Annotated in this window: 61 protein-coding genes and 3 tRNA genes (2 of these 64 running past the window's edge); 31 read left to right on the plus strand and 33 right to left on the minus strand. The window is 33.9% G+C overall.

Annotation, left to right across the window (positions count from 1 at the left end):
* The 4 genes from B5X64_RS06590 to B5X64_RS06605 form a co-directional block, all read right to left on the minus strand.
* Positions 1–348, minus strand: partial view of an alpha/beta hydrolase gene (locus B5X64_RS06590; protein ID WP_228418781.1) — the beginning only. 609 nt of this gene lie to the left of the window's left edge; the window shows 348 of its 957 coding nt (coding positions 1–348); the start codon lies at positions 346–348; its stop codon lies beyond the left edge, outside the window.
* 85 nt (positions 349–433) lie between these two features.
* Entirely contained in the window at positions 434–817 is a 384-nt protein-coding gene (locus tag B5X64_RS06595) for a DUF3037 domain-containing protein (protein WP_079464473.1), read from the minus strand.
* Positions 804–1,577, minus strand: a complete 774-nt coding sequence (locus B5X64_RS06600) for a HipA family kinase (RefSeq protein WP_079464474.1) — start codon at positions 1,575–1,577, stop codon at positions 804–806. Before B5X64_RS06600 ends, B5X64_RS06595 begins: the two co-directional genes overlap by 14 nt.
* Positions 1,578–1,592: 15 nt before the next feature.
* Complete coding sequence (locus B5X64_RS06605; protein ID WP_079464475.1) at positions 1,593–2,849, minus strand: PKD domain-containing protein; 1,257 nt, start codon at positions 2,847–2,849, stop codon at positions 1,593–1,595.
* Between the two features lie 65 nt (positions 2,850–2,914).
* On the opposite strand from B5X64_RS06605, the gene B5X64_RS06610 reads away from it, so the two are divergent.
* From B5X64_RS06610 to B5X64_RS06620, 3 genes are all read left to right on the plus strand, one after another.
* Positions 2,915–3,754 (plus strand): alpha/beta hydrolase family protein, encoded by an 840-nt coding sequence (locus tag B5X64_RS06610; protein WP_079464476.1) that lies wholly within the window; start codon positions 2,915–2,917, stop codon positions 3,752–3,754.
* Between the two features lie 80 nt (positions 3,755–3,834).
* Positions 3,835–4,050 (plus strand): bacteriocin-like protein, encoded by a 216-nt coding sequence (locus B5X64_RS06615; RefSeq protein WP_079464477.1) that lies wholly within the window; start codon positions 3,835–3,837, stop codon positions 4,048–4,050.
* A 232-nt stretch (positions 4,051–4,282) separates the two neighbouring features.
* Positions 4,283–4,489, plus strand: coding sequence for a hypothetical protein (locus B5X64_RS06620; protein WP_079464478.1), 207 nt, complete (start codon positions 4,283–4,285; stop codon positions 4,487–4,489).
* A gap of 70 nt (positions 4,490–4,559) precedes the next feature.
* Here B5X64_RS06620 and B5X64_RS06625 read toward each other — a convergent pair whose 3' ends face one another.
* From B5X64_RS06625 to B5X64_RS06655, 7 genes are all read right to left on the minus strand, one after another.
* Entirely contained in the window at positions 4,560–5,381 is an 822-nt protein-coding gene (locus tag B5X64_RS06625; protein WP_079464479.1) for a flavin reductase family protein, read from the minus strand.
* Positions 5,382–5,550: 169 nt separating this feature from the next.
* Entirely contained in the window at positions 5,551–6,798 is a 1,248-nt protein-coding gene (gene fahA / locus B5X64_RS06630) for a fumarylacetoacetase (protein WP_079464480.1), read from the minus strand.
* Between the two features lie 45 nt (positions 6,799–6,843).
* Positions 6,844–7,323 (minus strand): hypothetical protein, encoded by a 480-nt coding sequence (locus B5X64_RS06635; protein ID WP_079464481.1) that lies wholly within the window; start codon positions 7,321–7,323, stop codon positions 6,844–6,846.
* A 66-nt stretch (positions 7,324–7,389) separates the two neighbouring features.
* Entirely contained in the window at positions 7,390–8,520 is a 1,131-nt protein-coding gene (hppD, locus tag B5X64_RS06640) for a 4-hydroxyphenylpyruvate dioxygenase (RefSeq protein WP_079464482.1), read from the minus strand.
* Positions 8,521–8,741: 221 nt separating this feature from the next.
* Positions 8,742–9,533: a hypothetical protein gene (locus B5X64_RS06645; protein ID WP_079464483.1), complete on the minus strand. Its 792-nt coding sequence runs from the start codon at positions 9,531–9,533 to the stop codon at positions 8,742–8,744.
* A 113-nt stretch (positions 9,534–9,646) separates the two neighbouring features.
* A complete protein-coding gene (locus tag B5X64_RS06650; protein ID WP_079464484.1) occupies positions 9,647–10,921 on the minus strand; it encodes an acetyl-CoA hydrolase/transferase family protein in 1,275 nt (424 codons plus the stop codon).
* A gap of 178 nt (positions 10,922–11,099) precedes the next feature.
* Positions 11,100–12,287: a homogentisate 1,2-dioxygenase gene (locus B5X64_RS06655; protein ID WP_079464576.1), complete on the minus strand. Its 1,188-nt coding sequence runs from the start codon at positions 12,285–12,287 to the stop codon at positions 11,100–11,102.
* Positions 12,288–12,411: 124 nt separating this feature from the next.
* Between B5X64_RS06655 and B5X64_RS06660 the strand changes: the two genes are divergently transcribed.
* Positions 12,412–14,484 (plus strand): TonB-dependent receptor plug domain-containing protein, encoded by a 2,073-nt coding sequence (locus B5X64_RS06660; protein ID WP_079464485.1) that lies wholly within the window; start codon positions 12,412–12,414, stop codon positions 14,482–14,484.
* 260 nt (positions 14,485–14,744) lie between these two features.
* The gene (locus tag B5X64_RS06665) at positions 14,745–15,152 is read left to right on the plus strand and encodes a thioredoxin domain-containing protein (protein WP_228418784.1); all 408 of its coding nucleotides are present in this window, start codon (positions 14,745–14,747) and stop codon (positions 15,150–15,152) included.
* Between the two features lie 77 nt (positions 15,153–15,229).
* On the opposite strand, the gene B5X64_RS06670 is transcribed toward B5X64_RS06665, so the two are convergent.
* Positions 15,230–15,697 (minus strand): cupin domain-containing protein, encoded by a 468-nt coding sequence (locus B5X64_RS06670; protein WP_079464487.1) that lies wholly within the window; start codon positions 15,695–15,697, stop codon positions 15,230–15,232.
* Positions 15,690–16,682: a quinone oxidoreductase family protein gene (locus B5X64_RS06675; protein ID WP_079464488.1), complete on the minus strand. Its 993-nt coding sequence runs from the start codon at positions 16,680–16,682 to the stop codon at positions 15,690–15,692. Before B5X64_RS06675 ends, B5X64_RS06670 begins: the two co-directional genes overlap by 8 nt.
* A 92-nt stretch (positions 16,683–16,774) precedes the next feature.
* Here B5X64_RS06675 and B5X64_RS06680 point away from each other — a divergent pair, with 92 nt between their 5' ends.
* Entirely contained in the window at positions 16,775–17,155 is a 381-nt protein-coding gene (locus tag B5X64_RS06680) for a winged helix-turn-helix transcriptional regulator (protein WP_066676969.1), read from the plus strand.
* Between the two features lie 133 nt (positions 17,156–17,288).
* Here the strand turns inward: B5X64_RS06680 and B5X64_RS06685 are convergent, their stop codons facing one another.
* The 5 genes from B5X64_RS06685 to B5X64_RS06705 form a co-directional block, all read right to left on the minus strand.
* On the minus strand, positions 17,289–18,143 hold the full coding sequence (locus tag B5X64_RS06685) for a glycine betaine ABC transporter substrate-binding protein (protein ID WP_079464489.1): 855 nt from the start codon (positions 18,141–18,143) through the stop codon (positions 17,289–17,291).
* The gene (locus B5X64_RS06690; protein ID WP_079464490.1) at positions 18,140–18,973 is read right to left on the minus strand and encodes an ABC transporter permease; all 834 of its coding nucleotides are present in this window, start codon (positions 18,971–18,973) and stop codon (positions 18,140–18,142) included. Before B5X64_RS06690 ends, B5X64_RS06685 begins: the two co-directional genes overlap by 4 nt.
* Position 18,974: 1 nt before the next feature.
* On the minus strand, positions 18,975–20,225 hold the full coding sequence (locus B5X64_RS06695; protein WP_079464491.1) for a quaternary amine ABC transporter ATP-binding protein: 1,251 nt from the start codon (positions 20,223–20,225) through the stop codon (positions 18,975–18,977).
* A 496-nt stretch (positions 20,226–20,721) separates the two neighbouring features.
* A complete protein-coding gene (locus B5X64_RS06700) occupies positions 20,722–21,642 on the minus strand; it encodes a hypothetical protein (protein ID WP_079464492.1) in 921 nt (306 codons plus the stop codon).
* 19 nt (positions 21,643–21,661) lie between these two features.
* The gene (locus B5X64_RS06705; RefSeq protein WP_066764878.1) at positions 21,662–22,027 is read right to left on the minus strand and encodes a DUF1304 domain-containing protein; all 366 of its coding nucleotides are present in this window, start codon (positions 22,025–22,027) and stop codon (positions 21,662–21,664) included.
* A gap of 64 nt (positions 22,028–22,091) precedes the next feature.
* Here B5X64_RS06705 and B5X64_RS06710 point away from each other — a divergent pair, with 64 nt between their 5' ends.
* From B5X64_RS06710 to B5X64_RS06720, 3 genes are all read left to right on the plus strand, one after another.
* Positions 22,092–22,664: a Crp/Fnr family transcriptional regulator gene (locus B5X64_RS06710; protein WP_079464493.1), complete on the plus strand. Its 573-nt coding sequence runs from the start codon at positions 22,092–22,094 to the stop codon at positions 22,662–22,664.
* A gap of 63 nt (positions 22,665–22,727) precedes the next feature.
* The gene (locus B5X64_RS06715) at positions 22,728–23,159 is read left to right on the plus strand and encodes a DoxX family protein (protein ID WP_079464494.1); all 432 of its coding nucleotides are present in this window, start codon (positions 22,728–22,730) and stop codon (positions 23,157–23,159) included.
* Positions 23,160–23,164: 5 nt separating this feature from the next.
* Positions 23,165–23,608: a carboxymuconolactone decarboxylase family protein gene (locus B5X64_RS06720; protein ID WP_079464495.1), complete on the plus strand. Its 444-nt coding sequence runs from the start codon at positions 23,165–23,167 to the stop codon at positions 23,606–23,608.
* A 78-nt stretch (positions 23,609–23,686) separates the two neighbouring features.
* Here B5X64_RS06720 and B5X64_RS06725 read toward each other — a convergent pair whose 3' ends face one another.
* From B5X64_RS06725 to B5X64_RS06745, 5 genes are all read right to left on the minus strand, one after another.
* Positions 23,687–24,196: a PPC domain-containing DNA-binding protein gene (locus B5X64_RS06725; RefSeq protein ID WP_066676096.1), complete on the minus strand. Its 510-nt coding sequence runs from the start codon at positions 24,194–24,196 to the stop codon at positions 23,687–23,689.
* Between the two features lie 67 nt (positions 24,197–24,263).
* Positions 24,264–25,247, minus strand: coding sequence for an aldo/keto reductase (locus B5X64_RS06730; RefSeq protein WP_079464577.1), 984 nt, complete (start codon positions 25,245–25,247; stop codon positions 24,264–24,266).
* 222 nt (positions 25,248–25,469) lie between these two features.
* Positions 25,470–26,222, minus strand: coding sequence for a type 1 glutamine amidotransferase domain-containing protein (locus B5X64_RS06735; protein WP_079464578.1), 753 nt, complete (start codon positions 26,220–26,222; stop codon positions 25,470–25,472).
* A gap of 147 nt (positions 26,223–26,369) precedes the next feature.
* The gene (locus B5X64_RS06740; RefSeq protein WP_079464496.1) at positions 26,370–26,657 is read right to left on the minus strand and encodes a putative quinol monooxygenase; all 288 of its coding nucleotides are present in this window, start codon (positions 26,655–26,657) and stop codon (positions 26,370–26,372) included.
* Positions 26,657–27,271 (minus strand): NAD(P)H-dependent oxidoreductase, encoded by a 615-nt coding sequence (locus B5X64_RS06745; RefSeq protein WP_079464497.1) that lies wholly within the window; start codon positions 27,269–27,271, stop codon positions 26,657–26,659. The genes B5X64_RS06740 and B5X64_RS06745 overlap by 1 nt, the downstream gene beginning before the upstream one ends.
* Before the next feature lie 255 nt (positions 27,272–27,526).
* Between B5X64_RS06745 and B5X64_RS06750 the strand changes: the two genes are divergently transcribed.
* From B5X64_RS06750 to B5X64_RS06760, 3 genes are all read left to right on the plus strand, one after another.
* Complete coding sequence (locus B5X64_RS06750; protein WP_079464498.1) at positions 27,527–28,270, plus strand: metallophosphoesterase family protein; 744 nt, start codon at positions 27,527–27,529, stop codon at positions 28,268–28,270.
* A 38-nt stretch (positions 28,271–28,308) separates the two neighbouring features.
* Positions 28,309–29,217, plus strand: coding sequence for a LysR family transcriptional regulator (locus B5X64_RS06755; RefSeq protein WP_079464499.1), 909 nt, complete (start codon positions 28,309–28,311; stop codon positions 29,215–29,217).
* Between the two features lie 349 nt (positions 29,218–29,566).
* Complete coding sequence (locus tag B5X64_RS06760) at positions 29,567–31,156, plus strand: ABC-F family ATP-binding cassette domain-containing protein (RefSeq protein WP_079464500.1); 1,590 nt, start codon at positions 29,567–29,569, stop codon at positions 31,154–31,156.
* A gap of 256 nt (positions 31,157–31,412) precedes the next feature.
* Here the strand turns inward: B5X64_RS06760 and B5X64_RS06765 are convergent, their stop codons facing one another.
* Genes B5X64_RS06765 through B5X64_RS06780 form a run of 4 tightly spaced genes read right to left on the minus strand, consistent with a single transcriptional unit; the run spans position 31,413 to position 33,783 of the window.
* Complete coding sequence (locus B5X64_RS06765; RefSeq protein WP_079464501.1) at positions 31,413–32,348, minus strand: alpha/beta fold hydrolase; 936 nt, start codon at positions 32,346–32,348, stop codon at positions 31,413–31,415.
* A 51-nt stretch (positions 32,349–32,399) separates the two neighbouring features.
* On the minus strand, positions 32,400–32,699 hold the full coding sequence (locus B5X64_RS06770; protein WP_079464502.1) for a type II toxin-antitoxin system RelE/ParE family toxin: 300 nt from the start codon (positions 32,697–32,699) through the stop codon (positions 32,400–32,402).
* A complete protein-coding gene (locus tag B5X64_RS06775; RefSeq protein WP_079464503.1) occupies positions 32,699–32,947 on the minus strand; it encodes a type II toxin-antitoxin system ParD family antitoxin in 249 nt (82 codons plus the stop codon). The genes B5X64_RS06770 and B5X64_RS06775 overlap by 1 nt, the downstream gene beginning before the upstream one ends.
* Positions 32,948–32,997: 50 nt before the next feature.
* Positions 32,998–33,783: a DUF4238 domain-containing protein gene (locus tag B5X64_RS06780; protein WP_079464504.1), complete on the minus strand. Its 786-nt coding sequence runs from the start codon at positions 33,781–33,783 to the stop codon at positions 32,998–33,000.
* Between the two features lie 254 nt (positions 33,784–34,037).
* Here B5X64_RS06780 and B5X64_RS06785 point away from each other — a divergent pair, with 254 nt between their 5' ends.
* The 19 genes from B5X64_RS06785 (at position 34,038) to B5X64_RS06875 (ending at position 51,494) form a co-directional block, all read left to right on the plus strand.
* Positions 34,038–35,324, plus strand: coding sequence for an adenylosuccinate synthase (locus B5X64_RS06785; protein ID WP_066679480.1), 1,287 nt, complete (start codon positions 34,038–34,040; stop codon positions 35,322–35,324).
* 614 nt (positions 35,325–35,938) lie between these two features.
* The gene (locus B5X64_RS06790; RefSeq protein WP_079464505.1) at positions 35,939–36,778 is read left to right on the plus strand and encodes an energy transducer TonB; all 840 of its coding nucleotides are present in this window, start codon (positions 35,939–35,941) and stop codon (positions 36,776–36,778) included.
* A gap of 165 nt (positions 36,779–36,943) precedes the next feature.
* Positions 36,944–37,717, plus strand: a complete 774-nt coding sequence (locus B5X64_RS06795; protein ID WP_079464506.1) for a ParA family protein — start codon at positions 36,944–36,946, stop codon at positions 37,715–37,717.
* A gap of 27 nt (positions 37,718–37,744) precedes the next feature.
* Entirely contained in the window at positions 37,745–38,635 is an 891-nt protein-coding gene (locus tag B5X64_RS06800) for a ParB/RepB/Spo0J family partition protein (RefSeq protein WP_079464507.1), read from the plus strand.
* Positions 38,636–39,274, plus strand: a complete 639-nt coding sequence (locus tag B5X64_RS06805; protein ID WP_079464508.1) for a DUF5683 domain-containing protein — start codon at positions 38,636–38,638, stop codon at positions 39,272–39,274.
* Positions 39,275–39,315: 41 nt separating this feature from the next.
* Positions 39,316–40,017, plus strand: coding sequence for a 4-hydroxy-tetrahydrodipicolinate reductase (gene dapB, locus B5X64_RS06810; protein ID WP_079464509.1), 702 nt, complete (start codon positions 39,316–39,318; stop codon positions 40,015–40,017).
* 123 nt (positions 40,018–40,140) lie between these two features.
* The gene (gene lepB / locus B5X64_RS06815; RefSeq protein WP_079464510.1) at positions 40,141–41,781 is read left to right on the plus strand and encodes a signal peptidase I; all 1,641 of its coding nucleotides are present in this window, start codon (positions 40,141–40,143) and stop codon (positions 41,779–41,781) included.
* 65 nt (positions 41,782–41,846) lie between these two features.
* On the plus strand, positions 41,847–42,461 hold the full coding sequence (locus tag B5X64_RS06820; protein WP_079464511.1) for a WbqC family protein: 615 nt from the start codon (positions 41,847–41,849) through the stop codon (positions 42,459–42,461).
* 83 nt (positions 42,462–42,544) lie between these two features.
* Positions 42,545–44,230, plus strand: a complete 1,686-nt coding sequence (locus tag B5X64_RS06825; RefSeq protein WP_079464512.1) for a S8 family serine peptidase — start codon at positions 42,545–42,547, stop codon at positions 44,228–44,230.
* 126 nt (positions 44,231–44,356) lie between these two features.
* Positions 44,357–44,854 (plus strand): lipocalin-like domain-containing protein, encoded by a 498-nt coding sequence (locus B5X64_RS06830; protein WP_079464513.1) that lies wholly within the window; start codon positions 44,357–44,359, stop codon positions 44,852–44,854.
* A 20-nt stretch (positions 44,855–44,874) separates the two neighbouring features.
* Positions 44,875–45,564, plus strand: a complete 690-nt coding sequence (locus B5X64_RS06835) for a YiaD family glycine zipper/OmpA-like lipoprotein (protein ID WP_079464514.1) — start codon at positions 44,875–44,877, stop codon at positions 45,562–45,564.
* Positions 45,565–45,674: 110 nt separating this feature from the next.
* On the plus strand, positions 45,675–46,586 hold the full coding sequence (locus B5X64_RS06840) for a UbiA prenyltransferase family protein (protein ID WP_079464515.1): 912 nt from the start codon (positions 45,675–45,677) through the stop codon (positions 46,584–46,586).
* Between the two features lie 2 nt (positions 46,587–46,588).
* A complete protein-coding gene (locus tag B5X64_RS06845; RefSeq protein ID WP_079464516.1) occupies positions 46,589–47,905 on the plus strand; it encodes an FAD-binding oxidoreductase in 1,317 nt (438 codons plus the stop codon).
* Between the two features lies 1 nt (position 47,906).
* Complete coding sequence (locus B5X64_RS06850) at positions 47,907–48,632, plus strand: SDR family NAD(P)-dependent oxidoreductase (RefSeq protein ID WP_079464517.1); 726 nt, start codon at positions 47,907–47,909, stop codon at positions 48,630–48,632.
* A gap of 7 nt (positions 48,633–48,639) precedes the next feature.
* Positions 48,640–49,227, plus strand: a complete 588-nt coding sequence (locus B5X64_RS06855; RefSeq protein WP_079464518.1) for an HAD-IB family hydrolase — start codon at positions 48,640–48,642, stop codon at positions 49,225–49,227.
* 24 nt (positions 49,228–49,251) lie between these two features.
* Entirely contained in the window at positions 49,252–49,722 is a 471-nt protein-coding gene (locus B5X64_RS06860; protein ID WP_079464519.1) for a hypothetical protein, read from the plus strand.
* Between the two features lie 2 nt (positions 49,723–49,724).
* Entirely contained in the window at positions 49,725–50,900 is a 1,176-nt protein-coding gene (locus tag B5X64_RS06865; protein ID WP_079464520.1) for a cysteine desulfurase family protein, read from the plus strand.
* A 72-nt stretch (positions 50,901–50,972) separates the two neighbouring features.
* Positions 50,973–51,290, plus strand: a complete 318-nt coding sequence (gene trxA / locus B5X64_RS06870; RefSeq protein WP_034682284.1) for a thioredoxin — start codon at positions 50,973–50,975, stop codon at positions 51,288–51,290.
* 130 nt (positions 51,291–51,420) lie between these two features.
* Positions 51,421–51,494: transfer RNA gene (locus tag B5X64_RS06875), tRNA-Asp, on the plus strand.
* A 768-nt stretch (positions 51,495–52,262) separates the two neighbouring features.
* Here the strand turns inward: B5X64_RS06875 and B5X64_RS06880 are convergent.
* From B5X64_RS06880 to B5X64_RS06900, 6 genes are all read right to left on the minus strand, one after another.
* Positions 52,263–52,336 (minus strand) — tRNA-Asp (locus B5X64_RS06880).
* Between the two features lie 34 nt (positions 52,337–52,370).
* Positions 52,371–52,444 (minus strand) — tRNA-Asp (locus B5X64_RS06885).
* Between the two features lie 144 nt (positions 52,445–52,588).
* Complete coding sequence (locus B5X64_RS06890; RefSeq protein ID WP_079464521.1) at positions 52,589–53,605, minus strand: bestrophin family protein; 1,017 nt, start codon at positions 53,603–53,605, stop codon at positions 52,589–52,591.
* 16 nt (positions 53,606–53,621) lie between these two features.
* Complete coding sequence (locus B5X64_RS23140; protein WP_249414785.1) at positions 53,622–54,668, minus strand: cation:proton antiporter; 1,047 nt, start codon at positions 54,666–54,668, stop codon at positions 53,622–53,624.
* Complete coding sequence (locus tag B5X64_RS23145; RefSeq protein WP_249414786.1) at positions 54,589–55,233, minus strand: cation:proton antiporter; 645 nt, start codon at positions 55,231–55,233, stop codon at positions 54,589–54,591. Before B5X64_RS23145 ends, B5X64_RS23140 begins: the two co-directional genes overlap by 80 nt.
* Positions 55,234–55,526: 293 nt before the next feature.
* A protein-coding gene (locus tag B5X64_RS06900) for a T9SS type B sorting domain-containing protein (RefSeq protein WP_079464522.1) crosses the window boundary here: on the minus strand, positions 55,527–57,671 show its 3' portion. It continues 945 nt past the right edge of the window; only the last 2,145 of its 3,090 coding nucleotides appear in the window; its start codon lies beyond the right edge, outside the window; the stop codon is at positions 55,527–55,529.

Here is a 57,671-nt window from a genome sequence, read left to right on the forward strand (position 1 = left end):
TACCGCATCTTTAGTATCTTGAATTGGTGCAGGAAAGTGAAGTTTTTCAGTGACTAAACGATAATTAATGCTGATTACCGCATAGTTTTTTTCTAAAAGTTTCAAAATGGTACTTTCAACATAATTATCTGCAGTAATGATTTTGTCACCTTCAACCCAAGCGCCGCCGTGAACGTACATCACAACGGGAAGTTTTTTGTTCTCGGTATTTTTCGGACGATAAATATCTAGCTGAATATCTTTACCCGTCTCGTCGGTTTTGTAAACAATATTTTCTGAAACATTCGCCTGCTCAAAAAGGAGCGTACTTTTCTGTTTTTGCGAAAATCCAAAAGTGGAAATCGTCATTAGGAATAAAAAAAATAGGTTCTTTAAAAACCTATTATTTTTTGTGTTTGAGTGGAATGCTCTCATAAAATATTGCTTTAGTTTGCTACTTTACCAACTCTTCAAAAAGTTTACCAAAAGTTTGGTTTAAATCTTTCGATTTTCCGGGATGAGGTCTTGAAGTTTGTACAACCGCACTTCTCACCGCAGTCAACCAACGAAATCTATCTGGAATTTCGAGTAGAGCTATCGGACCGCCTTCCTTCTTTCCTTCAGCAATATTTTTAAAACTCTCCAAATTTTTAATGATATCATCATAATCGAGTTTGCTGTGCATAAACTTAAATTTATCAGGACAGAGGTAAAATTCTACTTTGATGAATTTTTCTCTTTTCGAAAACAAAACCAGTCCGATGTTGAAAAATTCTTCTCTTTCAACCTTCGGCACCAAACGTATTACGGCATATTCGTATATTTTATCCTCTTGCATTTTTGGCTTCGTTTATAAAGATTTGGGAATTTTCTAATCGAGTTTTCAGAAAGTTGAAATAAATTTCACGGATTTCGTCCGGACTTTCTTCGGCATCATTCCAATGCAACCAATCCTGTGGAATCGCATTAACGATTTCTCTGAATAAACCTTCATTTAAAACTGAATGCGCAAATTGATCTGCCTCATCTAATTTTGCTGCTTGCGGAAGCAAAACGTGATCTTTTATATATTTAAAAGGTGTTTTTGCCGCCGTATCAAAATTCTGCCATGAATGATGAAAATAAAAAGAAGCACCGTTATCAATAATCCACAATTCTTTATGCCACATCAAAAGATTAGTATTCTTAAAAGTACGGTCTATATTGGTAATAAATGCATCCAGCCAAACGATTTTTGAAGCTAAAAGCGAATCTACTTTCACACTCGAATCGAACGCAATAGATTCTGAAAGATAGTGAAGTCCTAAATTTAATCCTTCAGAATTTTTTAATAAATCCTGAATTTCCTCATCGGCTTCTGTTCTCCCAAAATCTACATCAAGATTAGCAAAAACTAACTCTGGAATTGGTAAACCTAAGGCTTTAGTAATTTTCCCTCCTAAAAGTTCTGAAATCAACATTTTTACACCATGACCGGCTCCACGAAATTTCAAAACATATTTAAAATCATCATCAGCTTCCGCCAAAGCAGGAAGTGAGCCTCCTTCACGAAGCGGGAGTATATAGCGTTGTACGGTAACTGTTCTTAAATCCAACATGATGCAAAACTAAGACTATTTTTTGATAATCTTTTTAGTGTATTCTTTTTCTCCGATCTTATATTTCAAAAAATAAGTTCCGGTGGTTACATGATTCAGAGGAATGCTATAGCCGTTTTCTGTTTTTTTGAAATCATGTTTGAGAATACGTCCTGAAGCATCTGATAAGGAAGCAATAGACAGTTTTTGATCAGTAATAATGTTGATAAAGCTCTGAGTCGGATTAGGGTAAATCTGAACCTGATCAATCTTACTTTCCTGAGTTCCCAAATTATTGATCGTAACAGATTTTGTTTTAGTAGAATTTCTTCCACAAGCATTGGTAGTGAGGGTTACTTGGTAGTTTCCTGTAGCAAGATACGTATGAGAAGGATTTTCTAAAGTAGAGGTATTTCCATCTCCAAAAGTCCATGCAAAAGTGGTGGCATTTTGTGTTTGGTTTGTAAACTGAATTGTAGACGTACCAGTTGTCTGATAATTAAATCTACTGGCTACATCATTCGTTCCAATTAGCCACATGTCAAGATTGTCATAGACTGTGTTTTTTACAATATTTTTTATAATTTGTGATTCTGTAGCGGTTAAATTTCCATTAAAAGTTGCTAGTTCAGGATTTTTTTTAAACAAAATAGTGTAGAAAGTGTAAGCAGCCGCCATAGAACCCAAATAGCTGGGATGTGAACCATCGCTGGAGTATAAATCCATCGTTGGTTGCTGTTGCCTTATAGTTCTCCATACTTTTCCGACGGGTGAAATTAATCCCTCGTTTATTTGTGCCATATCCATATATCGGTTGTAGATAAGGTCGTCCATACCTTCATAGGTGCATACAGGAGTGTTTCCGTTGGCACAATTTGTAGCATCACCGGTTTTGTAACCCCAAGTCATAAAAAATATAGGATTGCCACAAGCATTCGAAGCTTTGGTTAAATCTGCGAGCTGTTTTGCGTAAGGATGCATTTCAGACTGTATATAGCTGTTTGGAAACGACGGTATTTGGCTTTGCTCCTGTAGTACAACGTAATCCCAATTACCTTGATTAATGATTGAGGTTACTGCTTGGTTTTGTGCGTGTTGCTTTAGCGTAGCTCCTCCCATTGCATGAGTCTGGTAATTTAATACATCTCCGGTAGAAAGTGCCGTGAGCTTTACTAATTCGGGTAAATCGTTGGTGTACGTGTAACTGTTTCCTACAAAAAAGACTTTTTTTGTGGTCTGCGCAATTGTGAATGAAAAGGAAATTAAAAATAAAAAAAGTAAAGTTTTTTTCATATATTTAAATTAGAGTGAATATTACAAATGTAACTGTAATTTTGGTATGCAATAATTAATATTTTATGAAATTAGTAAAAGAGATCAACATAGTCCTTGAAAACCCTGAAACCAAAGATTTTCTTGCTGATACATTTTATCCTGAAACCAATGAGAAACTACCGCTGGTTATTTTCGTTCATGGTTATAAAGGCTACAAAGATTGGGGAGCATGGAATTTAATGGCAGAAAAGTTTGCGGAAGCTGGTTTTTTCTTCGTTAAATTTAATTTTTCCCACAATGGAACTACCATTAACGATCCTGAAAATTTTGCAGATCTGGAAGCTTTTGGAAATAACAATTATTCAAAAGAACTTTCAGATTTAAATGTTGTGATTGATCATTTCGTTAAAGATATAAAAGTAGACGACCAGAAGATCGTTTTGATAGGACACAGTCGGGGAGGTGGAATTTCTATTATTAAAACCTGTGAAGACGAAAGAATTAATGGATTGATTACTTTGGCAAGCGTCGATACTTTAGAAAGATTTCCTACAGAACAAAAATTTGAGCAATGGAAAGAAAACGGAGTGTACTATGTAGAAAACGGAAGAACGAAACAGCAAATGCCGCATTACTTCCAATTTTTTGAAGACTTTAAAAAAGATGAGCACCGGTTTGATGTAGAACGCTCAATGGAAATGGCAAAAGCTCAGGTTTTAATTATTCACGGAACCAATGATGAAAGTGTGAACCTGAAAAATGCAGAACATCTTCATATTTTAAATCCAACTTCAGAATTGTATCTTATTGAGAATGCAAACCATACGTTTGGAGCCGAAGAACCTTGGGAAGGTAATGTGTTACCAAAAGGATTGAATGAAGTTGTTGAAAAGTCTATTGAGTTTATCAAGCATAATATTTGATTTTTATTGTTAAAATTACTCTTGATGTTATTAGTTTTCATACTTTAGTGAAACATTAATAATCATTAACTAAAAATTTTATGAAAAAATCAAATTTAAAAAAATTAAGTAGAGCAGCTCAAAAAAGTATTTCTGGAGGAGTAGGAGGTCTAGAACCAATACAATGTGCAACAGGCTGCCATAAAAATTATATTGGTGACGGACAAGGCATTTTATGCATTGTACCCCCATGTCAATCTCCTAATTTTGGAACACAAAGCAAAGATGCTAATGGAAATTGGCAATGCTGTTACTAAGTGTTTAATTTTAAAAAATAAAAGGAGTGAAAGTTTTCACTCCTTTCTTTATATATCAATATATGTTTTTTGCGAAAATACCTTTAGTAGTATTATTAAATGTTTGGTTGATAGTGATTTAAAACAATATGCTTATGAAAAATATTCTTTATTTATTGTTGAATTTTAATGATGATATCGTATTTTTTCCTATTTTAGTGAAACATTAATAATCATTTAAATAGAAAATTTTATGAAAAAATTGAACTTACAAAAATTAAGCAGAGAAGCTCAGAAAAACATTTCTGGAGGAGGCTTGGAATTACAAGCATGTGCAAGTGGTTGCTATGATCGCTATTTTAGCGATGGACAGGGTAATTGTCTTGTTCCTCCATGTTCTGTTCCCAATTTGGGTAGGGAAATTAAAGACGGTAATGGAATTTGGAAATGTTGTTATTAGATATTCGATTTAAAAATAAAGAAAGGAGTGAAAATTTTCACTCCTTTTTATTTTAATTTCAAGTTGTAATTTATTTAACTAAAACTTTCCACGCTTCTTCAATTTTACTATCCAATAAAAAATTCTGAGCTTTTAGGTGAATGTTTTCATCATCATGACAGTTTTCAGAAGGTAAGACTTCTACATTGGCAAGCATTCCCAAATCGTTTCCTGTAAAGACTTTGCTTAATTTTATAGAATCAGGAAGAAGATCAAAACCAATTCCTTTTGTAACCAAAGGTTTTGGAACTTCAAAAAGATTATTCTCATTGTTTCTAGAATACCAGTTTCCGCCAAGACGGGCAACCATATCCAGCTTTTTCTGATCCAGATTTCCTTCTTCATTCAGATATTCTTCTCTGATATGAATTTTCTGAACTTCACAAATTACTAAATTTCCAGCGCCTCCTTGATCTCCTAAAGATTTTACTTCTAAAACTTTACATTCAAAATTAACAGGGCATTCTTCGATTAATTTAGGTTTAACCAAATCAGCATCTTTCATCGTTAATCCAGACTTAATAAATTCGTTGACTCCGTCACCATATTCTGTTGAAGCTAAAGAAATCTGCTGTACGATTGGAAAATTAACAGTTCCGATAACTACTTCAGAAGTTTCCAAAACGTTTTCCAAAGTATGTTTTGTGGTATTGTCCCGAACTCTTCTCGATGGTGAAAAAATCAAAATCGGAGGAACTGTGCTAAACATGTTGAAAAAACTGAATGGTGATAAATTGATTTCTCCATTTTTATCAACCGTAGAAGCTAATGCAATGGGGCGCGGTGAAACGGTAGTTTGCATTATTGTTTGTAGTTGTACAGAAGTTATTTCGGATGGGATTACTGTTTTCATTTTTATTATTTTACACTTAATTAGGCTTAAGTATTCAAATTATGTTTAAAAAAGATGCTTCGACTTCGCTCAGCATGACATTTCTAATACTAACTGTTTTGCAGAATGTTTTTAGCGGTGTCATGCTCAGCCTGTCGAAGCATCTAAATATTCTTGTTTAAAAATATAATTATTTCGTTGGAATAATTTTACCAGCAACTTCACCGAAACCAACTCTTACACCATCTTTTTCAGCCCAAGCTTTCATAGTTACCGTGTCGTTATCGTCGATGAATTTCCTTTCCTGTCCATTGCTTAGTTGAATTGGGTTTTGCCCTCTCCAAGTTAATTCTAGCATAGAACCGAAAGATTTTGGATCACTTCCTGAAATAGTTCCACTTGCATATAGATCACCAACTTCAACGTTACAACCATTTACCGTGTGATGAGCCAATTGTTGCGTCATATTCCAGTACATGTGTTTGTAATTGCTTTCAGAAATTAGGTTTTCTTCACCATTTTCAGGCTGTAAATAAACTTCCAAATTGATATCGTAATTTTTATCCCCTTCAAATTTTAAATAATCTAAAACTTCAGGATCTTGCGTTGGAGAAGTTGTTTTGAATGGTTCTAAAGCTTCTAAAGTAACTACCCATGGAGAAACTGATGAACCGAAATTTTTCGCCAAAAATGGTCCTAATGGAACATATTCCCAAGATTGGATGTCTCTTGCTGACCAGTCGTTGAAAACGACCATTCCGAAAATAGCGTCTTCGGCATCTTTTGTAGAGATGCTTTCTCCCATTTCGGTATTTTTGTTGACAATGAATGCCATTTCCAATTCAAAATCCAATTGTTTGCAAGGTCCGAAAACCGGCTTGTCTGCATCTGCTGGTTTCATCTGACCTTTTGGACGGTTAATTTCCGTTCCTGAAACTACAATTGATGAAGCTCTTCCGTGATAGCCTACCGGTAAATGTTTCCAGTTTGGAAGTAGTGCATTTTCAGGATCTCTGAACATTTTCCCAACATTGGTTGCGTGCTCGATGCTGCTGTAGAAATCAGTGTAATTTGGAATGTGAATAGGCATCATCATTTTTACCTGATCTATATCGTAAAATGCTTCTTCGATTGTTTTTTCATCCTTAGATAAAATAGAACCTTCAAGCAATAATTCCTGTATTTTAAGACGTACCGCATTGGTAACAGGTTTTCCCAGTTCGATAAATTCGTTTAAAGTATAAGCTTCAAAAATATTATCATCAAGATCTTTAATTCCTTCAAAAAATCCAAGATCGTACAAAGTTGCAAGATCAATAATCTGATCTCCGATTCTTGTGGCGCATCCTATGAATTCTTTATCGAAAACCGCTACTCCGAAAGGAATGTTATGAATTGAAAAGTCTGAATTAGATGAATACTCTACAAATGATTTCATAATTTTTGTAATTTAATTTAGATTAGAATAAAACCGATAATGATTTTACTTTTTAGCTTTAATCTTTGGGTTAGAAAAGGATTCTTCGTCGATCCATCTGTCTTTGTTGTTGACGTCGATAAGGTACAAGATGTTATCTTGTCTGGTAAGTAAAAGTGTTTTGGTAACAGGGATCGGAACTTTTTTGTTTTCAAGCAAATCCGCTCTCAGCGAAATGATATTTTTTCGGCTTCTCACAATATCACCAGAAAATACATTAGAGGTACTTTCGTTGGTCGCTTTATCGTCAAACATTTCAACGTATGTTGCATTTTTTCCTTTAATGACGATGAAATTTCTTTCGGTGTGGTCGGCGAAATCTTTGATCAAAACAAATTTTTTACCGTCAATATTAACATCGGTTAAATTTTGATTAATACCTTTTCTTTCCTCCAGTTTTGTGAGAATAGCATCCAAAGATCCGTATTGAGCGTTGGCAAAAAAAATAGTTCCGATAAGTAGTACTCCACTGAAAATTTTGTTCATGATTCTGTGTTTATAAAAATTTTGTCAGGATCTGCATCCTGACAAAACTCTGTTTATGCTTTTAGATTAAAGATTTCCTCTTTTTTCCTGTTCTCTTTCTAATGCTTCGAATAATGCTTTGAAGTTACCTGCACCAAAACTTTGTGCACCGTGTCTTTCAATAATCTCGAAGAATAGAGTAGGACGGTCTTCTACCGGCTTCGTGAAGATCTGAAGTAGGTATCCTTCTTCGTCATGATCAATAAGTATACCTAAAGACTGAAGTTTTTTAAGATCTTCATCGATATGGCCAACTCTTTCAGGAACCAATTCGTAATAAGCTTCTGGTGGAGCTGAAAGGAATTCTACACCACGTTTCTTCAACTCAGTTACGGTATGAATGATATCTTTTGTTGCAACAGCGATGTGTTGTACACCTTCGCCTTCGTAGAAATCTAGATATTCTTCTACCTGAGATTTCTTTTTACCTTCTGCAGGTTCATTGATCGGAAATTTTGCGAAACCATTTCCGTTTGACATTACTTTAGACATCAAAGCAGAATATTCGGTGTTGATTTGCTTGTCATCAAAAGATAGGATGTTTACAAACCCCATTACTTTTTCGTACCATTCTACAGTTGGGATCATTCTGTCCCAATCTACGTTTCCTACACAGTGATCAACGTATAATAAACCAGCTTCTTCCGGTTGGTAAGCGCTTTCCCATTTTTGATAACCAGGCATGAAAGGACCTGTATAATTTTTTCTCTCGATAAACATGTGAACTGTTTCTCCGTAAGTATAAATTCCGGACATTCTTACTTCACCGTGCTCATCAGTTAAAGTTACTGGCTCTAAATATGGTTTTCCACCTCTTTTTGTAGTTTCTTCGAAAGCTGAATAGGCATCATCTACCCAAAGTGCCAAAATTTTAACACCATCACCGTGTTTTTTTACATGCTCATTGATTGGAGAGTCAGACTTAAGACCTGTTGTAAGAATCAATCTGATTTTTCCCTGCTGTAGAACATAAGATGCGCGATCTCTTACACCTGTTTCAGGACCTGCATAAGCAACAGACTGGAAACCAAATGCTGTTTTATAATAATGAGCCGCTTGCTTAGCGTTTCCTACATAAAATTCAATGTAATCTGTACCATTAATTGGTAAAAAATTCTCAGCTTGAGCAATTTTTTCGGCAAATGTTAATGTTGACATATTTTCTATTTTTACTTTTATTTAATGGTTTGCAAATTACAAAATTCCTGTAAATAATTAAAAACAAAATTGTTATGCAATCGATTGTGTTATTTTCAATTAATATTAAAGTTTGTTTAAGTATGTTTAAGTTTATTGTTATTTTATTATTTACTTTATATTTGTTAAAGATACAGGATGTGGAAAACAAAATTATTTCAAACAAAGAAAGCCGTAATTATTTACGGCTTTTGATTTTTATTATTTAGTCTTCCTGCATCTGGATTGTAATTATCCCATATTTTCCACTCATTATCTATTTTGCGGATAAAATAAATTTGGGTGTTGAGCTGGTTCACAAAGTGCTCTTCCCCGGTTTCTCCAACTTTGAAGAGAAGATTCCAAAATTCCTGGGTTTCAAGAATCTTTTTATCGGGATCATCTGTTATAATGTTTACATCAAATATTTCAAAATTTGAACGATTGTTTTTGGTGACAAGTTCAAACTGTCTTTCACAAAGCTCTTTACTGAAAGCCGAAGCTCTCTCAAGAAACGGAGAATTGTCAAATACCCAATCTTTGAATAACTCTATTTTTAATGTAGGAAAATTTTTATATAACTTAAAAACCGCTTCGCAATACTGATAAACAATATCGATTGAAAAAATATCGCTGCTTACTTTTTCTTCGAGTATTTGATTTTCTTTAATATCATGTATGTATGAGTTGAGATCTTTAAAGCCTAAAAAAATGCATATTTTATCAAGTGTTTTAAAAAAACGTAGGTCATTGTGGGTTTTATCTTGATAATCGTTTTCAAAAAAACGCTGTAAGGTGATGTGTGAAATTGTATTTCCCAGCTCAAATCGTTTATCGCTTTTGAGTTCTTCAGATGATGCTAATTCTTCTTTTATGATTTCTGAAAGAATGATGTAATGACTCCTTTTCCATTCATTTACTGTTCCTAAAACTGAATCTTGAATTTTCGGATGCTTTGCAACTTTTTCTTTTATAGAATTATAAATCGTCTTCATTAGTGTAATATTTAAACAACAAAAGTTTTTGACAAATGATTGCCAAAAACTTCATGGTTATTTTAACTAATGTAAGAATTTTTTTTGTTTGAAAAGCTATATTTTAGATTTTATTAATGTTTAAACCTCTCATAAGCTGCTCTTTCCAGCATTTCTCGATCGTCGGGATGTGCAATGCTGATCAATTCCTGAGCTCTTTGGCGAAGGTTTTTCCCGTAAAGATAAACACTTCCGTATTCGGTTACCACCCAATGAATATGACCTCTCGTAGTTACTACTCCTGCTCCTTGTTTCAGGAAAGGAACGATTCTGGAAACTCCTCTTTTCGTTCTTGAAGTAATGGCAATAATTGGTTTTCCGTCCTCACTTAAAGCGGCACCTCTCATGAAATCCATTTGTCCGCCGATTCCGCTGTACTGCATCGTTCCGATAGAATCAGCACAAACCTGTCCGGTTAAATCAATTTCAATAGCAGAATTAATTGCAACCATTTTTTTGTTTCTCATGATATTGATCGGAAAATTCACCGCACTTACATCATTGAACGCGAAAACGGTATTGTCGTCTACGTAATCGTACAATTTTTTTGTTCCGAAACAGAAACTTGTAATGGTTTTATTATTGTGATAACCTTTGTATTTATTGTTAATAACGTCGTTTTGAATTAAATCAATCACTCCGTCGCTCAGCATTTCGGTGTGTACCCCAAGGTCTTTATGATTTCCTAAACATTTTAAAACGGCATCCGGAATCGTTCCGATTCCCATTTGAAGAGTCGATCTATCATCAATTAATTCAGCAACGTTTTTCCCAACCAGCATTTCGTCAGGACCTACTTTGGCACCGTAATCAACAGTTGGAAGTTCTTCTTCGTGCCAAACCAGTTTATGAATTTTGCTGATGTGGATCATTCCGTCACCATGAGTTCTCGGCATTAAAGGATTAACAATAGCAACAATGGTTTGAGCAGTATCTACGGCCGCTCTTGCAACATCCACAGAAGTTCCCAATGTACAGAAACCGTGTTTGTCAGGCGGAGAAACCGTAATGAAAGCTACATCAAGCGGTAAAATATTTTTTCTGAAAAGAATAGGGATTTCACTTAAAAAAACAGGGACGAAATCACCTCTGTCAGAATTCACTGCATCTCTTACAGGTGTGGAAACAAACAAAGAATTGACGAAAAATTTATCTTTGTATTCAGGTTTGGCAACTTCCACATTTCCCTGTTGGGTAATAGAAACAATTTCTACATTATCAACACGGTGCGACTGTCTTGCTAATTCGTCAATTAAATGATTCGGGGTACATGCACTTCCATGAAAGAATACACGGTTTCCGCTTTTTACAGTATATACAGCTTCTTCTGCACTAATATAATTGTACATTTTCTAAAATTTTACAGTTATAATTCTAAGGTTTTCTTTGATTCTTTAAAGTTACTTCATATTGTTTGTACGGAAAATAAATAATAGAAAATATTTATCATGTTTTAGTGAAACTTTATAAAAAATAAAGGACTGAATGTATAAATTCAGTCCTTTTATAATTCTAAATAATAGAAAACTATTCTTGTGAACGATCTTCCAAACTATGGTCTTCGCTTTCCAGCCAAGAAGTTTTGTAAGAAGGGTCTTCCACTTTCATTGCTTCTTCCGTGATTTTTAAAGGTCTAAAAGGGTCTACCATTACAGCATATTCTTCAGTGAATTTTTTACCAATACTTCTTTCCATTGCTCCAGGATGAGGTCCGTGAACGATTCCTCCCGGATGAAGGGTGAAATCCATTAGATCGATATGGTTTCGGCTCATAAAATCACCTTCTGTGTAAAATAAAACTTCGTCAGAATCTATATTCGAGTGGTTGTAAGGTGCAGGAATGGCCATCGGATGATAATCATACATTCTTGCACAAAAAGAACAAACTACAAAATTATGTGCCTCAAAAGTCTGGTGAACTGGTGGTGGTTGGTGGATTCTTCCTGTAATCGGTTCGAAGTTTTTGATATTGAATTTATAAGGATAAAAATAACCGTCCCAACCTACAACATCGAATGGATGCGTTGCATAAATGAAATCAGTAATTTGGTTTTCTTTTTTTACTTTAATTAAAAATTCTCCTTTTTCATCTTTAGGTTCAACAAAAGTAGGAGCGATGATATCTCTTTCGCAGAATGGAGAATGTTCCAAAAGCTGTCCAAATTCGTTTCTGTATCTTTTTGGCGTGTAAATCGGTGAGTGACTTTCGACAACAAAAAATACTGTGTCGTCAGAATTTAATTCAACCTGATAAATTGTTCCTCTCGGAATGATCAGATAATCGCCAAAAGAAAATTCAAGATTACCCACAAAAGTTTTCAAAGTTCCGCTTCCGTTATGAACGTACAAAAGCTCATCACACTCAGCGTTTTTGTAGAAATAATCCATTGATTTTCTCGGTTTCGCCAATCCCATTTTCAGATCATTGTTCACCAAAAGAAACTTTCGGCTGTCCATAAAATCGTCTTCAGGAGTTACATTCATTCCTTTAAACATTCTTGGAGTTACGTTTTTGTCTACGGCAATTTTCGGAGTCACATCTTTCGGTTCGCCAATCGATTTGATTTGAGTAGGGCGATGAATGTGATACAGCAAAGAAGAAATTCCATGAAAACCTTCCGTTCCGAAAAGTTGCTCATAGTAGAATTTGTCTTCAGGAGATTTGAAAATTGTATGCCTTTTTTGAGGGATATTTCCCGACTGATGGTATCTCATTTTTACTTTTATATCTAGAATTTCAAATTTAATATTTTTTAATGAATTGAAATTTAAAAACAAATTTTATTTAAGTTTTGTCGTTCTAAAAATAAATGTTAGTTTTGTCTAACAATTTTATTTCATGAAGCGAATATTATTTTCTGTAGTTTTTTTATCGTCGTTTTGTTTTGCTCAGCAGGCAGACAGTTTAGATTTAAATAAAACTCAAAAAGCAGATTCTGTTAAAATTTCTGAGAAAAAAGAAATTAAAACAAAAGATATCGATGATGTTGTCATTACCGGAACGATAAAGCCAATTAGTAAATCGAAAAGCCCGGTTGCAGTGGAGATTTACAGTCAGAAATTTTTCCAGAAAAATCCAACTCCGAATGTTTTTGAAGCAATTGCGATGGTAAACGGCGTAAAACCTCAGTTGAATTGTTCGGTTTGTAATACAGGAGATATTCACATTAACGGTTTGGAAGGACCTTATACAATGATTTTGATCGATGGAATGCCGATTGTAAGCTCACTTTCTACAGTCTATGGTTTGAGCGGAATTCCGAATAGTTTAATTGACAGAATTGAAGTGGTAAAAGGTCCGGCTTCGTCACTTTATGGCTCTGAAGCAATGGGTGGAGTCATCAATATTATTACTAAAAATGCTTTGACAGCTCCGAAATTAAGTGTCGATTTAATGACAACAGGCTGGGCTGAAAATAATGTCGATTTGTCTACGAAATTTAATGTATCTGAAAAAATAGCTTCACTTTTAAGTTTAAATTATTTTAATTCAACCAAAAGATTCGACGAAAATAAAGACAATTTCACCGATGCAGCGTTACAAAATAGAATTTCAATTTTCAATAAATGGAATTTCAAAAGAAAAGAAAACCGACAGGCGAGTTTTGCATTAAGATATTTGTATGAAGACCGTTTTGGCGGAGAAATGCAGTGGAATAAATCGTATCGTGGAAGCGATGAGGTTTATGGTGAAAGTATTTATACCAATCGGGTAGAAGCTTTTGGAGCCTATCAATGGCCGATGAAAGAAAATATTGTGACGCAGTTTTCTTACAATTTTCATGACCAGAATTCTTTTTACGGAACCAATCCTTTTGAAGCGACTCAAAAAGTAGCTTTTGCACAAACGTATTGGGATAAAAAACTAGGAAATCATGATTTGATTTTAGGAGTAACTTTCAAAAGAACTTTTTATGATGACAACACGCCCGGAACTTTATCAAGCGATGGATTGACCAACGAACCGATGAAATCACCGATTTTAGGAGCTTTTATTCAGGATCAATGGGAGATCAATGAAAAAAATACCTTGTTGTTGGGATATCGATTTGATTACGATAAGATTCATCATGCTGTACATTCACCGCGTTTTGCATGGAAGTTTTCCCCGAATCCTTATCATACTTTGCGTTTCAATTTTGGGACAGGTTTCAGAGTTGTGAATTTATTTACAGAAGATCATGCTGCTTTGACGGGTTCGCGAGATGTTGTGATTCAGTCTAATTTAAAACCGGAAAAGTCGGTTAACGGAAATCTGAATTATGTCTGGAAAATTCCTGTTGGTGACAAGTTGATTAATTTGGATGCTTCTGCGTTTTACACCTATTTCAGCAATAAGATTGTCGGCGATTTTGATACGAATCCTGAGAAAATTATTTATGATAATCTTAATGGCTATGGAATTTCAAGAGGAGCTTCGATGAATGTAGATTATAGTTTTAATTTTCCGTTAAGCGTAAATCTTGGGGTCACCTATTTAGATGTTTACCAAAAATTTGATGGTGAAACTGAAAAATCCCAACAGCTTCATGCCCCAAAATGGAGTGGAACATACAGTCTGACGTATAAATTCCAAAGTAATTTGACGATAGATTTTACAGGGCAATTTTATGGACCGATGCGATTGCCGGTTTTACCGAATGATTACCGACCGGAATATTCTCCGTTTTATAATCTTGCGAATATTCAGGTTTCGAAAAGTTTTAAATCCGGATTTGAAGTGTATTGCGGAATTAAAAATCTATTCAATTTCACGCCAAAAGATCCATTAATGCGACCATTTGATCCGTTTGATAAAAATGTTGACGACCCAATCTCTAACCCAAATCGTTATACTTTTGATACGACGTATGGATATGCGCCGATGCAGAAAATAAGAGGTTTTTTAGGAGTAAAATATATTTTGAAATAAGGCTGATGTGTATATGTTTTAACGCAAAGATTTATTTTTTAAACTTAAATATTTAAGGTGCAAAGGATAATCAATAAATTGATTTAAGCGAAAGTTTTTCAAGCTTCATCAGCTACTTGTCGCAATCTTCCTTGAAAAATTTATCGATTTATTAATCTTTGTGTTAAAATAAATTTAATATTGATAATTAACAATTTGATAAAGTGAAAAACTTAATATTTTTATTTTTAATGTTAGTGCCTGGTTTTTGTCTTTCACAGATGAAAATCAGCACTTTTTTGGATTGGGAAATTCAGCAACAGGAAAAAGCAAAACCTACGATTATTCATATTTATACCGATTGGTGTGCTGTCTGCAAGATTGAATCTTTTCAATTAAATAAAGACAAAGAATTGGTTAAAATGATCAATGAGAATTTTTATTTCATCAATTTTGAAGCTGAAAAAACAAGAGAGAAAGTAAATTTTCAGGGAAAAGAATTCAATTATTTACCCAACGGAAACTCCGGAATTCATGAGCTGGCTTTAGCTTTATCTAAAAATAAAAACCAGCCTGTTTATCCGTTATGGATCATTTTAAATGAAGATCAGGAGTTGGTGTATTATCATGAAGGACAATTTAAATCAAATGATTTGAAACAAAAACTTGATGAAATTTTAAAACTTTAATTTTATTTCGCGCAGATTTTGCTGATTTAGCAGATGATTGTGTATAAATAGTTAAAAAAAGAAATCTGCGAAAGAAATTATTCTGCATCAATCAACACCGCCAATTGGATGCAAGCCTCATCAGAACGGTTGCTCCAGGCATGATTGGTTCCTTTTTGGATAACAATATCTCCGGCTTTCAACAGCGTTTCTCCTTCTTCCATAATCAAATACAATTCGCCGGAAAGTATGATGATATAATCTAAAGTCTGAGTTTGATGCATCATTGGATGAGGTTCTCCAGCTTTAAATTCCACTCCGAGATCTTTGTCAGGCGGAATGGAAACATATCTGAAATAGGTTCCGTTTTTTGGTGTTTGTGGAAATCCTGTATTGGGAATTTGAGTTTCAAAATCTAAACTCGCAGGCATTTTCTGAGTATTCCAAATGTCTGAAATGATTAAGCCCGGAAGATGTTCTACAACGTTTTCAACTTGCTGATCTTCGATGATGGTTGATCTTCCGTTCTCAATTCCTGTTACAATTCTTCTTGGTATTTTATTCATGAGTCATTATTAATTTATGTCCTTGAGTTTGATTGTTTTTTAGCATCGAATGAGCTTTTAAAACGGTTTCCAGAGAAAGACTTCCTATGTTTTTATAATTAGGAGGAGTTATAATTTCATGTTCAATCAGTCTTGAAATTTCATTTAAACTGTTTTGGTAATATTGATAATTTTGGATCATTGCATATGCATAATTTGAAATATTCATGATTATATTTCCTTTATTGAAAAGCGTTTCGCGCGATTCTTTATTGGTTAAAGCCGTTACATCGACATAAGTTCCATTGATCTGTAGAACTTTTGCGGTGATTTCTGACATATAATTTCCGACCAGATCAATTCCAACATCAAAAAAATGATTGTTATTGGCATTGAGAATATTTTCGACCAGATTTTCATTTTTATAATTAATTATTTGATGGTTTTTCAATCCCATTTTCAATAGAATGTTTCTGTTTTCTTCAGTTCCGACCGTTGCAGTGATGTTGCTGAAATTATGAGCCAATAAAAGTTTAATTAAAAAAGATCCAACACCGCCAACGGCTCCTGTAATGAATATAGAATCATTTTGGTTAAGCTTTAAACGATTAAAAATCTGTAAAGCGGTCATTCCAACTGACGGAATTGCAGCTGCCTGTTCAAAAGAAATATTTTTAGGTTTCAAGGCTGTAATCGCTTCCGGAACAGCGATGAATTCTGCATAAGTTCCGTTGCTTCCCATAGAGCCGCTTCCACAAAAAACTTCATCTCCAATATTGAATTGAGTAACATCATTTCCTTTGTCGATAATAATTCCTGAAAGTTCGCGTCCTAAAGTCGGGGAACTGATGAGCTTTCTTTCCAACTCGTTTTCCAGCATTTGATAATCGATCGGATTAAAACCGCTGGCTTTAATTTGTATTAAAACTTCGTTGCTTTTTGGTTGAGGTTTTTCGACAAAGCCATCTTCCAATTGTAAATTTGTATTTAAAATAACTGCTTTCATAATTGTCAATTGAAGTACAAATGTAGAAACAGAATAGTTTATATTTGTTATTAATTAACTCTTGGTAACTAGTAACATTAAAGTAACTATTGATGGCAAAGATTATAGAAAATGGAGTAGAAAGGGAAGCGAATTGTACTGAAGAATTATTCGCTATGCGCGACAGTCTGGATGTTTTAGGTGGGAAATGGAAGCTGATGATTCTACGATATTTAACCAATCGTACAGATCAAAATATTCATTTTAAAAAACTGGAACGAGGAATTGACGGAATTTCTGCAAAAATGCTGAGCAAAGAATTGAAAGAACTGGAAATAAATTTATTAATCACCCGAACGATTCAGGATACAAAGCCGATTACCGTAACGTATGCGGTTACAGAATATGGGAAATCTGTTTTTCCGGTTACTGAAACTTTGGTGAATTGGGGATTGATTCACCGGGAAAAAATTAAGGAATCTATGAGCTCTTGAGAACCAAGCTTTTTATTGGGATAAATATAAAATCTCTCGCAGATTAAGCTGATTTAACAGATGATTCTTTCTAAAAAAAACCTGCGCTATCTGCAAAACCTGCGAGAGAAACTATAAAATAATTTTATTAAAATCAGTTTTTATCCAACCAGGAATTGACGAGTTCAGAATGATCTTTAACCCATTCCTTAGCAGTGGCATCTTTGTCTTTACTGTTTTCCATTTTAGTTAATAGATCGGTCATGGTTTGGTTATCAAAATACATTTTAGCAAAGAATTTTGTTAATTCTGGATGATCTTTTCCGAAACTTTTTCTGCTGTAGGTTTTAATTTTTTCAGCTTCCCCAAATGTTTTTTTCGGGTCTTCGAGAAATTTTAATTTCATTTTACCAAACATCCAATGAGGTTGCCATCCTGCAACAACAATCCATTCTTTACGTTTTATTGCATTCTGAAGCTCGGTAATCATCGCGATTGTAGAAGAATTGATCTGTCTATAATTTAGTTCGTAATCAATAATAGCTCTATCTGTTGCCGAGGTTATTCCGGCTCCTTTTTCTATACCGATGATTCTGTGTTTGAATTTCTCCTCATATTTCGGCAATTCTTCAATAGATTTTATGGGAACATAATCGGGAACTACTAAACCGATCTTTCCGTTGTCATAATTTGTTCCAAGGTTGGTCAACTCCGGGAACTTAGCTATTTTACTTGCATGAGTATAAGGTAGCCAAACCCCTAAAAAAAGGTCTGTATCTTCGTTATTCATTGAAGCGAGAATCATATCTGTGGAAGCTTTCTGAATGACAACATGATATCCCTGTTCATCCAAAATAGCTTTTACAACGTGTGTCATTGCGACATCTTCTGCCCAACCATCGACCATTCCGATGTTGATATATTTTGAATTTTTTAAATTTTTACAAGAATTAAATACTCCTAAAATGATAACAGAAGTAATTAATAATAAATAATTTATTCTTTTCATTTTGCTGTTTTTTTCTTTACAAATCCTTGAGTAATCCGGTCGAGAATAATGGCTAAAATTACTACAGATAAACCACTTTCAAATCCTAAACCGATATCCAGATTATTAATTCCTTCTAAAACTTTTTCACCTAAACCGCCTGCTGCAATCATTCCCGCGATTACAACCATTGATAATGATAATAAAATAGTTTGATTGATTCCTGCTAAAATTGTGTTCATAGCCAAAGGAAGTTCTACTTTAAATAAGATTTGACGATTGGTGGCTCCGAAAGCTCGGGCTGCTTCTACAATATCTTTAGGAACAGATTCGATTCCCAAAGTCGTTAAACGTACTGCAGGTGGCATGGCAAAAATAATCGTTGCAAATGCACCCGGAACTTTACCGATACTGAAAAATAATACAGCAGGAATTAAGTAAACGAAAGCAGGCATTGTCTGCATTAAATCGAGTAATGGACGAATAATTTTTGCTGCAAAATGATTTTTAGCCGCCCATATTCCGAGAGGAATGGAAAGGATTAATGCGGTAAGTGTTGCCACAAAAATAAGTGCTAATGTCTCCATGGTTTCTTTCCAGAATCCCATTAAAAATATTAAAGTAAGTCCGGCTGCCGTCATAATGGCTGTTCCTTTTCCTGCCTTCCATAAAGCTAATAATGTGAAAAGTACAATGATGATATAAAAGGGAGTGTTGACCAAAGCCCACTCAATTCCCAAGATTGAGGAGTTGCCGACATTTTTTATGACATCAAAGAAAGGTTTTGCATTATCTGTTAGCCAATTGATAGCAGTTTCTACATATTGACCTATATCTATAGTTTTATTCATCTTATTGGTTGTTTGCGATTTCTTTTAATTCAATAATCTCTTCTTCATTAAACTTGGTAGCCTCGATGATGAGTGATAATTGAGTGACCAGACCTAAAAATTTATTGGTTTCATCTACCACAGCAATCGCTGATTTGCTTCCCGAAATCAAAGGAAGCATTTCTTCGACGGTGGCTTCCTGATATACCGAAGGAACATTACTGTTGATCACCGATTCAACAGTGGGTTCTTTTTTCTTTGCGATTTGAACAATATCACTAAGCGTCACAAAACCCAGAAATTTATTTTGAAAATCAACGACGGGTAAAGTTTCCAAACCTGTAGTTCTCATTTTTCTGAGGGCACCTTCGGGACCATCTTTTCTGAAACGAACTACAGTTGGCTTATCGAACATTAGAGATTTCGCGGTGATAATCGTTTTACGGTCAACTTTTTCCACAAAAGCTTTTACATAATCACTCGCCGGATTGGTTAAAATGTCTTCTGCAGTTCCTATTTGTTCAATGACACCGTCTTTCATAATGACAATTCGGTCTCCGATTTTAATGGCTTCATCCAAATCGTGAGTAATAAAGACGATTGTTTTCTGTAAAGTTTCTTGTAATTCGAGCAGCTGATCCTGCATTTCAGATTTTATCAACGGATCGAGCGCGGAAAAAGCCTCGTCCATCAACAAAACTTCGGGATCGTTCGCTAGAGCTCTGGCTAAGCCGACTCTTTGCTGCATACCTCCTGAAAGCTGTGAGGGTAATTGGTTCTCAAAACCATTTAAACCAACAATATCTAATGCTTTTTGCGCTTTTTCTTCACGGATAGTTTTGCTTTCTCCTCGTATTTCAAGTCCGAACGCGGCATTACTTAAAACAGTATGATGAGGTAGCAGTCCGAATTTCTGAAACACCATACTCATTTCTGTTCTTCTTACTTCCAGAAGATCTTTGTTGTTTTTATCGGTAATATTATCGTTATTGATATATACTTTTCCTGCGGTCGGTTCATTTAGTCTGTTCAGACAACGCAGTAAAGTTGATTTTCCGCTTCCTGATAGACCCATAATGACAAAGAATTCTCCTTCGTATATTTCAAAACTTGCTTTGTTGATTCCTACCGTACAGCCTGTTTTTTCAAGAATTTCTTTTTTAGAAAAACCTTTATCCAGAAGTTCTAGCGCCTTTTCTTTATTTTTTCCGAAAATTATCGTCAGATCTTCAACTTTAAGTTTTACTTTTCTATTAGTATCAATTGTATCCATATTCAGATTTTGTTAATGTATTTGAAATAAGAAATTGAGACAATGATGCTTTAATGAGCGATGTCACCGCAAGCAAAAATGTTCAGTATGATTTTTACAGTAAAATCATTTTTTAAATAACAAAAAACATACAAAATCATATCAAATGAATGATTATGTTTATTATTTTCAAAAGGTTTTACTTTGACAAAGAATGTATTACGTAAAAAAAAGAAATCAATCTTTTTTAAATTGAATCAAAGAATAATTATCATCAGGATAATTAAAGATATTTGCCAGAACAACTTGAATTTATGATTATGCTGAAAGCATAAAAAAGCTGTACATCAATTTCTTATGACGGTGCAAATTTACGGATTTTATATTTAATGGAAATTTAAGGTTGGAATACTTTGAATTATAGTGCTTTAGTATGAGTTTGTTTTTGTGGTGAAGAAATATCCAAATATAAGGAAGTCAATGAAAATGTAAGCGAAAATATTTTTAGTATTAAAAGCTACAATTTTACATTGTATTTATTGAAAATTTGATGCTCAAAAGTTCCACTCAGTTCTTTTTCCCAACCTTTGGTAGTTCTTAATTTTTCCAAAATTCTCTTTTTCATATCTTCGTTATTATTCTCAAAAGCATATTGTGCTAAATCAAGTAAATAAAAAGTTTGATTTACTTTTTCAAAAGTAGCTTTTGAAAAATACCTAATAAAATATTCTTTGTAAATATTATTAAAATCATTCGGATAATTTTTTTTCAAATATTGAAATGCATAACTGTTATTATATTTATAAAGAAGATTAATAATGTTTTTTTTCAAACCATCATCATATTTTTCTACTTCAAATGCTCGGTCATAAACAAGCCAATATAGATCTTCATCGAGTTTTAAAATGTCAGAATTTATCTCTCTTAAAAGAATGTCTTCATTTACTGCTTTAAGATTAATTAATTCAATTTTTTTTTCATCTGTTTCATGAGGTGGTTTTGATGCTTTTCCTCTTACATTGCTCCAGTAGTTATGATAAATAATTGAATAAGTAAAATCTTTGTCAACAATACAACCTGAATGAGTTTGTATTATTTTTTTATGATTAATAGCATCTAAAATTTCTTTCTTTACATTTATAGCTTTGTTTTCATTATCCATTAATTCATCAATAGCATATAATCTAAGTATTTGATTTTTGTGTTTAGTTAATTTTTGAAGTTCTTCCGTTGAAATTATTTTTTTTAATTTTTCAAAATTATAATAATTGCTGTCGTTGCTTAATCCATTTTTTTCAAGAATAGGATTTTCAATACCGTCCCAGCTGTCCAGAGAATTTAATTCTATTATTTTTGAAATTATTTCTTTTTTAGTTTGAGCTATAGAAAGATGTGAAATTCCAATAAAAAGAAAAATCACCAAACGGATATTAATCATCTGCGTGTTTTTTATTTAATTATTTCAAAAGCACCGCAATAATCGCTAAAATAGCAGGCAAAGCTTGAACAAAAAATATCTTTTTCGTTGCTGAAATGGCACCATAAATTCCTGCTACGGCCACACAACTCAAGAAAAATAAAGCAATATTGGTTTGCCATTTTTCATCTTCTATAAAAAAAGACCAGATTAATCCTGCGGCTAAAAAACCATTGTACAAACCTTGATTGGCGGCCAAACCTTTTGTTGGTTTAAACATTTCAGCTGGTAAAGCGGCTTTGAAAACTTCTTTTCCTTTGGTTTCCCAGGCAAACATTTCCATCCAGAGAATGTAAAGATGTTCTAGTGCGACAACTGCGATTAAGATTTTGGCAATGATTTCCATGATTTATTGTTTGTTATTGTAAAACTAAAAAAATAAAGTTAAGTTTGGTTACACAATTTCAAAAATGGAAACCTTCAAAGCACACTTAGATAAATTTATTACAATCAGTGACGAAGAATTTACTTCGATATTTTCTTTCTTTCAGGTTTTGGAAGTGAAGAAGAAAGAGAATTTAATGCTTGAAGGTGATTTTTGCAAGTTAAAATATTTTGTTTTAAAAGGCTGTCTGAGAAAATTTTTCGTGAATGAAAAAGGTGTAGAACAAACCACCGAATTTGCTATCGAAAACTGGTGGATTTCTGATACTTTTGCTTTTGAAAAACAAGTGAAAACAGATTTTAATATTCAGTCTGTTGAGCATTCTACGATTTTATCGATTGATTTCCAATCTCAGGAACTGTTGCTTCAAAAACATCCGATGATGGAACGTTATTTCAGAATGGTTTACCAAACCGCTTATGCAGCTGCCGAAAAAAGAATTCGTTACATTTATGAGATGACGAAAGAGGAATATTATGTGCATTTCAGTACTTTGTATCCTTGGTTTATTCAAAGAATTCCACAATATTTATTGGCTTCTTTTTTAGGTTTTACTCCTGAATATTTAAGTGAAATCAGAGCGAAATTACGTTCTTAAACCAGTTTAAGATTTTTACGATTCTTAATTCGCAACTTTGTCCTGTTCATAAAAACAAATGCAATGACAGGCAAAGATTCCATATTTCCACAGTTATTTTTAAGAGTAATAATTTCCGTAACGATGCTTTCTGCAGTGGCAGACAGATTCGGTTTGTGGGGTGACAACTCAGCTTGGGGAAACTGGGAAAACTTTGAAAAGTATACCCAACAATTGACGTTTTTTCTCCCCGAAATGTTAAGCACATTTTCTGCTTATGCCGCTACATTTTTAGAAATACTTTTTCCATTGATGCTGATTTTAGGTTTCAAAACAAAAATAGCAGCTTACGGAACCGGATTTTTATTGCTTGTATTTGCTTTATCGATGAGCATTGCTTTAGGAATAAAAGCACCTTTGGATTATTCGGTTTGGGTAGGAAGCGCAGCGGCTTTTTTATTGGCAACACAAAAAGAATTTTATTTTTCAATAGATACATTAACTAAAAAATCATAAACGTTATGAGTGCAAGAATCAATATGGCAACTGCAGATGCTGCCGCTTACAAAGCAATGATGGGATTGGAAGGATATCTTCAAACCATTTCTTTAAACCATATTCAGAAAGAGTTAATCAAAATCAGAGCGTCACAAATCAACGGATGTGCTTTCTGTCTGGATATGCATACAAAAGACGCAATGAAATATGGTGAAACTCCTCAAAGAATTTATCTTTTAAACGCATGGAGAGAAGCGTTGGAGCTTTATACTGAAGAGGAGCAAGTGCTTTTGGCAATGACGGAAGAAATTACTTTGATCAGCCAAAAAGGTCTGACTGAAGAAACGTATTATAAGGCTAAACAATTGTTTGATGAAAGCCAGATTGCTCAAATTATTATGGCAATTGTCACCATCAATTCATGGAATAGAATTGCAATCTCTACCCATTTGCCCATTGCAAAGTAAATTATAGATTTATTTAAATCAATAACAAAAATCGCTTCCCAATTATTGAGAAGCGATTTTCCTTTGAAGGAATTAATTTTACTGTTTACAATTGAGCTGCAGAACGTTTGCATTTAAAGGCTGTTCGATTTTTCGATCTAATTTTTGATCATTCAAAGTTACATACACTTCCATAGAACCTGTTCCGACATGCAGAGACAAAATGTGTCCGCCAAAAGCATTGAATTGATCATCAGTCGCCACGCCGTGAACGTGTATTGACGGACCTTTTTCGTTCCATGCGATTGAACCCGTCAAACTTCCCATTTCCACTTTACTGAATGTTTTAGGATTAAATTTTTTAGCATTAAAATCATAAAATCCAAAAGTTACTTCTGATGCAAAGCCAATTCCCGTAAAGCTTGCAGACGGAATATTTTCTGTTTTCGCCAGATTTTCAATATTGGAAATTACATCATCACCTTGTCGCAATACCATCAGATAACCTGTCGGCGTTTTGATGTAACGACAATTGTCTTTTTGTTGTGCTGAAAAAGTATTCGTAATTAAAACTGTAAATAGTAATATAATAGTTTTTAATACCTTCATAATCAATTGAATTTAAATTTTTAGAATGAAATTTTCACACCAAATCAACAGTATATTTGCTTAGAAATTAAATTTCTTTTAGTTCAGAATTAATAAAATTCAATTCTTCCTGAGATAGATCGAAAGACATTGCTTTTGCATTTTCAATGGCTTGTTGAGCATTTCTTGCTCCAGCTAAAACCACTGTAATTGCTGGTTGTAATGTTGTCCAACGTAAAACCAATTGAGAAAGTGTAACTCCTTTTTCCTTGGCAATCGGTTCTATTTTTTCTAAGAAAGATTTCACTTTATGTAAGTCGAACTGTGAAAAATAGCCGTTTCTGTGATCGTTTTCTTTTAATTGATCTTCTTTGAAATATTTTCCTGTCAGAAGACCTCTTTCCATTGGACTGTAAACGATAATTCCTGAATTATTTTCTAAAGAATAGGAAACCAAATCATTTTCAATTGCACGGTTCAGCATGCTGTAAGAAACCTGATTGCTTGCTAAGTTCAATGTTTTATTGGCTTCTTCCATTTGCTCAACAGAACAATTGCTCACACCTGCTGCACGGATTTTTCCTTGTTGAATCAAGAGTTCCATCGCTTCCATAGTTTCACTAATTGGCGTTGTAGAATCTGGCCAGTGCAATTGTAAAAGATCGATGTAATCTGTTCCTAATCTTTTTAAACTTTCCTCAACTTCCTTAATAACATTTTCTTTTGAAGCGAGTTTGTACACAGGAAGTATTTTGCTGTCATCATTTGCATCGAAGAAAAATTCACCTTTTCCATTATTGCTTCCGTCCCAAACCAATCCGAATTTTGTCAGCAACTGAATTTTCGAACGGTCTTTTCCTTTGATAGCTTCACCAATCATTTCTTCACTCAATCCGAAACCATAAAAAGGAGCGGTGTCAATGGAAGTTACACCATGATCTAGAGAAGCATGAATTGAGTTGATAGAATCTTGTTTTTCATTTCCACCCCACATATTTCCACCGATTGCAAACGCTCCGTGAGTAATCACTGAAAGTTCTAAATCTGTGTTTCCTAATTTTCTATATTGCATTTTTTTTTGTTTTAATTTTTTAAGTTGATTTAACCACAAAAGTCACAAAAGTTTTTGTTGAAGTACTTTCGTTTTAAAGTTTATGTATTGAAGGCAGTAAGGTCACATAAGTCGAAAATCTAAGATTTTCAAAATCTTAAGTGTTCTTTTCAACGAAATAATTTTAGCTTAAAATAACTTAAGTGTAAAAGTCTTTTGTGACTTTTGTGGTTAAAATATTTACTAATTATTTTTTAATTCCTTTAAAATAGCTTCACCCACACTTTTTGCAGACTGCGGATTTTGTCCTGTAATTACTCTTTGATCGGTCACTACATGATTTTGCCAAAGCCCTGATTTTTCAAATTTCGCACCTCTTTCTTTCAGCTTATCTTCCAAAAGGAAAGGAACTACGTTTGTTAATTTTACTTCAGCTTCCTCCTCATTCGTAAAAGCATTGATTTTTTTACCATCTACTAAATACTTTCCGTTATTCAGCTTAATATTCACCAAACCAGCCGGACCGTGGCAAACTGCGGCTACAATTCCTCCGTTTTCATAAATTTTTGAAGCAATTTTTGATAATTCGGTGTTGTCTGCAAAATCCCACATTGCGCCGTGACCTCCTGCATAAAAAATGGTAGAATAATCATTTGGATTTACCTGTGAAGGCTGTAAAGATTGGTCGATTTTAGCTTTGTCTTGACTTCCCCAGAATTCTTTATTGATAGGACCTTTTAAATCAAATCCATCAACAGGAGGAGTTCTGCCTTTCGGGCTTACAAAATCAATTTCGTAACCGGCTTTGTGAAGAACTTCCCAAGGATGCGAAACTTCACCCAGATAATATCCGGTTTCTTCGCCGGTGTCACCTTTTTTGTCATGACTGGTCACGACAAATAAAATTTTCTTTTTCATATTTTTTGATTTTTTGGTTTGTGATTGTACGAATCCTACTGTAAATAATGCAAGAATTAATAATGCTAATTTTTTCATATTTAATGATTTTTTAACCATTAAGGTTTATTTAAGAAGTTTATAATATTAGGATCTAGCAGCGCTTTAAGCGTGTGCTTTTTAAAAAAATCTGTTGATTTTCCTTAATTAAGCTTAACATCTTAAATTTTCTTAATGGTTTAATGTTTAAATAATTTCAGTTAAATAAATCTGAGGTTTTTCCTGCAGTTTTTCATCAACCAAATCTCCAAAAGCTTTAATGTAAGGCTGTTCGTTATGCTGTTTCAATCCTTCTTCGTTTTTCCAGATTTCGTAGAAAATAAAATGATTTTTATCTTCAATTCCTTGATGAAGTGTGTACAATTCGTTGGCTTCTTCTTTTCTGGTTTCTGCAACCATATTTTGAAGGACTTCAAAAACTTCGGCTCTGTGCTCTTCTTTTGCTTTTATTATTGCGGTAAGATAGATTTTCATTAGACTAATTGTGGTTTTAGTTCTTTTTCAAAAACGTTTGTAAGATGTTCTCTGTATAATTTCATATCGCGCTCGATATTTGCATTTTTCTCTACATCATGGAAATGAAAACTCTCCATTTTTTCTAAAGAAACAAAAGCGTTCATTCTGTGAAAACCAAATAAGGGGCCGTTATCTACACTTGTTTCGTTGAAAAATTCTCCGGGAAGCGTGAAGGCTGTTTCTGGTGCATTCCAGCTTGTGGTCACCATATATTTTCTTCCGCCCAACATTCCGCCAGTTCCGTAGTTGATTTTTGGATTTTCAGAAGTTCTTCCGTCGCTCATGTAAATTCCTTTTGCGTGACCGGCTGTGAAAACTTCATCAATATATTTTTTCAAACCATTCGGCAACTGAAACCACCAAATCGGAGTGTGGTAAATGATATAATCTGCCCAGACAAATTTTTCTACTTCTTCGTGTTTGTTGTAATTATCACTTGCGTTGGTGATTTTCACTTCTACATTTTCAAATCTTTTTAAAACTTCCAATGTGTTGTCTGCAATAGTCTGATTATATTTTCCTCCTGAATGTCCGAAGTTTTGTCCACCGTTGATGATTAATACTTTTTTCATTTTGTATGATTGTTTAAATTTTACTCTGCAAAGTTATGTTGGGATTTTGTATAATTAAAATAATATAAATTATATTAAACTATCAGAATAATGATATTTAAAATTTTTTATTTTGAAAACTCTTCATTTATTGCGAAGCAAAATTTATTATTACATTTATCTTTTGCAAATTTTATTTTCATGGTTAAAAGTCATATTCTGTCAGAGTTAAAATTATTTTCTGTCATGTAAATTTGTTTGATAATTAAAAGAATAATGATACAAATTGCGGTTTTTGGGGATGTGCATGGAAATCTTCCAGCTTTGGAGACGGTTTTAAATGATATTGAAGAAAGAGGAATTCGTCAAAAATTCTGTTTGGGAGACCTCGTAGATTTTGCTCCTTGGGGAAATGAAGTAATTGAAAAAATAAGGAATCTGAACATTCCTTGTTTAATGGGAAATCATGATGAAAGAATTGGTTTTGATGTCCCTGTAATTCCTTTAAGCAAGCATTCTGAAGAAGAAACGGCTGCAAGATTTTTAGCTATTAATCATTCTAAAAAATACATTACAGAAGAGAACAAAGCATTTTTGTCAGAATTGCCTTTTCATTTAAAGCTAAATTATAAAATAGGCGAAAAACATTGGAGTATTCAATTGGTGCATTCCAGTTTAGAAAGTAATGATATTTATTTATATGAATCAGAAAATGATGAAATTTTTAAAAATATGTTGAGTGAATCTAAGTCTGATGTAATTATGATGGGGCATACTCATAGGTCATTTAAAAAATATTTTAATGGAAAATGGGCAATTAACAGTGGTTCTGTTGGTCGCTCAAGAGAAGAAAACCGATTGGCTTCTTATGTAATCCTGACTTTGGATGAAGAAAAAATCACTCCTGAAATTATTCAGTTAGATTATCCACTCGAAAAAGTTGTTCAGGAAATTGAGAAAAGTGAAATCCCGAATTATTATGCTTCTTTCTTAAGAAATGAAAAACTATCAGTATTCTGATTATTTCGTAAATTTGTATCATAATTAAAATAACTATTATGGTTAATTTAGAATGGTACCGCACTTTTAAAGCGATTTATAAAACCGGAACATTAACCGGAGCAGCAGATTCTCTGTTTATTTCGCAACCCGGAGTAAGTTTGCATTTAGGCTCATTGGAAGCTTATGTTGGATACAAATTATTTGACAGAACCGGAAGAAAAATGATTCCGACTGAAAGAGGAAAGGTTTTGTTTAATGCGATTTCAGAACCTTTAACTAAGCTTGAAGAAGTTGAAAAGAATTTTCAGAAATCTACCGAAAAACATACACCAACCATCAGTGTCGGAATGTGTTTTGAAACTTTTCAGACTACTTTGGAACAGTATGTTTCGACGCTGGATTTTAATTTAATTATCAGTTTTGGTGAGTATCCTGAGATGTTGGACCAGCTGGATAAAGGAATTTTAGATTTAATTATCACTCCTAAAAAAGGAACGTCACCCAATATTCTGCACGAAGCATTTTCTTCTGAACAAATTATTTTGGTAGGCGGAAAAGATATTGATACAGAAAGTTTTGGTGAGGTTTTAAAAACCAAAGATTTCCAAAAAATTGAAAGCTGGCTGAAAAACGAAAAATGGTACGGTACAACCGGTGATATGGAACATCTTTTTCAGTTTTGGCTGATGAATTTCGGACATAAACCTAATTTCAGACCCAATTATATTGTTCCGAACTTAAATTCAATTATCCGTTGCCTGAAAGGAGGAACCGGATTGGCCGTCGTTCCTGATTTTTTATGTAAAAATGAAATTGAAAGCGGTGAAATACAACTGATTTGGGAAGGCGATAAAAAACTTGAAAACACTCTTTATTTCGGCTGCCGAAAAAAGACCATGTATCAATCTGAAATCGACCACATCAAAGGACTTTTCCGTCAGGTGATGAGTGGAGTTGAGGCATGAAATTAAAGAATCGCTATTTGAATTGGTATAGGAAGCATGAGCGTTAAGAAAATTTAAATTTAATCCGTTAAAAAATTCCCACTGTTTGAGCATGTTACAATTTTGAAATTAATGATAAATTATAAATTCATGCGAGTTTTGGGAATTTTAGGATTAAATTTTAATTTTTAGCGAAGGATTCCAAAACTTGAATTTTTGCTTCTTTTGTTTTAAGACAAAAGAAGAATATACTATCTTTGCATCACACAAAACCCAAAACATCAGACATGTAGAATTTAATTTCTTTCAGATTTAATAAACAATAACGAAAAATGTTATTGCAGTTTAACCTTACTAAAAGAAAGAAATTATGCTTTTTCTACACAATATATCCTTTGGGTTTCCTGCGGGAAATCTGCTTTTTAATTCTATCAATTTAACGATACCTTCTCACACAAAATCGGCTTTGGTCGGAAGTAACGGCACGGGGAAATCTACCTTGCTGAAAATTATTGCCAATGAAATTGAACCTTTGGCAGGAAATGTCAATATTCATGGTGATATTTTCTATGTTCCACAAATGTTTGGAAATTTTAATCACTTGACGGTTGCGGAATGTTTGAAAATCAATCAAAAACTTGATGCACTTCAAAAAATAATCCATGGCGAAGTAGATAAAATTTATTTTGAAACTTTAAATGACGATTGGGACATTGAAGAACGCTGTCAAAATGCCTTACAATATTGGAAACTTGAAGATTTAGATTTAAACCAAACTTTGGAAAGTTTGAGTGGCGGACAAAAAACAAAGGTTTTTCTTGCAGGAATTCAAATCAATCAGCCTGGAATTATTTTACTCGACGAACCTACGAATCATCTCGATTTGGAAGGTCGAAATCTGTTGTATGATTTTATTGAAAAAACAAATTCAACGATTGTGATTGTGAGTCATGACCGAACTTTGCTGAATTTAGTTGATACAATTTTTGAATTAAGCAATCAGAGAATTTCAACATACGGAGGTAATTATGATTTTTATGCCGAACAAAAGGAAATTGAAAATGAAGCTTTACAAAATGATATTCATTCTAAAGAACGTGCACTGAAAAAGGCTAAAGAAAAGGAACGTGAAACTTTGGAACGTAAACAAAAACTCGATGCACGAGGAAAAGGAAAGCAGGAAAAATCGGGTGTTGCAAGAATTATGATGAATACGTTGCGGAATAACGCGGAGAAAAATTCTTCGAAACTGAAGTCTGTTCATGCAGAGAAAATCAATGATATTTCGAGTGATTTGCGGGATTTGCGTTCGTCGGTTAGAAATGCTGACCAAATGAAAGTGAATTTTAATGATTCGAATCTGCATTCGGGGAAAATCTTGATTTCGGCGGAAGAAATTAATTTTAAATATGACCAAGAAAATCTTTGGAAAGAAAACCTCAATCTTGAAATTAGAAGTGGTGACCGAATTTCCATCAAAGGAATGAACGGTTCGGGGAAAACGACTTTGATAAAGCTTTTGTTGGAAGATTTGCAACCTTCTTTTGGAGTTATTTCGAAGTCAGATTTTCAGACAATTTATATTGACCAGGAGTATTCTTTAATTGATAGAAATGCAACGATTTATGATTTTGCCGAACAGTTCAATGATAATGCGATGCCCGAATCGGAAGTGAAAACATTCTTGTCAAGATTTTTATTCGGAAAGGAAACCTGGGATAAAAAATGTGATGTTCTGAGTGGTGGAGAGCGTTTTCGACTTCTTCTGTGCGGACTTTCCATCAGCAACAAAGCTCCCGATATGATTATTCTCGATGAACCCACGAATAATTTAGACCTTCAAAATGTAGAAATTTTGACGAATTCTATTAAAGATTATCATGGAACTTTGCTGGTGATTTCGCATGATGAAGTTTTTTTAGAACAAATTGGAGTTGATAAAGAGATTGTTTTAAAATAAGTCTATTTAAACTAAGCATATTTAAACTAATTTTAGATTTAACCACAAAAGGAACAAAAGACAATTATAAAGTTATCATTAGATATTCAAAGTTCTCAAAAGAATAAAAAATCTAAGATTTTTAAAAGCTTTTGTGTGCTTTTTAAACCTTTAAATAGAAATATCTAAATCTTTTGACTCTTTTGTGGTTAAATAAAAAGTTTGAAAATTAAAAAGATAAAATAGCTTCGTGAGTTGAGGTTACTGAAGTTATTTGTTATAAAAGTTTCAAAATCCATTGATGAATGTCATTCAATACGTTTTCTCTGATTTCTTCATTCAATATTTCATGACGCATTTCAGGATATATTTTCACTTCTACCGCTTTAAACCCATCAAGTTTTAAATTTCCAACAGTCTTCGTCACGCCTTTTCCAAAATCTCCTATAGGGTCATTTTGCCCGCTTACAAAAAGAAAAGGGAAGGACTTCGGAATAGCTTGTGCCCAATTTCTCGCCGTTGCTTTTTTGTAAATACTGAATAACGCATAAAACGCATTGTTGGTGAAAGGAATTCCGCAAAGTTCATCCTTAGAAAATGCATTTCTATTGGCGGGATTTAGGCTAAGCCAGCTTGTATCGCCAAAGTCTTTATCTTTTTTAAATTGTTTGTTGTTGACAATATTAAAAATGTTATTGAAAAAAGTTCGTTTTTGAGGAGCCAGTTTATTAGCTAGAGAAAAATAGGTTTTCACTAAATTAATTCCTGTCAAAGGTCCGCCAGTTCCAGTAATAATGACACCCGAAAACTGATTGCTCATTTTTTGAAGAAGACACCGCGTGATAAAAGACCCCATTGAATGCCCCAAAATGAAATGCGGAACATCAGGATATTGCTCCATCAGAAATTTACTCATTTTTTCGGCATCTGTAATCAATCTTTCATCAGGATTATTGCGTTGAAAAAATCCAATATCTTTCTTTTCTTTTACCGATTTTCCGTGTCCTAAATGGTCATATGTCAACACCGCAAATCCTCGATTGGCAAAATATTCTGCAATTTCTGAATATCTTCCACTATGTTCCTGCATCCCGTGAACGATTTGTAAGGTCGCTTTTACAGGAATTTCTTCGGGATAAAATAAAGTGTAAAAGAGTTGGGTTTGATTGGTGGCGTTTTCAGATAAATATCCTGATTTTTGTAGTGATTTCATGGTGTGATTTGGTTTTTTGAAGGATAATTAAAGACCTGAATTAAAAAAGAATTATTCGTTTAATATTGATGAAATATCCATCTGTTGATGAAGAATTCTAATGATTTCAATCTCTTCATTTTTAATATTAATTCTGTAAAAGATGAAATGAGATTTTACTCTAGAACGAAAATATCCTTTCCTGATTTCATTATAATCTTTTCCTGATTTGGGATTTCCTGATAAATGTTCAATTTCGTTTATTATTAAATCAAAATAATAATCTGCCTGTCCTTTTGACCAAGTTTCAGAAGTGTACAACCAAATTTTTTCTAAATCATTCAGTGCTTCTTTGCTGATTTTGTATTTCATTACTCAGCAGAATGTTTTTGATGAAGATTTTCTAGAAACTCTTTGCGGTCAAAATTCTCAACAAATCCTGATTTTTCTCCTTTTTTTAATTCATTAATTAATTCTGTTTTCTTAGATTCTTCATGTTCAAACATTCTCAAAGCTGTTCTCACAACTTCGCTTGCAGAGGAAAATTTTCCAGACTTGATCTGTTGACTAATAAAGTTATCGAAATAATCACCTAATAATATGGATGTATTTTTTGCCATTATTTTAATTTTAAATCAAATATACCAATTATTGGTATATTGTAAAAGAATTATAGTAAGTTACTGAATAGTATCTCTTTATATTCTTCTAATGAATAATTGTTTTGTTGATCAAGTTTGATTAAAAAGTTAACATATTCCTCACTATTTGTTGCAAAATATTTTACAGATTGTTTTAATGAAATTAAATCTATAAGATGATGCAATTGATGATTAAACTTTTGAGATAAATCTTTTTTGATAAAAACTCGCTCTTTAGATAATGGAAATATATAATCATCTTCATACACTTTAATATTATTAGTGGTTTTGAAAATAATTGGAAAATCTGAACAGATTGAAGGTAGCTCTTTTGGTCTACCAAATATATGATATTGGATATCACAATTCAATCCTCGAATAGGATCTAATAAAGAATTATAAAGTTTGTATGCTTTATAAAATTCAGGTATATTTTTTAAATCTGTACTTAGTTTTTCATTGTAAATTCCATCTTGATTATTTATCTTAAATCCTAATTGTTTATGTGTATGTCTCTCTATATAATCTTTTAGGATTTGCTTACAATATGGAGATCTCCAATAAATTTGACTAACGAAATTATTAATATAGGGCATGTCTTTTTCACTAACACCAAATCTGTTTTCATAACTATTGGTATTGATTGCCTGAAGGATTTTCGCAAAACTACTGTCGACTTTTTCATATAATTTTTCCATAAAGTCACTTTCTCCAAAATCAGTTGTGATAGTATTATCTTTTAAGATATAAAAATGAGAAGCAGGATAAAATAGTTTTCCTTTTTGCTTGAAATTTTTTGTTTTTATATTGAAGATTTTAAATTGTTCATTTTCATTTGTTCATTTTCATTTGTAAATCCTTTAAGATAGAAGACGGGTAAGAAATGATGTTTTTGAGATTGGCTCATTGTTATGGTTGGAATTAAATCAAATATAAGGAAGATGAAATGAAATCTTAGTATATAATTATCAGTATGATTTCCACCCCACCAAAAAATAAAATCCACCACAAATTTGCCCACCCAATTTTTTAAAAGTAATTTTGCATGAATCTAAAATAAAAGTAAAATATGTCAACTTACGTAGTTGTAGGTCTTCAATATGGAGATGAAGGTAAAGGAAAAATAACGGATGTTTTATCGGCAAAATCAGATTATGTAGTGCGTTTCCAAGGGGGCGACAACGCTGGTCACACGGTTTATGTAGGTGAAGAAAAGTTTGTTTTGCACCTTCTTCCATCGGGAGTTCTTCAGTGCAAAGGGAAGTGTATCATTGCTAACGGAGTAGTGGTAAATCCTAAATCTTTCATTAAGGAGGTGAATCAGATCGAAAGCAAAAACATGAGAACTGATCACATTTTCATCAGCAGAAGAGCGCATGTCATCATGCCTTACCACATTCTTTTGGATACTTACCGTGAGGAAGAGCACGGAGGAACGCAAATCGGGACTACTAAAAAAGGAATCGGACCTTGTTATGAAGATAAGATCGCAAGAATCGGTATCAGAATGGTAGATCTTTTGAATCCTGAAATTTTAAGAGATAAAATTGAGAAAAACTTAAAAGTTAAAAACTCTCTTTTCGAAAAATATTACGGAAAGCCTACTTTGGATGTTGAAGAAATCTATAATGAATATTTAGAGATCGGAAAGCAGCTTCAAGACAGAATCGTAGATACTGAATTAGAATTAAACGAAGCCATCAGAGACGGTAAAAACGTTTTATTTGAAGGAGCGCAAGCTTTGATGTTAGACATCGACTTCGGAACATATCCTTACGTTACTTCATCTTCTCCGTCAACAGGAGGAGTTTGTACAGGAGCGGGAGTTCCACCAACTTCACTTCAAAACTTAATCGGTGTTGCAAAAGCATACTGTACAAGAGTTGGAAACGGACCTTTCCCATCTGAATTAGACAACGAATTGGGTGAGAAAATCAGACAAATCGGTGGTGAATTCGGAGCGACTACAGGTAGACCAAGAAGAACAGGTTGGTTAGACCTTGTTTCTTTGAAGCACGCTTGTATGATCAACGGGATCAATAACTTGGTAATTACGAAATTAGACGTTCTTACAGGAATTGAAAACCTTAAAATCGTTACTCATTACAAAACTGAAGACGGAAAAATCATTGATTATTTCACTTCTTCAACAGAAAAATTATACAACTACGAACCGATCTACCAAGATCTACCGGGTTGGAACGAAGATTTAACAAAAGTAAGAAGCTATGACGAGCTTCCTGATACTGCTCAGAAATACATCGAGTTTATCGAAAAGTATTTAGGTATCAACGTATATTTGGTTTCTGTAGGTCCTGAAAGAAGTCAGAACATCATCAGAAAAGAATTATTCTAACGAATATTTTCAAATAAATAAAAAAGAGACTGTCAATCGATAGTCTCTTTTTTTATGTCATTCTGAACGAAGCGAAAGCGTAGTGAAGAATCTAAAAACTATCAACTAATAACTAACAACCAAAAACTAATCTTTTAGAAGCTATTTCCCGCTGTTCACTATATCTTTTTTGTTTTTTCCGAACCTGATTTCCTTCACCAAAACAAAAAAGGATGTCGTTCCCATCGGGGCTAAGAAAGTAGGTTTCTTTTTAAAATAAAGATATAGCGAGTTTTTTTCACGTTCTTAAACCACCCCGTCAAAAATTCTTCCGAATTTTCGCCACCCCTCCAAAGGAGGGGAATTAAAAAAGCTATTTCAATCATGATGATTATTCTCAATCATGTAACTTCCATCAACCATCAACCATCAACCATCAACCATGAACTATCAACCATCAACCAACCTCAAAACCTATCCATAAAATAGTTAAATTTTAAACTTTAACACTGATTTTGATATAAAGTTAAGTTTTTGTTAAGTTTTTGGCAGAAATTTTGATAGTGCTTTAAAGATTATTTCAAATAGTATTGAAAACTGATAATCTATATATTAACAATTTTAATTTTATAGTGATGAAACACCTAGAACACAACCAGGAATTTCGACTGAACGAAATCCTTTTCGAAAACCGTAACAAAGCGTATGGTGCGTATGTATTAAGAACAGAATCAGACAGGATTTTAACCAAAGCATTTTTTATAGGTGTCGGTTTATTGGCTGCGGTTTCTATTATCCCAACTGTAATTTCTGCTTTTCAGTCACCTGAAACAGGGATTATTGAAAACCCTATTCCTCCAGGTTTGATTGATGTAGATGCACCTTTAGATCCGCCTGCTGAAGTTTTACCACCACAAACTGTAACGCCACCGCCACCAAGTGTAAAACAATATGATGCTACAGTTGTTACTCCTACAAGAAATGCAGACGAAAGTAATATTGTAAAAGATATTCCTAAAGATGCGATTGCAGGAGTGAAAAATGATTTTATTGCACCACCAGCACCAACTATTAATGTCCCTACAAGTGTGATTTCAGGTCCAGGAACAGCTGTGCCGCCAAAAATTGTTACACCGGTTGAAGTTCCTGTGAAAGTTTCTAATGAACCGGAAGTAGCTGCAGTGTTAGCAAAATTTGAAGGAGGTATCGATGCTTTTAGAAATAAAGTGATGAATAAGTTTGATGTTACTGCTTTTCAAGAGGAAGGAAGTGTTTCTACAACAGTTACTTTCATTGTAGAAAGAGACGGTACTATTTCAGATATTAGAACTAACGGAAAAGATGCTTCTTTCAACGCAGAAGCCATCAGAACCATTAAAGCGGTAAAAGGAAAATGGGAGCCGGGTAAAAATAAAAAAGGAGAGTCTGTAAGAAGTTATTTTAAGTTTCCAATTACCATGAAATTTGATAATTAAATATCTTAAATGCGAATCTCAATAGTTATCCACAAAGATTTATTTTTGTGGATAATTTTTTTAATGTATAAAAGCCTTGTTAACAATATTTTAACTCTATTTTCATTTTACTCATTCCCCAAGAGCAGAGAAAAATGTGTATTTTTGAAGCTTAAAGTTTGAGCAATGGCAAAAATTATAGGTATCGCTAATCAGAAAGGTGGGGTAGGAAAGACTACTACTGCCGTAAATTTAGCTGCAGCATTAGGAGTTTTAGAAAAGAAAATCTTAATTATTGATGCAGATCCACAGGCAAATGCAACATCGGGTCTTGGTGTGGAAGAAGTGCCGTATTCTACCTATAATCTTTTGGAACATAGTGTTGAAACCAGGCTCTGTATTCAGCGAACAACAACTCCCAATTTAGATATCGTACCTTCTCATATTGATTTGGTAGCTGCCGAAATTGAGCTGGTAGACAAAGACAATCGTGAGTATATGCTGAAAAAGGCATTAGAGGAAGTAAGAGACGATTACGACTATATCATCATCGATTGTGCACCGAGTTTAGGTTTGATTACAGTGAATGCTTTAACAGCGGCAGATTCTGTAATTATCCCAATCCAATGTGAATATTTTGCGTTGGAAGGTTTGGGGAAGCTTTTGAATACCATTAAAAACGTTCAGAAAATTCATAACAAAGATTTAGATATCGAAGGATTGTTGTTGACAATGTATGACAGCCGTTTGAGACTTTCTAATCAGGTGGTGGAAGAAGTAAATTCTCACTTCCCGGAAATGGTTTTTGAAACAATTATCAGCAGAAATGTAAGATTAAGTGAAGCACCAAGTTTTGGTGAGAGTATCTTAAATTATGATGCTGAAAGCAAAGGTGCTATTCAATATATTCAGCTTGCAGAAGAGGTGTTGTTGAATAATGAAAATTTAGTAAAAAATTAAAAATCAAAAATAAGCCAATAGCATAGTATGAAGGACAGAAAAAGAGCGATGGGACGTGGTTTGGGAGCAATTTTAAGTGCTGAATCCAAAGCTACGGTCAATACAGCAACTGATGAAGGAGCAGATAAATTTGTTGGGAATATCATGGAGGTTTCCATCGAAGATATTTATCCCAACTCGACGCAGCCAAGAACTTATTTTGACGAAAAAGCATTAAACGAATTAGCACAGTCGATTACGAACTTAGGCATCATTCAGCCTATTACCTTAAGAAAAGAAGGGGAAAAGTTTGAAATTATTTCTGGGGAAAGACGTTTCAGAGCAAGTAAAATTGCAGGATTAACAAGTATTCCAGCATACATTCGTTTGGTAAATGATCAGGAGCTTCTTGAAATGGCTCTTGTGGAAAATATTCAGCGTGAAGATCTCGATGCGATTGAAATTGCTTTAACGTATCACAGACTTTTAGAAGAAATAGGTCTTACTCAGGAAAATTTAAGCCAAAGAATAGGAAAAGACAGAAGTACGATTACCAACTCAATCAGATTATTAAGATTGAGCCCGGATATTCAGAATGCAATCCGTAGCGGAGAAATTTCTGCAGGTCACGGTAGAGCAATCATTAGTCTTGAAAATGAAGAACTTCAGCAGGTTTTATTTGATTTAATTATCAAAGAAAAATTGAATGTACGCCAGTCTGAGCAAGCGGCTACTGCTTTAAAAAATCCAAAATCTCCGGCAGCTAAAAGAGCAAAAGCTGAGCTTTCAAATAATTATAAAAGAGCTCAGAAAACGATTGCAGATATTCTTGATGTGAAAGTTGAGATAAAAACAACAGGAACCGGCAAAAAAGGCAAGATTGTTTTAGATTTTAAAAATGAAGATGAGCTGGAATATATTTTATCTCATATTAAATAAATGAAAAAAATAGTTTTCACCTTTTTACTTTTTTTATCAGGGCTGGCTTTATCACAAACCAACCCAAGAGATACCATCAGGTTAGAGCATTATGCGACTGATAGTATTCCTGCTGTAAAGCCCCAAGCTGAAGCTAAAGTTGTTGAAGATATCGAAAAAGCAAATGCACCTGCATCTTTAAAAGTAAAAAAACTGAATCCTACAAAAGCAGGTCTGTATTCTGCCGTGTTACCGGGATTAGGGCAGGTTTACAATAAAAAATACTGGAAAGTTCCCGTTGTTTTGGGAGCGGTAGGAACCGGAGTTGGTATTGCAGTCTGGAACCAAAATCAGTATAAAAAATACCGTGAATATTATATTGCAAAACTTAATGGGGCTCAAAATGACTTCCTAGACAGAAACCCGACTCTTGATAAAGTGGCATTGGGAAATGCGCAAGACAGAGTAAAAAGACAAAGGGATTATGCAATTGCAATTACTGGTTTAATTTATATTTTAAATATTGTAGACGCTGTTGTAGATGCCCATTTGTATGAAGGTCGTAAAGATCCGGATTTAACATTAGCTCCTGCGGTAATCTATGATGACTTTAATACTAATCCTCCAAAAACAGGTTTGGCTTTAAGTTTCAGGTTCTAGAAAAAGATAATAAATAGTAAGATAATAAGTTTTAAAATTTTATGAAAATAGCGTTAGTTGGATACGGAAGAATGGGGAAGATTATCGATGAGATTGCCTTAAAAAGAGGTCATGAAGTTGTTGCCCGACTGAAAGAAACTCCGACTGCTGAAAATCTTAATAATCCGGATGTGGTGATTGAATTTTCACTTCCTGAAGTGGCTTTTGATAATATTAAAGCTTGCCTTGAAAATAAAATTCCGGTGATCTGTGGAACAACAGGTTGGCTGGAAAGAAAATCTGAAGTTGAACAGTTAGCCGTTGAAAATGAAACGGCATTTTTATATGGTTCAAATTTCAGTTTAGGAGTGAATTTATTTTTTGCTTTAAACGAAAAATTGGCTGGTTTGATGAAGAATGTTGATGAATATTCTTGTCAGCTGGAAGAGATTCATCATATTCACAAATTGGATGCGCCAAGTGGAACGGCTATTTCTCTTGCTGAAGGAATCATTAAGAACAATAATAAATTTGATGCGTGGAGGCTGGAAGAAACTCAGGAAAAACAATTGGGAATTTTTGCGATCCGTGAAAATGAAGTTCCGGGAACGCACTCTGTTTATTACAGAAGTGAAGTAGACGAGATCGAAATAAAACATACAGCATACAACAGAAACGGCTTTGCTTTGGGAGCTGTAGTTGCGGCTGAATGGATCAAAGATAAAAAAGGAAACTTTACAATGAAAGATGTTTTAGGACTCTAGATTTGTAACAAAATCCCTACATTGCAAACTAATACGAGTGAATGGTGAATTGTCAATAGTGAATCTATTATCATTTATCGCTCATTATTAATCATTTATAGTATAGATTAGGCACAAAAATTTATGAATTATTTTTTAACGTACACAGTTTATGTTCTCATTTTATCAGTATTGATGGGGATTTCCACTTGGAAGCTGTTTAAGAAATTAGGGTATAGTCCGGTATTCGCATTTATCCCTTTCTATAATTATTTCATTATCCTTAAAGAGACGAAACATCCGAAATGGTGGGCAATCTTGTCATATTTACCTATTGTAGGTCCTATTATGATGAGTGTTTTTCATTTGTATTTAATGAAAAAATTCGGAAAAAATTTATTCAAAGATCAATTGCTGACGGTGATTTTACCGTTTATTTACATGGCAACGGTAAATTATTCTAAAGATACCGAGATTGAAGATGAAAATGACTTGTATTTAACGGAAGAAGAGAAAAATGCACAAAAGAAAGATACCTTTATGGGATCAATCACTTTTGCAGTAGTTTTTGCAACCATCATTCACGTTTTTGTAACACAGCCTTTCGGGATTCCTACTGGTTCAATGGAAAGAACTTTACTTGTTGGAGATTTCCTTTTTGTAAATAAATGGAGCTACGGTTACAGATTACCAATGCGTCCTGTAGCAATTCCTTTCTTACAGGGAACAATTATGGATACCGGTGAACCGGGAAATCCTAAAGACGATCCTAAATCTTATGTAGAAGCAGTAAAATTACCTTACGAAAGAATTTTCCAATTCAGCAAGCCTCAGAGAAATGATATTGTAGTTTTCAACTATCCAAGAGATTCTGTGCATGTTTCACTAGACAGAGCAGATCCTTATGTAAAAAGATTGGTTGCAGTTGCAGGAGATACTTTTGAGATGAGAGAGGGTAGACTTTTCGTCAACGGAAAACCGGAAACTGTTTTAGGAGATCAGGAAGTTCAGCACAGATATATTGTAAACACAGGAAGTCAATTAGATATTCCAAGTTTATACAATACTTTTGGATTTTTACCTGTTCAGGAAATTCCAAATGGAAATGGCTTTATTTATGCTTTTCAAGGTTTAACAAATAAAACGGCGGCAGAAATTAAGAAACTACCACAGGTTATTGATATGAAAGAAGATATACAGCCAAAAGGTGAATCGGCTATTTCATATCGAGATGAAGCAAGAACTAAAATAGACACAACAAATTCTATTTTCCCTATCAATAGCGGATGGAATCAGGATCAATATGGACCGCTGAAAATTCCTAAAAAAGGAGATGTTGTTACACTTAATGAAAAGACTTTACCCGAATATCAGTGGATTATTAAAAACTATGAACATAATTCATTAGAAAATAAAAACGGAAAAATTTTCATTAACGGAAAAGAAACCAATCAATACACTATTCAGCAGGATTATTATATGATGGTGGGAGACAACAGAGATGCTTCTTTAGATGCAAGATTCTTTGGTTTTGTTCCTGAAGAAAATATTGTTGGAAGACCGATGTTTACCTGGATGAGTTTACAAGGTGCTTTTAAAGATTCAGGTTCATCTTATCAGGCTCCATTCAAAGTTCGTTGGGATAGAATGTTTAAAGCTACCAATACAGGAGAAGCTAATAAAACTTCTTATTGGTGGATTGCAGCAATGATACTTGTTCTTTTCTTTGGCTGGGAATATTTTATGAAATTATTCGGAAAGAAGAAAAAAGAAGACGAGATATAATTAAAATTTAAAAATAAATAAAATGAAGTGTTTGAAAAAATGCTTCATTTTTCTATATAATAGTTATGCAGAATATATTATTACCGGTGTTTTATTTACCCCCAATTTCATGGTTTTCAGAATTTTTAAATGTTGAAAATGAAGTGGTGTTCGAACAATTTGAGAGTTTCCCGAAGCAGACCTTTAGAAACCGCACCAATATCTATGGAGCCAACGGCAGGCTTTCATTAATCATTCCGATTATTCATAATGGAAATCGTGAATTCAAAGATACTGAAATGTCTTACCGCGAAGATTGGCAAAAAATTCACTGGAAATCTATTAAAACAGTATATCAAGGTTCGCCATATTTTGAATACTATGAAGATAAATTGGAGAAACTATTTGAAAAGAAAGAAAAATTTCTGTTAGATTTCAATATAAAAAGTATAGAAATCGTTCAAAATCTTCTAAAGACAGAAAAGGCATACTCTTTGAATGAAGAATATATCAAAAATCCTGAAGAGGTTAATTTCAGAGAAAAGTTTTCTGCAAAAAAAACTTCGGAATACGAAATGGCTGAATATTTTCAGACATTTTCAGATAAACTAGGATTTTTGAATGATTTATCGATTGTGGATCTTATTTGTAACAAAGGACCAGAATCGATGACTTATATTAAAAATATTAAAAAATTATAATCAAACGAAGCTGTAGAATTGGTGAAATGCCTATGAATATTGCTTTTGCAGATGATTATTAAATTAATAAATAAATTCTACATATGAAAAAGGTAATGTTGGCCGCAGTTTTTTTAGCAGGCTTTACTTATTCATCAGCTCAGCAAACTCCTGCAGTTGATCCAAAAGAAAATAAAGATTTAATGACTTGGTATCATAAAGATTTTGCAACGACAAAAGTTTATGGTGTTAATACTGAAAATGCTTACAAGTTTTTAGAATCAAAAGGTCTAAAGCCTAAAACAGTAGTTGTTGGTGTTTTGGATAGCGGAGTTCAGGTTGATCACCCTGGCTTGGTTAATAATATGTGGAAAAATCCTAATGAAGTTCCAAATAACGGTAAAGATGATGACGGAAATGGTTATATAGACGACGTTCACGGATGGAATTTTATTGGTGGAAAAAATGGTGATATTGATGTAGATAACATGGAAGTTACCAGAGTTGTAGCAAAATACAAACCTGTTTTTGAAGGTGATAACTCTACTCAGAACAAAGCAAATCAGGCGAAAATGCCAGAAGAATTTGCCATGTATATGAAGTCGAAAGAGCTTTTTACTAAAAAAAGTGTTGATGCAAGACAAAGTTTTCAGCGTTATACGATGATTAACGAGTCTATTCCATCAATGGTAACAATTTTAGGAGGACAACCTTTAACAGCAGAAATTCTTAAAAATAAAAAACCGTCTACCCAATTGGAAGCTGTAGCATTGGAAATTCTTACCAACATTGCTAAAGATCCTACATTCGCAGGAAAACCTTCTGCTGAAGTTGAAAAAATGATGAAGGATGAAATGAAAAATGCATTAGATCATTTCGGTCCGATGGCAAAGCAATATGATCTTAATTATGACCCAAGAGCAGAAATTGTAGGTGATAATTATGATGATTATTCTGAGAAGATTTATGGGAATAATCATTACCAAGGCCCTGATGCTGAACACGGAACACATGTTTCCGGGATCATTGCAGGTTTGCCGCAAGGTAAAGAAGTACAATACGGTGTTGCATCTAGAGTTGCAAAAATAATGTCGGTAAGAACTGTTCCTAATGGTGATGAGAGAGATAAAGATGTTGCCAATGCGATAAGATATGCAGTAGACAACGGAGCGAAAATTTTAAATATGAGTTTTGGAAAACCTGTTTCACCAGGTAAAAATGTAGTTTGGGATGCCTTTCAATATGCTCAGGATAAAGGTGTTCTTTTAGTAAAAGCTGCCGGAAACGAAAATGAAGATGTTGCAGAACATTTGGCTTATCCTACGAACTTTAAAAACATTACAGACGAAGCCCCTTTTGTAAATAATGTAATGGTTGTAGGCGCAAGTACCAACAGAAACAACGAATTGAGAGCTAGTTTCTCAAATTATAATAAAAAAATGGTGAATGTATTTGCACCGGGAGAAGAAATTTATTCTACCGTTCCTACCAACGAATACAGTTATCAACAAGGAACTTCGATGGCATCTCCTGTAGCAGCGGGAGCAGCGGCAGTATTGCTTGCTTATATGCCCAATCTTAAACCTGTACAGATCATTGAAGCATTAGTGAAAACTAGCAACGCAAGTACAGAAAACGAGTTCGGAGAAAAATCTCAGGCAGGTGGAGTAATCGATGTGAAAAAAGCTGCAGAGTATGCATATAATAATTTCTACGATGGAAAATCGACTACAGTGAAAACAAAAACTGTTAAAAAATCGAGACCCGTTAAGAAGTCTGTAAAGAAATAATAATCAGACAGATTGAAATAATTTAAAATAAAGCTTGAGTTTTTTCAGGCTTTATTTTTTTGAAATAAATAAAATTTGGCACGGTTTTTTGTATTATCTTTAATGTTAAAATAATAAAACTACAATATGAAAAAGCTATTACTTGCAGGTATAGTGGGAGCCTCACTTTTTGCAGTGTCTTGTTCCACAGTAAACAAAGCTAAAGACGCACAGGCTGTAAGGTCAGAATTTCTAAAAATGAAAGGCGATTGGCAGATTGTAAGCATCAATTATGATAAGGCCTACAAAATCAAACCTTTTGATGAAGGAGCAGATGCACAGTGTTTTGTAGGAAGTCATTGGAGATTTATACCAAATAATTATTCGGGTTCTTATACATTAAACGGAGGCGGTTCTTGTCCTCAGTTTATTCAGCCAATAAAGGTTGATATTAAGGGTAATGTTTTCACATTCAAAAAAATTGCAGACGGTACAAAGGCTAAACAAAATACAGCAGGTTATACTTTAACTGTAATCAATAATTCAACAGATCAGTTTTCTTTAGAACAAAATGTACCATTTGAAGGTAGCTCGATAAAAGTAGTTTACAATTTCGAAAGAACAGGAATGGATTATACTAAATAATTAATTAAAAATATTTTAAGATGAAATTTAACAAAACATATATAGCAGCATTATTTTTATCATCAGCTTTGTTATTAACAAGTTGTGAAGCCGTACAAAATTCTAATCACCAGCAAAGAGGTACAGCCGCTGGAGCAGCTTCAGGAGCTGTAATTGGTGGTATATTGGGAAACAATGTAGGTAAAGGTAAAAATGCTGCACTAGGAGCTGTTTTAGGAGGTATTATTGGTGGGGTTACAGGTAATGTTATCGGTAGCAAAATGGATAAACAAGCGAAAGATATTAAAGAAACTCTTCCGGGCGCTGAAGTAGAAAGAGTAGGAGATGGTATTAAAATCACAATGAATGAAAGTATTGTTACTTTTGCATTTGATTCATCAGAGCTTACAGCGCTCGCTAAAACAAATCTTGATAAATTAACGAAAGTTTTAGTAGATAATCCAGATACAAACATCAATATTTACGGACATACCGATAGCAAAGGCGCAGATGATTACAATCAAAAATTATCTGAAAGAAGAGCCAATTCTGTGAAATCTTATTTGATTTCTAAAGGAATTGCTTCTAGCAGATTGTTTGCTTCAGGTGAAGGAGAGTCTATGCCAGTTGCTTCAAATGATACCGATGCAGGAAGAGCTAAAAACAGAAGAGTAGAGTTTGCAATTACTGCAAATGAGAAAATGATTAATGACGCTCAACAAGGTCAATAGTCATTTAACATATAAATATTATTTTTTAAACCGCTTTGGCGGTTTTTTTTGTATTTTTATGGCTAATTTTTGTTCGTAAAATCAGTATTTTTGCAATCGAAACCACATTAATGAAGAAATATTTAAAACTCCTTCGAGTAGAACAATGGGTAAAGAATCTTTTTGTTTTCGTTCCACTTTTTTTCTCTGGCAATGTTAAAAATTTAGATTTACTTAGTAAAAGTATTTTTGCATTTATCATATTCTCTCTGGCTGCAGGTGTTGTCTATATTCTTAATGATTATAACGACATAGAAGCAGACCAAAAGCACCCCGAAAAAAGAAGACGTCCGCTTGCGAGTGGCGCTGTTTCAAAGAAAACAGCAATAAGTATTCTGATAGGTTTAATTATTGTAGATGTTGCTCTTATTTTATTTGCACAATTCTATTTTCATCGCCCAGTCTGGAAATTTGCTTTCATTATTGCATTTTATTTTGTAATGAATCTTGCGTACACCTTCAAGCTGAAACATGTTCCAATTGTTGATATTTTTATCATTGCCATTGGCTTTGTTCTTCGTGTACAGGCAGGTGGTTACATCACAGGGATTTTCATTTCGCAATGGGCAACTTTGTTAACTTTTGTCTTAGCATTGGTTTTAGCGATAGGAAAGCGTAGGGGAGAGCTCATCAATGCGCAGGTTTCGGGTAAGACAAGAAAAGCTTTAGATGGTTATAACGTACAGTTTGCAGATATTGCACTTTCTATTTCTGTGACTTTGGCGATTATTTGTTACCTGATGTTTACACTTTCGCCTGAAGTTCAGCAAAAGTCACATTCCAGTATTTTTTATACCGTAATATTTGTTGTTTTTGCATTTCTAAGATACTTGCAACAAACATTGGTTTATAATCGAACAGAATCTCCTACAAAAATTTTATACCGAGACCGGTATATCCAGATTACGCTCGTTTTGTGGGTAATCTCGTTTTTAATATTGATTTATTTTAAACACAGTATTCTTAATTTTAATTTACTGTAATTATGAAACAAAATTTCATACAAAAAGTTACAAACTGGGGCAATTTTCCTATTGTGGAAAAAGAGATGAAGTCGGAAGACAGCTTCAGAAAGATTAAAGAATTTGTGCAGAACCATAACGAGCTGATTGCTAGAGGAAACGGAAGATGTTATGGTGATGCTTCGTTGGGAGAAAGTATTTTTTCTACTAAAAAATTAAATAAATTTATAAGTTTCGACAGATTAAATGGAATTTTAGAATGCGAATCTGGTGTTTTATTGTCTGATGTTTTAGAAATATCAGTTCCGCAAGGATATTTTCTTTATGTAACGCCCGGAACAAAACTGATTTCCATTGGTGGTGCAATTGCATCTGATGTTCATGGGAAAAATCATCATTCTGAAGGTTGTTTTTCAGAATATGTAATTGATTTTAAATTAATGACAGAGAATGGCGACATTATTATCTGTTCAAAAGAAGAAAATTCCAACAAATTTTATGCGACCATCGGCGGAATGGGACTTACAGGAATTATTCTTTCGGCTCGATTTAAGCTTAAAAATATAGAAACAGCCTATATTCGTCAGGAAAGTATTAAAGCTGAAAACTTAGACGAAATATTTAAATTATTTGACGAAAGCGAAAGCTGGACTTACACCGTGGCATGGATCGACTGTCTGCAAAAAGGTAAAGATATCGGAAGAAGTATTCTGATGAGAGGTGAACATGCTTTTGCACATGAGCTTCCTCAAAAATTATCAAAAAATCCTCTAAGATTAAAGAAAAAGTTTTCTCCGACTGTGCCGTTCTATTTTCCCGGATTTGTTTTAAATGCTCTTACCGTAAAGCTTTTTAATCTGTTATATTTCAAAAGACAGACAAAAAAAGAGGTGAAGAATATTATCGATTACGAAACCTATTTCTATCCGTTGGATGCGATTAATGATTGGAATAAAATTTATGGTAAATCAGGGTTCATCCAATATCAAATGGTGATTCCGAAAGAAAATGGAAAAGAAGGAATGAGAAAAATTCTTGAAACCATTGCCAACAGCGGCAACGGTTCTTTCCTTGCCGTATTAAAATTATTCGGAAAAAATAACCCTGAAGCATATAATTCTTTCCCCATCGAAGGCTATACTTTAGCATTAGACTTTAAGGTAAATTCTAAGCTGAAAAAATTGGTTGAGCAATTAGATCAAACCGTTCAGGAATTTGGAGGGAGAATTTATCTTACCAAAGACAGCATGAGTAAATCTTCGCTTACCAATTATCTTAAAAATGTAGAAAGTTCGAAATTTGTGTCTTTACAGCACAAAAGAATCTTAAATAATAAGTAAAATGATAGTTCTCGGAAGTACATCTGAAGTAGCGCAGGCTTTTGTGGAAAAAGCTTTGCAGGAAGGCGAAAAATATGAAAGAATCTATCTTTTTACCTCAAATAAAGAAGCAACGGAACGTTTTGCAAAACATATTGATGTGAAATTTCTGCAGCAATCTGAAATTATTGAACTCAATCTGACCAAAAATATCAATTATTTTGATTTTGATCATGTTAATTCAAATGTTTTGTTTTGTGCGACCGGTTATTTGGGAGAAAGTACTGAAGATGGTTTGTACGACAATAAAAATACAGAGCGAATTATTGACATTAATTACTCAAAATTAGTTCCTGTGATGAATTATTTTGCGCAAAAATTTGAAAGTAAAAGGTCTGGAACAATTATCGGTTTATCATCGGTTGCAGGAGATAGAGGAAGGCAGAGTAATTTTATTTACGGAAGTGCAAAAGCGGCGTTTACAGCTTATTTAAGTGGACTTCGTAATTATCTTTTCGAAAAAAAGGTTCATGTTTTAACTATAAAACCTGGTTTTATGGCAACAAAAATGACCGAAGGTTTACCATTAAATCCGAAATTGACAGCAACGCCAAAGCAGGCTGCAGAATGTATTTACAAAGCATTCAAAAAACAAAAAAATGTTGCATACGTTTTACCGATTTGGGGCGTTATTATGATGATTATTAGGAATATTCCTGAGTTTATATTTAAAAAATTAAAGCTTTAACTGTAATATGAAAAAACTGTATTGTTTTGATTTTGACGGAACTATCACTTATAAAGATACCATGTTTATGTATCTTAAATTTTACAATCCTTCAAAATTCCGGGTTCAATTTTTGAAACATATTCCGCTTTTTATTTTATTAAAACTAAAATTGGCAGAAACTGAAAAAGTAAAAAAAAGCTTCATTGGTTCTGTGTTGAAAGGTCAGTTGCAGTCTAAAATTGAAGAAAAGTCTAAACAGTTTTTCGAGGAACATTATCCTAAAATAGTAAGAGAGAATGCTTTAGACTTTATTAAAAATATAGATAGACAAAATACACGCAGTCTTATGGTGACGGCTTCTCTTGATATCTGGACTCAACCTTTTGCCGACAAATTGCAGATGAATCTTATTTCTACAAAGGCGGAGTTCAAAAATGGGATTTTTACAGGAAACTTTATAGGCAAAAACTGCAACGGAGAAGAGAAATTAGAACGCATAAAAAAAGAAATTTCAGACGATAAGTATGATAAAATCATAGCGTTCGGAGATACTTCCGGAGATAAGCCAATGCTGAAATGGGCAAATGAGGGTCATTACCAATTTTTTCATTAATTTTGAAGGATTAATAAAAGTAAAATGAATAAACTGCTGATTTTTTGTTTTGCAACCTTAATGAGTTGCACAAGCACAATTGCACAAAAATCTGAAGATATGCAGAGTAAAGCTGAAATTATAAAGTCTGAATCGCAAGGTGGAACCGAACAGCCCGGCTTTGTAATCATCAAAAATGAACAGGAATTTCAGAATGTAATACAATCTAAACAGGGAACTTCTCTTGTAGAAGTAGGAAGTGAGCCTGTGATGAAATATCCTGCATTTCCTGTTGGTAAAAAGGTAGTTGTGTATAATCTAGGTTCATTCAGATCTGGCGATCATACAATAAGAGAAATAAAAAGTATTTCTGTAAAAGATAATGTGCTGTATGTGGAAGTACCGATGTATGAATCGGGCGGAATGGAAATTCAGATGCTTTCAAATCCTTGGTTTATCTTTACAGTTCCTTCAAGTTATAAATTCACTTCAGTACAATTAAAATCTTCAAAATAAAAATGAATAAAATATATTTAGATAACGCTGCTACAACGCCTCTTTCAGAAGAAGTAATCGATGCAATGGTTGATACGATGAAAATGAATTTCGGAAACCCTTCTTCTACACACAGTTTTGGTCAGGATGCAAAAATCCTTATAGAAAATGTAAGAAGGCAGGTTGCAGATTATCTACATGTAACGCCTGCTGAGATTATTTTCACCTCTTGCGGTACAGAATCTAATAATATGATTATCAAATCAAGTGTTGAGCATCTTGGTATTGAAAGAATCATAAGCTCTCCAATGGAGCACAAATGTGTTTCTGAGAGTATTCTGGATATGAAAAACAGAAAAGGGGTAGAGGTTGCTTACATTCGTCCTAACGAAAAAGGAGATATTGATTTAGCTAAATTAGAAGAATTACTAAAAAGTTCAGATAAAAAAACATTGGTGAGCTTAATGCATGCCAATAACGAAATCGGAAATATCGTTGACATTAAGAAAATTGCACAGCTTTGCAAAGAGAGCAATGCGCTTTTCCATTCTGATACCGTTCAGACAATGGCGCATATGAATCTTGATTTCTCAGATATTCCTGTTGATTTTGCATCTTGCAGTGCGCATAAATTTCATGGCCCGAAAGGAATTGGTTTTGCATTTATCAGAAAAGCAAGCGGCTTAAAAGGGATTATTACAGGCGGTCCGCAAGAAAGAAGCTTGAGAGCAGGAACAGAAAATGTTGCCGGTATTGCCGGTTTAGGAAAAGCTCTGGAGCTTTCATTAAATAATATGGAAGCTTACACAGAACATATGCAGACTATTAAACAGTACACAATCGACAGAGTTGCTGCAGAAATTCCGGGAGTAAAGTTTAACGGTAGAAGTTCAGAGGCTGACAATAGCTTATACACTGTGGTAAGTCTTTTACTTCCCTACAAAAATCCTTTAATCGGATTGCAACTTGATATGAAAGGGATTGCTGTTTCACAAGGAAGTGCATGCTCTTCAGGAGCATCAAAACCTTCTATGGTAATGATGATGGTACTTTCTGAGGATGAAATGGATAATTGCACACCTTTGCGTGTATCTTTCAGCCACATGACGACAAAAGACGATATTGATGCTTTTGTGACCGCTTTAAAAGAAATTTCTAAAGATTTCGTTATAGAAAATACAAATGTTGAGCATAGATAGGCTTTTCATTTTAAAGTGGTAATTTTGAATTAGGAAAATAAATAAGAATATTAATAATTAAAAGATAAAAAAATGGCTTTAGAAATTACGGATAGCTCGTTTCAGGAAACGGTTTTAAAATCAGACAAACCGGTATTGGTAGACTTTTGGGCAGTATGGTGCGGACCGTGCAGAACTTTAGGACCAATCATCGAAGAAGTTGCAACAGATTTTGAAGGAAAAGCTGTCGTAGGAAAAGTAGATGTAGACAACAACCAGGAAATTTCTATGCAATATGGAATTAGAAATATCCCTACAGTTCTTATTTTCAAGAATGGTGAAGTAGTAGATAAATTGGTTGGAGTTACTCCAAAAGAAGTAATCGCTGAGAAATTAAGCGCACACTTGTAAAAAAAATACTTTGATAATGAGTGCTTTCCGTTATGGGAAGCATTTTTTGTTTCTAAAAGTTTGCAAGACTATTAAAAATTTGTATTTTTGCACCACAATAAAGGAAGATACTTCTTTAGGTATTGTAAAAGATCCGGTAGTTCAGCTGGTTAGAATGCCGCCCTGTCACGGCGGAGGTCGCGGGTTCGAGTCCCGTCCGGATCGCATAAAAGCTTTAAAACATTTTGTTTTAAAGCTTTTTTTATGTTCAAAATGCAATCTTAAATTGATCTTAGAAATCAGTTTGAAAGCTTTACTAAGAAGGATAAAAATTATAATTGATTGAGATCAGATCTTGCGTCTTTCAAAGTATGTTGTCATTGTTTTTGTAATGCTCCTTTTGAAGGTTATATGTTGAAGTTTGATCTTTCATCTCGCATCTGGCTTATCGTTAAGATCTTCTGCTTGATATTGAGCCTTATTTTATTAATTCTAAAAAAACAAAAAAGTAGGGTAGGAGGTGTGATTGTTTCGATCGGGAAAATCTAAAACGAAACTATAATTAAACATCTTTTAAAGATAGGCTGAGAAGGAAATTGAATATAAAAGAAAGAGTTTTAGATGTGTAGTAATTTCTATTAAGCTGATTGCTAAAAAAGGATGCTTTCTGAATGTTATGTAAGTAGGGTTATTTTATATTCATAGACGCTTTTATGAGGCTTAAAAAAAGAGTTAGAGCAAGTCTCAATATGAACTTATTAAACTATAATGAGATGGTTGATTGTTTCAGCAGATGAAGTATTGATGCTTTGGCAGAATCATTTAATTCGGAGAAAAAACTAAGGCTAAAGCTTGAAGGTATAAAGGGCGATACTTTTCTTGTTTATGTTAGTTGGGGTCTTGTATGATTCTAAATTTTGAGACTGATTTAAATATATGCTCAAGGTATATAAACGAAAAAAGCTTTAAAACAAATATTTTAAAGCTTTTATGCGATCCGGACGGGACTCGAACCCGCGACCTCCGCCGTGACAGGGCGGCATTCTAACCAGCTGAACTACCGGATCAATTTTTTTAAAGTTAAAATTGTAAAACTTTTTGCGATCCGGACGGGACTCGAACCCGCGACCTCCGCCGTGACAGGGCGGCATTCTAACCAGCTGAACTACCGGATCTTTTGCAATGCCCAGAAGAATTACCTTCCGTTATTGTGGTTGCAAATATATAGCTTTTTTCAATACCTGCAAACTATAATTATTAATTTTATTAGAATTAGAGATAAATCACAGAGAATCAATCTCATTATTTTTAAATTAACCTTACATCAAAATATTATTGACAGGTTGCAATGCAGGTGGAAGATCCGTTTCACCAAGCATTTCCCGAAGATCGATCTCAATATTTCTTGTAATCTGCGTAATCGGAACATCGTTGGGATTTCCTTCAAAAGGATTTTCGGTACTTTCACCAATTTGCTCCAAAACCAGGAAAACCCACCCTACTAAAACACTGAAAGGGATGGTAAGCCAGATAATATGCTCCCCAAATTTCTCGATCATTTTAGAAAACTCACCCAAAAAACCAAATGGCAATAAGAAACACAGCATATTGGTAAAATATAAATTAATGCTTGTAAACTGTCTCGGATACGGAAAGTTTTTAATCCGTTCACATTTTCCCTGCTGATCATAAAGATCTTTCAGCTGATTTTCTAAAGCCACATAATTGTAATCTGAGATCAAACCATCCTCATTAAGCTTTCTCAAATGTTCTGACTGAATGGCGAGAATTTGTGTCGCTCTGTTTTTGGTCGATAAAATATAACCCAGCTCTTTTTCAGAAAGAAAAGGTTTAAGCTCTTCCGACAAATCACTTTCCCACTCCGGAACTTTGTAATATTTCAGATATTCTTTGTAGTAACTTCTTACTTTTACATTTTCCCAGCTTTTGGTTTCTCTCAACTGAAATCTCAATGCAGTGAGCCAGGCAAAATGACGGTAAATAATTTCTTTGTGAAGTTCAGATTCTTTCAGTTTATCATTATTTCTCACAAAATCTTTCACCATAATTCCGAAAGCACGACTGCTGTTGATGATTGCTCCGTAAATCTGTCTCGCTTCCCAAGTTCTGTTGTAGGTTTGTGTATTTTTAAATCCTGAAATAAACGCTGTAGCCGTTCCCAACAATGCAATCGGAACCCATGGAATTGCAAGCCAATTTAATTCTAAAAAATAGAAAAGAAGCGTTGGAATTATACTCAAAACGAGCATTTTGTAAATTTTAGAGCGCGTCCACGGGATGAAGTGCTGAAGTTTGTAATGAGAATTTGTATTCATGTTCTTTTAAAATAAATTAATGTCCCGCTCCTGTTATTTTCAGTTCATTTAAATCTAGCTGAAGTTCGGATTTACGGATTTCTTCATCTGAAAAAAGCTTTTCTTTTCTCATTCTGAATAATTCTTTCCTTTGAATAGCATAAATATCCAGAAGTATTTGATGATATTTTTCAATTTCCTGATGTTCTGTTTCATCGCATTCTAAAGATTCCAGTCGTTTATTGGCAACGTGAATATCAGATTCTAAATTAGATTTATAAAAAGCAACTAGTTCATTATCATTTAATTCGGCAGTATATTTTTCATTGACTAATTGAAGCGCTGTATTGTCTAAAATAAGCTGAATTCCTGTCTTTTGCTCTTCTTCAGGGACAAGATCATCAATTTCTTTAAGTTTAATTAATTTAATAATAAAAGGTAAAGTCAGACCCTGAAAAACCAGCGTAATAAATATCACAACGAAGGTGATAAAAATAATAAGATCACGTTGTGGAAAAAGTGTTCCTTTATCATCCAGATAAAACGGAATTGAAAGCGCAGTCGCCAATGAAACAACTCCTCTCATCCCTGCCCAACTGATTACAACAGGACCTTTCCAGCCCGGAGAAGGGTCTTGTCTGGCTTTTGAGCTTAACCATCTTGGAATATGCGCTGACGGAAAAACCCATAAAAATCTTAGTAAAATAATAATTAAACTTACAATTGCTCCATATTTTATACCCTGCCAAACTGAATATTTTCCTAGAGATTCTATAATTTGAGGAAGTTCTAATCCAATTAAAACGAAAACGACAGCATTCATTACAAAAATAAGTGTCGTCCAAACCCCAAGCATATTTAATCTTGTGCTTCCTGTCTTAAAAATCTCGTGAGAACGCCATGAAATAAACAACCCTCCCGTTACCACTGCCATTACTCCTGAAAAATGAAACTGCTCTGCCGAAAGAAATAAAATATAAGGCGTCATTACCGTTAAAGCCGCATCAATTGCCGGAGTTGTCGGTAAAAAACGGTGAATCACGTACATAATATGTGCTCCGACAAGTCCCACAACAATTCCCATTCCTGCAACCCAAAAAAAACTGTCCGGTGGCTTCCTGCATTGAAAAAGTTCCGGTAATTACAGCAAGTAAAGCAAATTTAAAAACGATTAACGAAGAAGCATCATTTACCAAACTTTCACCCTCCAAAATCGTCATCAATCTTTTCGGAACTCCCATTCCTTTTAAAACGGTAGCTGCTGCAACTGCATCGGGAGGTGAAATAATTCCACCTAAAAGAAATCCTAACGCAAGGGTAAATCCGGGAATAAAAGAAGAGGTAAAGTAAGCGACAATTGTTGACGTAAAAAATACCAAGCCAAAAGCCAGCAAGCCGATTGGGCGTTTCCATTTCCAAAAATCCGTCCATGAAGTGTACCAAGCTGCTTCGTATAATAAGGGTGGTAAAAATATCAGAAATATGATTTCCGGATCTAAACCTACATGCGGAATCCCCGGAATAAAACTGATTCCCAAACCCGCAATAACGAGAAAAATAGGATAAGCGACTTTGATACGCTGAGCCAACATTACCAGCATAAACACAGAAAACAAAAGTCCTAAGACCAATAATATAGAATGATGCATTTTATTTTTTCAGTTTGTGTAAATAATCTGAGCGAATTTATTATTTTAAATATTAATCACCTCAATACAATTATTAATTTTAAGATTTTTTTGAAAATAAAATAGTAATAATACAAAAAAGCAGTAAAATTTACTTTACTGCTTTTTCGATTTAGACGATATTTTTACTTTTAAGAATATTCTTTTATACCTAAAAACTTTGATAATGTAAAAAAAAGAGGCTGCCTTTTCCCAGAAGACAGCCTCAAAACAAATTATTCCCTCTTCATAAATCCCTATAATACTCTACTGTATTATTCTCTATTTTTTACCAAAATCCAATCCGTATACATTACAGATATCTGAGTTTCTGGTTCTGTCCATTTTATTTCATACCAATATGTTCCGGTACTTATGGGATTTCCACCGATTTTCCCGTCCCATTTATACGTTTTATTCACATCAGAAGAGTAAATCATATGCCCATATCTATTGAAGATTGAAATTTTTAAATCTTTAAGATAAGCCAGTGCCGAATAATCTAAATTATCATTTCTGCCGTCTCCATTTGGTGTAATTGCATTCACGAGATTAGGTACTGTTATCTGAGTCTGAACCGGAGCACAATCGTTGACATCTTTTACATAGAATATATTTTTACCACGAGGAAGATTTGTAAATACATTAGAGTCTTGCCAGAAAAGCCCATCACGAGAATATTGGTAAGGAGCTGTACCACCTTCTGCAATCACTGTTGCTGTATTATTGCTAACATTTATTTTTTTAATTTTTGGAAGCGGGAAAGCGTGTACTTTCACAAACTGCTTGGTTTTACAGCCATTAAATTCCAGAATCACCCAATAATCTCCGACAGGAACATTTTGTATTACCTGCGTCGTTGCGCCTGTACTCCACAAATAAGAGGTATAATCTGGTCCTGCATCTAACGTTGTAAAAGCATCCGGGCAAATTATTTTATCTATTAAAACGCTTGATGGTTTTGGTGGAATAACGTTAAGGGTAATCTTCGCAAAACCAAAACATCCGTTAGCTGAAGTTATTTTTACATATACAAAACCATTTGGTGAAACATAGTTTGTCGCAGGAATAATTTCATTGGTTCCGTTGGTTGCATCAATCAACGTTGGATAGTATGTTCTTGTTGACGGAAAAGTGGTTGTAACGTTAGCCGCAGTTAAATCAAATGTTGCCGTAGTAGGATTGTTTTCATTAAAACATCCATTTAAAACAGCATCCATTGCCACAACTCGAGGGAAAAACTGAAGTGTAATTTTCGCATTCTCGGTACAGCCATCTGCAGTAGTTACTTTTACAAAAACTGTTGCAGGAACTATAGATGAATATGCATTGGCAGGAATGATCTCATTGATATTTGCATTAAGATCTGCCAAAGTAGGATAATAATTTTTGATTGCAGTTGCTGGTCCGCCTACATTGGCAGTTGTTAAGTCAAAAAGACCAAATCCATTGATATCACAAGCATTTATCGTAGTATCGGTTAATACCAAAGGAACTACTGTAATATTTACTTTTACCTGTTCACAGTCTGTAAAGTTCGGATCGTTTCCACAAAATTTATAGGTGAAAGTATCGTTTATTGTTCCCGCATTGGCTGTATAGGTTAAAACACCTGTTGTTGAGTTTACTATTAAAGTACCATTCGCAGGTGGCGTAATGATTTGAACTGTACCAGGAACCGGAATTTGTGCAGAGTTTGTAAAAGCAGGCGTAATTGCAATAGGGATACCAGTCGCACAAATATTTAATGGCTTTACTGTATTTGCCAAACATGAATATACTTTGTAAGGATATGTTGTAAGGGGTACACAAGTACCTTCTGTAATTGATACAGTATAGCTTCCTCCCTGTGTTGGGGTATATGTATTTAAATTAGCACCTGGAATAGGAGTTCCATTAAGATTCCATTGGTAATGGGTAAAACCGGCTTGTACTTCTAAAACCATTCCGGGAACACAGTCTCCTGTCGTTTTTCTGATCACAGGAACAGAATCAAATCCTGCAAAATAACCTCCGTAACCCAAATTTCCACTTCCTCCGGCAATACCAGCCGTTACTGCTTTTGTAGAAGTTACCGTAACGTTTCCAGAAATATTAGGAATAGAATAAGAAACCCAATCGGGAGTTCCTGTTACCGGAAAAGGACCTTGTGCTGCTGTTGTAGGCATATTGTTTACCAATACTGCTGCTCCAGTCTGCGTAAGAATATTCAGTTTTACAAAAAGAGGTGGATTGAAAGCTGTAGAATAAGGCATCTCCCCAATTTTCCCTATTTCATCAATCGTTTTAGGTAAAAAACAATTTAAAGGCGGCATATAATTAAACCCTTCTGTAGCATCATTATCCTGAGTACCAGATAAAAGCTGATATACATAAACGTTTTTACTTGATTTAATATACATATTGAGATGAGATGGCCC

Origin of the sequence: Chryseobacterium balustinum (assembly GCF_900168205.1) — a bacterium.
GTDB classification, from domain to species: Bacteria; Bacteroidota; Bacteroidia; order Flavobacteriales; family Weeksellaceae; genus Chryseobacterium; species Chryseobacterium balustinum.

Coding starts and splice junctions, on each gene's coding strand:
- B5X64_RS06750 (WP_079464498.1), top strand. CDS start 27,527: ATGATACAAATTGCGGTTTTTGGGGATGTGCATGGAAATCTTCCAGCT.
- B5X64_RS06625 (WP_079464479.1), bottom strand. CDS start 5,381: ATGAAAACAGTAATCCCATCCGAAATAACTTCTGTACAACTACAAACA.
- B5X64_RS06675 (WP_079464488.1), bottom strand. CDS start 16,682: ATGAAAGCAGTTATTTTAAATACAAATTTACAATTGGAAGATGGCTTT.
- B5X64_RS06680 (WP_066676969.1), top strand. CDS start 16,775: ATGGCAAAGATTATAGAAAATGGAGTAGAAAGGGAAGCGAATTGTACT.
- B5X64_RS06705 (WP_066764878.1), bottom strand. CDS start 22,027: ATGGAAATCATTGCCAAAATCTTAATCGCAGTTGTCGCACTAGAACAT.
- B5X64_RS06855 (WP_079464518.1), top strand. CDS start 48,640: ATGAAAAAACTGTATTGTTTTGATTTTGACGGAACTATCACTTATAAA.
- B5X64_RS06720 (WP_079464495.1), top strand. CDS start 23,165: ATGAGTGCAAGAATCAATATGGCAACTGCAGATGCTGCCGCTTACAAA.
- B5X64_RS06650 (WP_079464484.1), bottom strand. CDS start 10,921: ATGTACAATTATATTAGTGCAGAAGAAGCTGTATATACTGTAAAAAGC.
- B5X64_RS06700 (WP_079464492.1), bottom strand. CDS start 21,642: ATGATTAATATCCGTTTGGTGATTTTTCTTTTTATTGGAATTTCACAT.
- B5X64_RS06710 (WP_079464493.1), top strand. CDS start 22,092: ATGGAAACCTTCAAAGCACACTTAGATAAATTTATTACAATCAGTGAC.
- B5X64_RS06800 (WP_079464507.1), top strand. CDS start 37,745: ATGAAGGACAGAAAAAGAGCGATGGGACGTGGTTTGGGAGCAATTTTA.
- B5X64_RS06860 (WP_079464519.1), top strand. CDS start 49,252: ATGAATAAACTGCTGATTTTTTGTTTTGCAACCTTAATGAGTTGCACA.
- B5X64_RS06615 (WP_079464477.1), top strand. CDS start 3,835: ATGAAAAAATCAAATTTAAAAAAATTAAGTAGAGCAGCTCAAAAAAGT.
- B5X64_RS06690 (WP_079464490.1), bottom strand. CDS start 18,973: ATGAATAAAACTATAGATATAGGTCAATATGTAGAAACTGCTATCAAT.
- B5X64_RS06785 (WP_066679480.1), top strand. CDS start 34,038: ATGTCAACTTACGTAGTTGTAGGTCTTCAATATGGAGATGAAGGTAAA.
- B5X64_RS06685 (WP_079464489.1), bottom strand. CDS start 18,143: ATGAAAAGAATAAATTATTTATTATTAATTACTTCTGTTATCATTTTA.
- B5X64_RS06835 (WP_079464514.1), top strand. CDS start 44,875: ATGAAATTTAACAAAACATATATAGCAGCATTATTTTTATCATCAGCT.
- B5X64_RS06865 (WP_079464520.1), top strand. CDS start 49,725: ATGAATAAAATATATTTAGATAACGCTGCTACAACGCCTCTTTCAGAA.
- fahA (WP_079464480.1), bottom strand. CDS start 6,798: ATGAAATCATTTGTAGAGTATTCATCTAATTCAGACTTTTCAATTCAT.
- B5X64_RS06660 (WP_079464485.1), top strand. CDS start 12,412: ATGAAGCGAATATTATTTTCTGTAGTTTTTTTATCGTCGTTTTGTTTT.
- B5X64_RS06825 (WP_079464512.1), top strand. CDS start 42,545: ATGAAAAAGGTAATGTTGGCCGCAGTTTTTTTAGCAGGCTTTACTTAT.
- B5X64_RS06655 (WP_079464576.1), bottom strand. CDS start 12,287: ATGAGATACCATCAGTCGGGAAATATCCCTCAAAAAAGGCATACAATT.
- B5X64_RS06725 (WP_066676096.1), bottom strand. CDS start 24,196: ATGAAGGTATTAAAAACTATTATATTACTATTTACAGTTTTAATTACG.
- B5X64_RS06735 (WP_079464578.1), bottom strand. CDS start 26,222: ATGAAAAAATTAGCATTATTAATTCTTGCATTATTTACAGTAGGATTC.
- B5X64_RS23140 (WP_249414785.1), bottom strand. CDS start 54,668: ATGGGAATTGTTGTGGGACTTGTCGGAGCACATATTATGTACGTGATT.
- B5X64_RS06670 (WP_079464487.1), bottom strand. CDS start 15,697: ATGAATAAAATACCAAGAAGAATTGTAACAGGAATTGAGAACGGAAGA.
- B5X64_RS06740 (WP_079464496.1), bottom strand. CDS start 26,657: ATGAAAATCTATCTTACCGCAATAATAAAAGCAAAAGAAGAGCACAGA.
- hppD (WP_079464482.1), bottom strand. CDS start 8,520: ATGTCAACATTAACATTTGCCGAAAAAATTGCTCAAGCTGAGAATTTT.
- B5X64_RS06755 (WP_079464499.1), top strand. CDS start 28,309: ATGGTTAATTTAGAATGGTACCGCACTTTTAAAGCGATTTATAAAACC.
- B5X64_RS06665 (WP_228418784.1), top strand. CDS start 14,745: ATGAAAATCAGCACTTTTTTGGATTGGGAAATTCAGCAACAGGAAAAA.
- B5X64_RS06850 (WP_079464517.1), top strand. CDS start 47,907: ATGATAGTTCTCGGAAGTACATCTGAAGTAGCGCAGGCTTTTGTGGAA.
- B5X64_RS06605 (WP_079464475.1), bottom strand. CDS start 2,849: ATGAAAAAAACTTTACTTTTTTTATTTTTAATTTCCTTTTCATTCACA.
- B5X64_RS06845 (WP_079464516.1), top strand. CDS start 46,589: ATGAAACAAAATTTCATACAAAAAGTTACAAACTGGGGCAATTTTCCT.
- trxA (WP_034682284.1), top strand. CDS start 50,973: ATGGCTTTAGAAATTACGGATAGCTCGTTTCAGGAAACGGTTTTAAAA.
- B5X64_RS06830 (WP_079464513.1), top strand. CDS start 44,357: ATGAAAAAGCTATTACTTGCAGGTATAGTGGGAGCCTCACTTTTTGCA.
- B5X64_RS06695 (WP_079464491.1), bottom strand. CDS start 20,225: ATGGATACAATTGATACTAATAGAAAAGTAAAACTTAAAGTTGAAGAT.
- B5X64_RS06620 (WP_079464478.1), top strand. CDS start 4,283: ATGAAAAAATTGAACTTACAAAAATTAAGCAGAGAAGCTCAGAAAAAC.
- dapB (WP_079464509.1), top strand. CDS start 39,316: ATGAAAATAGCGTTAGTTGGATACGGAAGAATGGGGAAGATTATCGAT.
- B5X64_RS06840 (WP_079464515.1), top strand. CDS start 45,675: ATGAAGAAATATTTAAAACTCCTTCGAGTAGAACAATGGGTAAAGAAT.
- B5X64_RS06635 (WP_079464481.1), bottom strand. CDS start 7,323: ATGAACAAAATTTTCAGTGGAGTACTACTTATCGGAACTATTTTTTTT.
- B5X64_RS06600 (WP_079464474.1), bottom strand. CDS start 1,577: ATGTTGGATTTAAGAACAGTTACCGTACAACGCTATATACTCCCGCTT.
- B5X64_RS06795 (WP_079464506.1), top strand. CDS start 36,944: ATGGCAAAAATTATAGGTATCGCTAATCAGAAAGGTGGGGTAGGAAAG.
- B5X64_RS06645 (WP_079464483.1), bottom strand. CDS start 9,533: ATGAAGACGATTTATAATTCTATAAAAGAAAAAGTTGCAAAGCATCCG.
- B5X64_RS06730 (WP_079464577.1), bottom strand. CDS start 25,247: ATGCAATATAGAAAATTAGGAAACACAGATTTAGAACTTTCAGTGATT.
- B5X64_RS06715 (WP_079464494.1), top strand. CDS start 22,728: ATGACAGGCAAAGATTCCATATTTCCACAGTTATTTTTAAGAGTAATA.
- B5X64_RS06765 (WP_079464501.1), bottom strand. CDS start 32,348: ATGAAATCACTACAAAAATCAGGATATTTATCTGAAAACGCCACCAAT.
- B5X64_RS06595 (WP_079464473.1), bottom strand. CDS start 817: ATGCAAGAGGATAAAATATACGAATATGCCGTAATACGTTTGGTGCCG.
- lepB (WP_079464510.1), top strand. CDS start 40,141: ATGAATTATTTTTTAACGTACACAGTTTATGTTCTCATTTTATCAGTA.
- B5X64_RS06890 (WP_079464521.1), bottom strand. CDS start 53,605: ATGAATACAAATTCTCATTACAAACTTCAGCACTTCATCCCGTGGACG.
- B5X64_RS06790 (WP_079464505.1), top strand. CDS start 35,939: ATGAAACACCTAGAACACAACCAGGAATTTCGACTGAACGAAATCCTT.
- B5X64_RS06760 (WP_079464500.1), top strand. CDS start 29,567: ATGCTTTTTCTACACAATATATCCTTTGGGTTTCCTGCGGGAAATCTG.
- B5X64_RS23145 (WP_249414786.1), bottom strand. CDS start 55,233: ATGCATCATTCTATATTATTGGTCTTAGGACTTTTGTTTTCTGTGTTT.
- B5X64_RS06775 (WP_079464503.1), bottom strand. CDS start 32,947: ATGGCAAAAAATACATCCATATTATTAGGTGATTATTTCGATAACTTT.
- B5X64_RS06820 (WP_079464511.1), top strand. CDS start 41,847: ATGCAGAATATATTATTACCGGTGTTTTATTTACCCCCAATTTCATGG.
- B5X64_RS06805 (WP_079464508.1), top strand. CDS start 38,636: ATGAAAAAAATAGTTTTCACCTTTTTACTTTTTTTATCAGGGCTGGCT.
- B5X64_RS06770 (WP_079464502.1), bottom strand. CDS start 32,699: ATGAAATACAAAATCAGCAAAGAAGCACTGAATGATTTAGAAAAAATT.
- B5X64_RS06745 (WP_079464497.1), bottom strand. CDS start 27,271: ATGAAAAAAGTATTAATCATCAACGGTGGACAAAACTTCGGACATTCA.
- B5X64_RS06610 (WP_079464476.1), top strand. CDS start 2,915: ATGAAATTAGTAAAAGAGATCAACATAGTCCTTGAAAACCCTGAAACC.